The organism is Marinobacter sp. es.042, assembly GCF_900188315.1.
GTDB lineage: Bacteria > Pseudomonadota > Gammaproteobacteria > Pseudomonadales > Oleiphilaceae > Marinobacter.
The window spans coordinates 2750891-2808561 of sequence record NZ_LT897781.1 but is presented as its reverse complement, the minus strand read 5'-3'; the positions used below and the strand labels follow the sequence as shown (position 1 = coordinate 2808561).

The 57671-nt window shown below is 58.0% G+C and carries 48 protein-coding genes (2 of these 48 running past the window's edge); 13 read left to right on the top strand and 35 right to left on the bottom strand.

All coding sequences use genetic code 11. The features are described from left to right. From CFB02_RS18100 to CFB02_RS13100, 4 genes are all read right to left on the bottom strand, one after another. Positions 1-632, bottom strand: the 5' portion of a protein-coding gene (locus CFB02_RS18100) for a DUF6671 family protein (protein ID WP_157677813.1). It extends 190 nt beyond the left edge of the window; only the first 632 of its 822 coding nucleotides appear in the window; its start codon is at positions 630-632; the stop codon falls past the left edge of the window. Further along, positions 632-3019: a YbcC family protein gene (locus CFB02_RS13110; RefSeq protein WP_088558330.1), complete on the bottom strand. Its 2388-nt coding sequence runs from the start codon at positions 3017-3019 to the stop codon at positions 632-634. Before CFB02_RS13110 ends, CFB02_RS18100 begins: the two co-directional genes overlap by 1 nt. Beyond that, positions 3019-4593 (bottom strand): NADH-quinone oxidoreductase subunit L, encoded by a 1575-nt coding sequence (locus CFB02_RS13105; RefSeq protein WP_088558329.1) that lies wholly within the window; start codon positions 4591-4593, stop codon positions 3019-3021. Before CFB02_RS13105 ends, CFB02_RS13110 begins: the two co-directional genes overlap by 1 nt. 126 nt (positions 4594-4719) lie before the next feature. After that, on the bottom strand, positions 4720-6645 hold the full coding sequence (locus tag CFB02_RS13100; RefSeq protein ID WP_088558328.1) for a methyl-accepting chemotaxis protein: 1926 nt from the start codon (positions 6643-6645) through the stop codon (positions 4720-4722). A 333-nt stretch (positions 6646-6978) separates the two neighbouring features. Between CFB02_RS13100 and CFB02_RS13095 the strand changes: the two genes are divergently transcribed. Continuing rightward, positions 6979-7533 (top strand): hypothetical protein, encoded by a 555-nt coding sequence (locus tag CFB02_RS13095; protein WP_227519213.1) that lies wholly within the window; start codon positions 6979-6981, stop codon positions 7531-7533. A 38-nt stretch (positions 7534-7571) separates the two neighbouring features. Here the strand turns inward: CFB02_RS13095 and CFB02_RS13090 are convergent, their stop codons facing one another. The 10 genes from CFB02_RS13090 to CFB02_RS13050 form a co-directional block, all read right to left on the bottom strand. Continuing rightward, on the bottom strand, positions 7572-10007 hold the full coding sequence (locus CFB02_RS13090; RefSeq protein WP_088558326.1) for an EAL domain-containing protein: 2436 nt from the start codon (positions 10005-10007) through the stop codon (positions 7572-7574). 105 nt (positions 10008-10112) lie between these two features. Continuing rightward, a complete protein-coding gene (locus CFB02_RS13085) occupies positions 10113-10361 on the bottom strand; it encodes a sulfurtransferase TusA family protein (protein ID WP_264753940.1) in 249 nt (82 codons plus the stop codon). After that, the gene (locus CFB02_RS18465; RefSeq protein ID WP_264753977.1) at positions 10345-10473 is read right to left on the bottom strand and encodes a hypothetical protein; all 129 of its coding nucleotides are present in this window, start codon (positions 10471-10473) and stop codon (positions 10345-10347) included. The genes CFB02_RS13085 and CFB02_RS18465 overlap by 17 nt, the downstream gene beginning before the upstream one ends. Beyond that, positions 10470-11642 (bottom strand): formate dehydrogenase subunit gamma, encoded by a 1173-nt coding sequence (locus CFB02_RS13080; RefSeq protein WP_088558324.1) that lies wholly within the window; start codon positions 11640-11642, stop codon positions 10470-10472. The genes CFB02_RS18465 and CFB02_RS13080 overlap by 4 nt, the downstream gene beginning before the upstream one ends. Positions 11643-11729: 87 nt before the next feature. Beyond that, complete coding sequence (gene fdh3B / locus CFB02_RS13075; RefSeq protein WP_041645983.1) at positions 11730-12338, bottom strand: formate dehydrogenase FDH3 subunit beta; 609 nt, start codon at positions 12336-12338, stop codon at positions 11730-11732. A 15-nt stretch (positions 12339-12353) separates the two neighbouring features. Further along, positions 12354-15239: a formate dehydrogenase subunit alpha gene (locus CFB02_RS13070; protein WP_088558323.1), complete on the bottom strand. Its 2886-nt coding sequence runs from the start codon at positions 15237-15239 to the stop codon at positions 12354-12356. 90 nt (positions 15240-15329) lie between these two features. Then, positions 15330-15521 carry a twin-arginine translocation signal domain-containing protein gene (locus CFB02_RS13065; protein ID WP_081449860.1) on the bottom strand — a complete coding sequence of 64 codons (192 nt, stop codon included), beginning with the start codon at positions 15519-15521 and terminating at the stop codon, positions 15330-15332. Positions 15522-15562: 41 nt separating this feature from the next. After that, positions 15563-16174, bottom strand: coding sequence for a molecular chaperone (locus tag CFB02_RS13060; RefSeq protein WP_088558322.1), 612 nt, complete (start codon positions 16172-16174; stop codon positions 15563-15565). Positions 16175-16283: 109 nt separating this feature from the next. Next, a complete protein-coding gene (locus CFB02_RS13055) occupies positions 16284-16910 on the bottom strand; it encodes a DUF3306 domain-containing protein (protein ID WP_088558321.1) in 627 nt (208 codons plus the stop codon). Beyond that, the gene (locus tag CFB02_RS13050; protein WP_172835827.1) at positions 16910-17488 is read right to left on the bottom strand and encodes a DUF3305 domain-containing protein; all 579 of its coding nucleotides are present in this window, start codon (positions 17486-17488) and stop codon (positions 16910-16912) included. Before CFB02_RS13050 ends, CFB02_RS13055 begins: the two co-directional genes overlap by 1 nt. A 143-nt stretch (positions 17489-17631) precedes the next feature. Between CFB02_RS13050 and CFB02_RS13045 the strand changes: the two genes are divergently transcribed. From CFB02_RS13045 to CFB02_RS13030, 4 genes are read left to right on the top strand one after another with little or no spacing between them, the layout of a single operon-like run. Beyond that, positions 17632-19611, top strand: a complete 1980-nt coding sequence (locus CFB02_RS13045; protein WP_088558319.1) for a 4Fe-4S binding protein — start codon at positions 17632-17634, stop codon at positions 19609-19611. 17 nt (positions 19612-19628) lie between these two features. Next, a complete protein-coding gene (locus tag CFB02_RS13040) occupies positions 19629-20477 on the top strand; it encodes an Mrp/NBP35 family ATP-binding protein (protein ID WP_088558318.1) in 849 nt (282 codons plus the stop codon). Continuing rightward, positions 20474-21178: a biotin/lipoate--protein ligase family protein gene (locus tag CFB02_RS13035; RefSeq protein WP_088558317.1), complete on the top strand. Its 705-nt coding sequence runs from the start codon at positions 20474-20476 to the stop codon at positions 21176-21178. The genes CFB02_RS13040 and CFB02_RS13035 overlap by 4 nt, the downstream gene beginning before the upstream one ends. After that, positions 21175-21651 carry a DUF6505 family protein gene (locus tag CFB02_RS13030; RefSeq protein ID WP_014579234.1) on the top strand — a complete coding sequence of 159 codons (477 nt, stop codon included), beginning with the start codon at positions 21175-21177 and terminating at the stop codon, positions 21649-21651. The genes CFB02_RS13035 and CFB02_RS13030 overlap by 4 nt, the downstream gene beginning before the upstream one ends. Here CFB02_RS13030 and CFB02_RS13025 read toward each other — a convergent pair whose 3' ends face one another. The 7 genes from CFB02_RS13025 to CFB02_RS12995 form a co-directional block, all read right to left on the bottom strand. Next, positions 21652-22899 carry a molybdopterin-binding protein gene (locus CFB02_RS13025; protein WP_088558316.1) on the bottom strand — a complete coding sequence of 416 codons (1248 nt, stop codon included), beginning with the start codon at positions 22897-22899 and terminating at the stop codon, positions 21652-21654. Positions 22900-22925: 26 nt separating this feature from the next. Beyond that, positions 22926-23417, bottom strand: a complete 492-nt coding sequence (mobB, locus tag CFB02_RS13020; RefSeq protein WP_088558315.1) for a molybdopterin-guanine dinucleotide biosynthesis protein B — start codon at positions 23415-23417, stop codon at positions 22926-22928. Then, positions 23414-24001 (bottom strand): molybdenum cofactor guanylyltransferase MobA, encoded by a 588-nt coding sequence (gene mobA, locus CFB02_RS13015; RefSeq protein WP_088558314.1) that lies wholly within the window; start codon positions 23999-24001, stop codon positions 23414-23416. The genes mobB and mobA overlap by 4 nt, the downstream gene beginning before the upstream one ends. Positions 24002-24013: 12 nt before the next feature. After that, positions 24014-24883, bottom strand: a complete 870-nt coding sequence (locus CFB02_RS13010) for a formate dehydrogenase accessory sulfurtransferase FdhD (protein WP_088558313.1) — start codon at positions 24881-24883, stop codon at positions 24014-24016. Positions 24884-25069: 186 nt separating this feature from the next. Next, a complete protein-coding gene (locus CFB02_RS13005) occupies positions 25070-25876 on the bottom strand; it encodes a substrate-binding domain-containing protein (RefSeq protein WP_088558312.1) in 807 nt (268 codons plus the stop codon). A gap of 69 nt (positions 25877-25945) precedes the next feature. Next, a complete protein-coding gene (locus CFB02_RS13000; protein WP_088558311.1) occupies positions 25946-26689 on the bottom strand; it encodes an ATP-binding cassette domain-containing protein in 744 nt (247 codons plus the stop codon). Continuing rightward, positions 26686-27384 (bottom strand): ABC transporter permease, encoded by a 699-nt coding sequence (locus CFB02_RS12995; protein WP_053113881.1) that lies wholly within the window; start codon positions 27382-27384, stop codon positions 26686-26688. The genes CFB02_RS13000 and CFB02_RS12995 overlap by 4 nt, the downstream gene beginning before the upstream one ends. Before the next feature lie 118 nt (positions 27385-27502). Here CFB02_RS12995 and CFB02_RS12990 point away from each other — a divergent pair, with 118 nt between their 5' ends. Beyond that, entirely contained in the window at positions 27503-28387 is an 885-nt protein-coding gene (locus CFB02_RS12990) for a helix-turn-helix transcriptional regulator (protein ID WP_088558310.1), read from the top strand. 38 nt (positions 28388-28425) lie between these two features. Then, the gene (locus CFB02_RS12985) at positions 28426-29556 is read left to right on the top strand and encodes a putative sulfate/molybdate transporter (RefSeq protein ID WP_088558309.1); all 1131 of its coding nucleotides are present in this window, start codon (positions 28426-28428) and stop codon (positions 29554-29556) included. Here the strand turns inward: CFB02_RS12985 and CFB02_RS12980 are convergent. Next, a complete protein-coding gene (locus tag CFB02_RS12980) occupies positions 29534-31249 on the bottom strand; it encodes an FAD-binding oxidoreductase (RefSeq protein ID WP_227519212.1) in 1716 nt (571 codons plus the stop codon). The two genes, CFB02_RS12985 and CFB02_RS12980, sit on opposite strands and share 23 nt — an antisense overlap. 151 nt (positions 31250-31400) lie before the next feature. On the opposite strand from CFB02_RS12980, the gene CFB02_RS12975 reads away from it, so the two are divergent. Continuing rightward, the gene (locus CFB02_RS12975; RefSeq protein WP_088558307.1) at positions 31401-31793 is read left to right on the top strand and encodes a glutaredoxin family protein; all 393 of its coding nucleotides are present in this window, start codon (positions 31401-31403) and stop codon (positions 31791-31793) included. 131 nt (positions 31794-31924) lie between these two features. Here CFB02_RS12975 and CFB02_RS12970 read toward each other — a convergent pair whose 3' ends face one another. The 6 genes from CFB02_RS12970 to CFB02_RS12945 form a co-directional block, all read right to left on the bottom strand. Then, entirely contained in the window at positions 31925-33334 is a 1410-nt protein-coding gene (locus CFB02_RS12970) for an NAD(P)(+) transhydrogenase (Re/Si-specific) subunit beta (protein ID WP_088558306.1), read from the bottom strand. A 2-nt stretch (positions 33335-33336) separates the two neighbouring features. Continuing rightward, on the bottom strand, positions 33337-33624 hold the full coding sequence (locus tag CFB02_RS12965; protein ID WP_088558305.1) for an NAD(P) transhydrogenase subunit alpha: 288 nt from the start codon (positions 33622-33624) through the stop codon (positions 33337-33339). Further along, the gene (locus tag CFB02_RS12960; RefSeq protein ID WP_088558304.1) at positions 33624-34793 is read right to left on the bottom strand and encodes a Re/Si-specific NAD(P)(+) transhydrogenase subunit alpha; all 1170 of its coding nucleotides are present in this window, start codon (positions 34791-34793) and stop codon (positions 33624-33626) included. Before CFB02_RS12960 ends, CFB02_RS12965 begins: the two co-directional genes overlap by 1 nt. Beyond that, the gene (gene mqo / locus CFB02_RS12955; protein WP_088559252.1) at positions 34711-36306 is read right to left on the bottom strand and encodes a malate dehydrogenase (quinone); all 1596 of its coding nucleotides are present in this window, start codon (positions 36304-36306) and stop codon (positions 34711-34713) included. The genes CFB02_RS12960 and mqo overlap by 83 nt, the downstream gene beginning before the upstream one ends. Positions 36307-36481: 175 nt before the next feature. Next, positions 36482-37849 carry a heavy metal sensor histidine kinase gene (locus CFB02_RS12950; protein WP_088558303.1) on the bottom strand — a complete coding sequence of 456 codons (1368 nt, stop codon included), beginning with the start codon at positions 37847-37849 and terminating at the stop codon, positions 36482-36484. Further along, positions 37846-38526, bottom strand: a complete 681-nt coding sequence (locus CFB02_RS12945) for a heavy metal response regulator transcription factor (protein WP_088558302.1) — start codon at positions 38524-38526, stop codon at positions 37846-37848. Before CFB02_RS12945 ends, CFB02_RS12950 begins: the two co-directional genes overlap by 4 nt. A gap of 204 nt (positions 38527-38730) precedes the next feature. On the opposite strand from CFB02_RS12945, the gene CFB02_RS12940 reads away from it, so the two are divergent. After that, positions 38731-39180, top strand: a complete 450-nt coding sequence (locus CFB02_RS12940; protein ID WP_227519397.1) for a GlcG/HbpS family heme-binding protein — start codon at positions 38731-38733, stop codon at positions 39178-39180. 20 nt (positions 39181-39200) lie between these two features. Beyond that, positions 39201-39611: a hydroxyisourate hydrolase gene (gene uraH / locus CFB02_RS12935; protein WP_088558300.1), complete on the top strand. Its 411-nt coding sequence runs from the start codon at positions 39201-39203 to the stop codon at positions 39609-39611. 31 nt (positions 39612-39642) lie between these two features. Here the strand turns inward: uraH and CFB02_RS12930 are convergent, their stop codons facing one another. The 6 genes from CFB02_RS12930 to CFB02_RS12905 all read right to left on the bottom strand — a co-directional run bounded on the left by CFB02_RS12930 (position 39643) and on the right by CFB02_RS12905 (position 45803). Beyond that, positions 39643-40140 carry a MarR family winged helix-turn-helix transcriptional regulator gene (locus CFB02_RS12930; RefSeq protein WP_088558299.1) on the bottom strand — a complete coding sequence of 166 codons (498 nt, stop codon included), beginning with the start codon at positions 40138-40140 and terminating at the stop codon, positions 39643-39645. A gap of 83 nt (positions 40141-40223) precedes the next feature. Next, positions 40224-41363 (bottom strand): cyclohexanecarboxyl-CoA dehydrogenase, encoded by a 1140-nt coding sequence (gene aliB / locus CFB02_RS12925; protein WP_088558298.1) that lies wholly within the window; start codon positions 41361-41363, stop codon positions 40224-40226. Positions 41364-41387: 24 nt separating this feature from the next. Then, positions 41388-42170, bottom strand: coding sequence for an enoyl-CoA hydratase-related protein (locus tag CFB02_RS12920; RefSeq protein ID WP_088558297.1), 783 nt, complete (start codon positions 42168-42170; stop codon positions 41388-41390). Between the two features lie 32 nt (positions 42171-42202). Continuing rightward, positions 42203-42970: an SDR family NAD(P)-dependent oxidoreductase gene (locus tag CFB02_RS12915; RefSeq protein WP_088558296.1), complete on the bottom strand. Its 768-nt coding sequence runs from the start codon at positions 42968-42970 to the stop codon at positions 42203-42205. A gap of 35 nt (positions 42971-43005) precedes the next feature. Next, entirely contained in the window at positions 43006-44670 is a 1665-nt protein-coding gene (locus tag CFB02_RS12910) for an AMP-binding protein (protein WP_088559251.1), read from the bottom strand. A 209-nt stretch (positions 44671-44879) separates the two neighbouring features. After that, positions 44880-45803: a LysR family transcriptional regulator gene (locus tag CFB02_RS12905; protein ID WP_227519211.1), complete on the bottom strand. Its 924-nt coding sequence runs from the start codon at positions 45801-45803 to the stop codon at positions 44880-44882. Between the two features lie 117 nt (positions 45804-45920). Between CFB02_RS12905 and CFB02_RS12900 the strand changes: the two genes are divergently transcribed. Continuing rightward, complete coding sequence (locus tag CFB02_RS12900; protein ID WP_172835826.1) at positions 45921-47897, top strand: alkyl/aryl-sulfatase; 1977 nt, start codon at positions 45921-45923, stop codon at positions 47895-47897. After that, entirely contained in the window at positions 47894-49522 is a 1629-nt protein-coding gene (locus CFB02_RS12895; RefSeq protein WP_088558294.1) for a GMC family oxidoreductase, read from the top strand. The genes CFB02_RS12900 and CFB02_RS12895 overlap by 4 nt, the downstream gene beginning before the upstream one ends. A 116-nt stretch (positions 49523-49638) precedes the next feature. Here CFB02_RS12895 and CFB02_RS12890 read toward each other — a convergent pair whose 3' ends face one another. Beyond that, positions 49639-50523, bottom strand: a complete 885-nt coding sequence (locus tag CFB02_RS12890) for a LytTR family transcriptional regulator DNA-binding domain-containing protein (RefSeq protein ID WP_088558293.1) — start codon at positions 50521-50523, stop codon at positions 49639-49641. Between the two features lie 246 nt (positions 50524-50769). Here CFB02_RS12890 and CFB02_RS12885 point away from each other — a divergent pair, with 246 nt between their 5' ends. Next, positions 50770-57671: the start of a leukotoxin LktA family filamentous adhesin gene (locus CFB02_RS12885; protein ID WP_088558292.1), read on the top strand. Its footprint extends 9907 nt past the window's final position; only the first 6902 of its 16809 coding nucleotides appear in the window; its start codon is at positions 50770-50772; its stop codon lies beyond the right edge, outside the window.

Genomic DNA, 57671 nt, shown 5'->3' with positions numbered 1-57671 from the left:
CACAGGCTCTCCATCCTGTCGCGAAGATTTTCTGCCGCCAGTGCAATATTGGCCATTCTGCCAGGCGACTCATGGGCCCGAAGGTCGTACTCGATAAAGACCTGTCCAGAAGGCGAGGCGTTCCGGAGTGCTCTGAACAGGGTATGCATTTCCTGATGGTCGCGCAGCCCTTTGTAAATCTCCGGGTGCCCGGCATGCTCGGGCCGCATTACCAGGCCCTGGCCCGCAGGGCATCGATCGAGAAACATCTGCAAGTCCTCAACGGAGCGGATGCTGGCCTGCTCAAGACCAAAAGGCGCGCTGTGCTCGCCAAAGAGGGTAAGGCCGTGCTCCGGATCAAACAGGCAAACGACCTCCAGATTGATGCAGAACAGACCACCGCCAAAAGCCCCCTCGCTACCCAGGCCGATACAATTCTCGCCCTGCGCCGCGGCAATTCTGGCTTTCTCGAGCGCGGTTTCCTTTTGACTGGCGAAACGTTCTGTTTCCCGGGTAAAGGTCCCAAGGCGATCGGTGTCGAAGCTGCTGTCGCAGGTTAACGCCAACCCGAGCGGTTCCAGTGGCCGCGCAATGGCGGGCAACTTGCCGTGCCGGGTTAGCAAAACCGCGAAGCGGCCGGCCCAGATCGACATCAATCCTCTCCGCTTTGACCGCCCGTGGAACTTGAACGAGTCGCCACGGGATGCCACTCATTCCGGTACAACCTTTCGATCGAGGTATGCTCATCGTCGATCCGGAACAGATACAGCCAGTCGTTATCGATCAGCTCCTGCACAACTTTGTGTTTTTGCGCGATCTCGGCAATGGCTTCCCTGGGTGCCGCCAGATAAACGCTCAGGCGCAGGGGTTCGTGAACCCAGCGCTTACCATCGTGTACTGACTGCAGCGGCAAACCGATTCGCAAATCGCCGCCGTTGCCCTCGAAAACGCCCAGGTGGCCGCCAACCACGTTGTGCAGGACCTTGTTGCCGCTACCGTAATGCAGATTGTCGGTAACAGACATGAAGTACTGAAGGTTTATCCAGTGGGTGACCACCATGGGCGCGGTCATGATCAGTTCGAGGATGCTGAAGCCTTCATCCTCGCGCCAGCGGTAGTCGTGGAGGAAACTGCGGCCACCCAAGTCCAGGTGTCGCGTGGCCGAGCGAGGCGCCACGATAAAGCTGGCGTTGCCGGCAAGCCCCCATTCCGGCCGCACTTCGGACCAGTCCTGGCTGCGCTTTTTGATGGCGCTGTCAACATCGCTCTCGTTTGCGATACCAAGCCGCAGGGCGCGTTCACGACGTGCCTGTGCTCCCGCATTGGCCAGGAAACCCCGGATCTCGTCAGGAACATCACCTGAGCACTCGACCTCGTCGGTGGTCGTGTTATGCAGTGCCCCCACGAATCGGGTTTCGGAGGGGATCGAAATCCCCTGCCCAGCCAGGGCCGCACGCACATCCTTGTCGTTCAGGATGCCGGCAAGTACACGAACGTTTACCGAACCGGTCTGTCCGCCGCAGGCGCCGCAGTCGAGGCCCGCTGCGTGGGGATTGTTACGCGTGCTGCTGCCGTGCCCGACAAGGAGAACGGTGGGCGCAAAATCATGAGTCAGGGTCATGGCCCGGAGAATACCCCCGGCCAACTCCGCCTTCTCCGCAGCGCCCAGCAAGGTCCCGTTCTGACGGATCTCGAACTCGGTCTGTCCCTTATGGAGTTGATCGACCGGGTTATCCGAAGACTTACCGAAAAAGGTTTTGCGAACCATGCGTCCCAGACCTGCCAGGCCCATGCTCTCGATAAAGCTGAAGCTCGCCGGGCCGGCGTTGGAAAACTGTGACCAGTGGGAGTGGTTGGCTAATGATTGCTGGCTGAAGCTGCCGGCAGGTTCGGCCTCAGTAACCTCGAGCGCCGGCGCCAGCAAGCCCGGCAATTGTGGCCGGCAAAACCCGGTGCCCTTGGGTCGATAAGAGATCGGGAGGCCGAAGAACCCGGCAAACCCGAGGGTCTGGATAGCGGGATTCTGGGCTTCGAGCGCACGACGATAGACCTCCGAGCGAACATCGATGCAGAAGGCCGCCTGTAACTTCAGCGGCTGATTGTCCGGCGAGGGATTTTCAAGCCTGGTAAGCAGCTTTTCAGCCATCTGTGACTGGTAGGCTGACTCAGCCTCTGTTTGCTGGCGCCAGCCTGTGGTTTGAGATTGCTCATGGGTCTGCAGCATCTCTGGCCAGGCATCCCATTGTTTGAGCCAGCGGTGTTTCAGTTCGGCAAAGATGGCCCCGCCAACGTGTTGGACGTGCCGCCATATGGCGAGCTCCCAGGCCAGTCGGATGGCCAGGAGGCCCGGCAGCAGGTCTTCCTCGTGGCCACTGAGTCGCGCTTGCCACCGCAAGTAGGCGGCCCAGGATGACCAGCCGTTGATATCCAGCAGGAGCGCATGGGCATAATCCGGCGCATAGTCCGGTTGTGATGCCAGGGCGTCGAGGGCATCGGTAATCAGTTTTTCATGCTGATCCGGCAACACCTGAAACTGGGAGGGCAGGGATGGTTCTCCCATCACAATGGCAATGCCGCGATCAGCCCGGGTCATCTGCAACCAGCTATGGTAAAGGTCCTGGGCATCCGCCTTGAAATCACCGGCATCCAGACGCTGGAAATAGTCGCCGCAGAACTGGCTGATCTGATGGACAACTTCATCCTGCCAGCCTACCTGGTGGGCGGTGTCGCGATTGCGATCCAGCTGGGCGCTGAGATTCTGCCAGTGTTCGGGCATGCTGGCGGTCTCGGCGGCCGCCGGGCCGTTGCCCTGTCCGGCAAGCGCTGCCTGATTCTGGCAGCAGGTGCCATTGAGTGCCGCCATGCGCGAAGCGACCCTGGTGAATGGCAGGTCCCGCATTTCCCAGAACGGATTCACGGCGATCATCTGATCCAATGGCCAGGAGGGCGCGATTCGCGCGCAGGCATCGGTGACGGCCGCCTGCCAATCTGGTGTATGGGTGGTTGCTTCGGTGGTGGCATTAAGGCTCGACGCTAACATTATGCGGACTCCCTGGAACCAGAGGTTGAAGAGACGCTGACCACGGCTCGCGGCCGCACGACATCAGGCAGTTTGGCAGGCCATAGTTTCAGGGTCAGGCGGGTGGACCACTCATCGAGGTAGCCCGCGGCGAACAGGAACCGGTAAAGCCTGGCGCCTGCGGGTGAGAAACGGTGGTAGCGAATCTGGTAGTAGCCGCGTACCAGGATTGCGATAAGGGCAGCGACAAAAACCACTTCCAGCAGGCTTGCCTGGCTCTCCGGTGGGGCGAGCACCATTCCGAAGAAGGTTTTCTGAAGCCAGTACAATGCCCAGAAGGCGGCGCCGATAATCAGGCCACGCCCGACCGTTACAACGCCGCCTCCGGCCGACAGGAATTCTGAGAGCAGAATCGTCAGGGCGATGCCCGGCACAATCCATGAAAACATGTGTGCTGTGCTGGTCTCATTGGACAGGAAAATAGTTGGCAGCATGAACAGACCGGCGAGGACTGCGGCCGCCAGCCATTCCCGTGCCCCGGGCTCATTGACGGCAACCAGGCGTTTTTTCATCGACAACTCAACGGTGTTGCCGGCGTTCAGGAAGGTGTGGGCCTTATAGGCAGAATGGGCAACCAGATGAAGGAGTGCCAGCTCGTAAAGTCCCAGAGCGCATTCCACCAGCATCCAGCCCATCTGCGAGCAAGTTGACCAGGCAAGCTTAACCTTGATGGAAATGCGGGTCATCATGACAAGGCTGGCAAACACCGCCGTGGGTCCTGCCACTGCAAGCAGTAGCCACTGGGCGGCGCTTACTTCTGAAATGAGCGGTGCCATCAGAATCATCAGGAAACCGCCAAGGTTCACAACGCCAGCGTGAAGCAGGGCAGAAACCGGCGTGGGTGATTCCACCACCTGAATCAGCCAACCGTGGAACGGCATCTGTGCGCATTTGAGCAAAGCAGCCACGGCCATCAAAACCGCAGCGATCTGGGCGCCGGCGGGCACCTCTGTTGCACCGGATACCTGGGCCAGAATCCGATCAATAAAGGGCGTGTCGTACTGGACATAGAGCAGGAGGAACGCCAGTGCCAGGCAGAACTCCGCAATTCGCGCAAAGATGAATTTTTTGTGCGCGGCCAGGGCGGCGCGCGGGCGATCAGGAAAGAACATCAGCAACTGGTGCAGGCTTACGCTGATGGCAATCCAGCTAACGAGGAAAACCAGCAAATGATTGGTGATGGCGATCATGGCAACGCTGGCGAGGATCACCTGAAGCCAGATCATGAAACGGCGCTGGCCGGGATCCCCCGCAAGATACCTCTCTGAGAAGCGCCCCAGCACCATTCCCAGCAAAGTGATCAGCAGCAACATGATTGAGGCCAGAGGCGCGTGACTGAACCAGACGCCATCGACCGGCCACCACCAACTTCCGATTGCAGCGGCCACAGCAGATACAAAGGCAAGCTTGAAGGTCAATGACCGTGCGAGAAGGTTGCTCTGGTTGGTTGCCAATCCGGTCGCGACTGCTCCGGCACCGAAAAGCAGCGGTACCAACAGTGAAAACAAGGATTCGATTGCCTGAACATCGAACATGCAAGGACCTCGGAATCAGAAGTATTTGGTACGCGTAGTATCCGAGGCTTTTGCTGTGAACAAAAATATATATATCTGATCGATTCGTTCGTTATTAAAGAATGATCGCCGAGTATGGAAACCGGGTCAGGTCCGGTAAGAGTCCAATTGAGACTTCAGTTTTTCAGCGAGTTGTTTCAATGTTTCTGCCGCCTCATTGGTTGATGCGGCGTTCTCCTGGCTGCTGCCAGCCATTTGCCGAATGTGCTCAAGGCGCTGGTTGATGTCCTCAGAAACCTGACTTTGCTGCTCGGCGGCGCTGGCCATTTCAATGTTGGTATCCCGAATGGTTCGAACGCTCTCGCGCAGTGCGTCGATCGCGTTACCGGTTTCGCGGATCATGTCGTTGGTTTCAGTGGCCAGCTGGCTGCCAACCTCAATAACGTTCGTTACACCGGCAACGCCTTCCTGTAGGTGATTGATCTGGTCCTGGATCTCCTTGATGGATTCCTGGGTTCGACGGGCCAGGTTTCTGACTTCGTCGGAGACTACCGCAAAACCTCTGCCGTGCTCCCCGGCTCGGGCTGCCTCAATCGCTGCGTTCAGGGCCAGAAGGTTGGTCTGTTCTGAAATGTTTTCGATGACGGAAAGAATATTGCCGATGTTATCCGATGCAGCTCGCAGTGAAGCGCTGGTTTGCGCGGAGCTCTGATTGTTTTCGAGCTGGCTCTGTATTTTTGCGGTGGTTTTTGCAATGAGCGACTGGCCACTTTCGGCCAGACCATCCGCCTCTTTTGCAATGTTTTCCGCCCTGGATGCGCTTTCGGCAACGGTTTGAGCGGTTGCTGTCATTTCATTCATGGCGGTTGCAACCTGCTCTGTCTCCTCGGTTTGTTGCGAGACGACGGTTGCGGAGTCCGATGCAATGCCCCTGAGGCTCGACGAAGCTCCAAGCAGGCTTTCCGACGAGCCTTTGGTTTCTGAAATCGTGGTTTGTAACCGATCAAGCAAGCGGTCAAAGCCCTGGGCCATGACATCCAGTTCGCTCTTGCCCGTTGCATTGAACCGCACGGTGAGGTCGCCCTCTCCACTGGCAATGTCGTTGATGGCATCAATCATTTTTTGAAGAGGTCGAGCCACAACCAATTGTGCCAGGGCACTCAGACAGCCGATCAGCACCAGTCCACCGATCAGAATTGCAATGATCGTCTTGATAGTCTGATTGCGAACCATGGCTGCCACTTCGTCTTCTGAATAGCCGGTTACAATCTGATAGCCCCAGCGATCAAACGCAGTGCGTTCAAGATTCCAACCGTCCGGTTCGTTTTCCAGCAGGTTTTGCAGTGGATCGGTTTCAATTGAATTGGAGTGCATGCGGAGTCGACCCTTGTCGTCCACCAGGGCGAGAAACCCCCTGTCCAGCAGGCTGGATGAGGTGATGGCCGCTTCAAGTTCTTCAAGGTCTGCTGAATAGCCCACATACCAGATGCCGATAATCTGGTTTGAGGCGTTGCGGATCGGGCTGTATGCGGTGAGGTAGGGATTGCCGAGGATATCGACCTGCCCAAAGTAGGCTTCACCACGGCTGATGGCCTGCCCGGCGGCGCCCGCCATATTGAGCTTGGTGCCGATGGCCCGGGACCCATCGTCTTTCTTGACGTTCGTGGAAACCCTCACAAAGTCCTGACCGTCGCGAACGAAGAGTGTGGCTGTGCCGTCCATGACCTGGGTTATGCCGTCCACCAGATCAAAGTTGTTGTTGATCATGGTGTCGCCCAGAAACAGTGCTGGCGCCGATTTGCCTGCAACGGGTTCCGTTCCCTGAACCCGGGCGGTTCCCATTTGCTGACCACGCTCAATCAGCAGATTCAGAGAGTTCTTCACCCGTTTCGACATGAGCTCGTCGGTAATGGAGAGCATTCCGGTGATCTCCGCGACAAGATCACTCTGCCTTTCTGCCACATCTGCCGTGATCGTTTTCTGAGTGTTCAGAGCGATCACAATGCTTGCGAGCAATGCGATGACCAGCAGAACAACGGCAATCGAGACGATGAACACTTTTCTGATAGACATGCTGATTCCTCAGAATCTATAAGCTTGACGGACTATTGGAGCGCGCAAATCACTGCGATCTTTTTTTATATCGGCCGGGATCTTTGCTTCGTTAATCATTATTTCGTCATTCGTGGATGATTCAAGAAATTATGACGTGCATGTGCTGTCAAGAGGGCGAAAATGTTGCTCTGGCAGCACTGGACTGGCTGCAGGTTTGTAAAACCTTGTTGCAATCACCATATTTCGGCGTCCACGAAGTGATCCATTGATGGAGCTTGAGCTCATCGAGCAATGGCCATTCCTGGACGACGCGTGCAAGAAGTGAAAACCGGAAAAGACCGAGGCAAAGAATTGGATTGTGAAAAAAAGGGCGCTTTCCTGGCTCGAAGGAAAAAGCACTCGACCCTGACCGCTGGGGTTTATTACCCGAAACCCGAAGCCATTGCGGCGGACTACTGGGGTGTCTTTGTTGATAATACGCCCTACATACTATTGGTGCCTGACGAAGAGCGCAGTGCCCGCGAAAAGGCCGAGCGGCTGGCTGAATCGGCGAATTTCCGCACGCTGCTTGAAGCAACCCTGACAGCCTGTGAGCGGATTGAAGCGAAACCTGTTGATGGCAGCGTCGTGGATTGGGGCGAGCCCCTCACCGTGATAAGCGCCAGTCGCTCTGGCGACGTCGAGACGGGGACAAGAGAAATCGGCGAGGTCAGGGCAATCCTGATGCCCGGTTGTCATCGGGCCGTGGCAGACACCCTGTGTATCGACGATACGCTGGCGACTGTGATCGATTCGAAGTTCCCGCAGGTTTCGAATTTTGACGATCTTCCAGAACTGTCGGATCGAGACGTGAAAATGTCGCTGGGTAACCTCGAAGCCCGCAAGCATCCACGAGGTGGCCACTAGGGTCAGATGCTCGCCGGCAAACTAAAACTGCTGTTTGTTCACTGTGCGCTTGTCTGCGTCGAACGAAGAAACGCGTCCATCGCATCCGTGCCGAGGGGGCGGCTGAAGTAAAAGCCCTGGGCATCACATTTTGCCTGCTTGAAAAACGCCACCTGAGCCTCGGTTTCAACGCCCTCGGCAATCGTTTTCAGTTTGAGGGTTTTTCCCAAACCAATAATCGCGCGCACAATGGCTTTGTCTTCTTCGTCATCCGGCAAATCCATCACGAAAGAACGGTCTATTTTCAATTTGTCGATGGGCAGTCTTTTCAGGTAGCTCAGGGAGGAATATCCGGTACCGAAGTCATCAATGGCGATGGTGATGTTCCTCTTTCTGAGTGCGTGAAGCTTCGGTATGGCCCTTTCGGGTTGGTGCATGAACGAGCTCTCGGTTAACTCCAGTTCCAGATGCTCTGGAGGCAATCCGGATTCGTCCACAATCGCTAACACCTCGGCAAGAAAGTTCTCATCGTGAAACTGCGATGCAGCGACATTGATAGAGATGCGCCCTATGTCCAGGCCAGCATCCAGCCAGGCTTTCCCCTGGTGGCAGGCCGTTTGGAGCACCCACTGTCCTATGTTTCTTATGGTGCCATTTTGCTCGGCAATCGGTATGAAGCGATCCGGTGTAATCAGTCCCTTGTCTGGATGCTTCCAGCGTATCAGTGCTTCCATACCGGTGAGTTTTCCAGCCTCCAGATCAAACTGGGGCTGATACTCAAGGAAGAGTTGATTGTCAGAAACCGCCCGCCTGAGAGCATTCTCGAAGAACACGTACTCCAGTGCCCGGGCGGTTGATTCGCTAGAATAGAATGCATAGGTGTTTCTGCCGTTCTCTTTGGCCTGATACATCGCTGCATCGGCGTCAGCCAGCAGTTCTGCCGCGTCATTGGAGTCCTGCGGAAAGAGGCTGATTCCAATGCTTACGGTTACCCCGATCTCGACATCGTCCATGGCGAACGTCTCTTTAAACGCTTTCATCAGAGTGTCGGCGACCTGTCCGGCATGTTCCGCGCCGTCAATGTCTTCCAGAAGAACGACGAACTCATCTCCTCCCAGGCGTGCCGCCGTGTCGGAAGCACGTAGCTGCTCCCTCAGGCGAGCAGCTACGTGCTTCAGCAGTTCGTCCCCCGTGGGATGGCCCATGCTGTCATTGATGTTTTTGAATCGATCAATGTCGATGAACAAGACCGCTATAGAACGGCCGGTTCGCTCCGACAGACGGATGCTCTGTTGCAATCGGGAATTGAAAAGGAGGCGGTTTGGCAGGCCCGTCAGGGGATCGTGGTGAGCCAGATAATCCAGCTTTTCCTGATGGGCTTTCAGTGTAGAAATATCTGAAAATACCGTCACATAGCCGACCGGCTCGTCTTTGTTGAGAATAGTGCTGATAGTCAGCAGTTCCGGGAAGACACTTCCGTCTTTCCTGCGGCTCCAGATTTCACCACGCCAGTGCCCGTTTTCCAGAACACTTTGCCAAATGGCATTGAAGAAGCTTGGATCGTGTTTTCCCGAATCGAGAAGGTGGGGCGTTTTGCCGATTGCCTCCTCTTCCGTATAGCCCGTAATCTGGTAAAAGGCATCATTAACCTCAATGATCCTGTTATCCAGATCGCTGATCATCACGCCTTCAACCGTACTCTGGAATACCGTCGCCGCTTGACGCAGCTTGTCATCAGCGATGCGCGCCTCTGTCACATCAATAGCAACTGCATAGATCAACCCCGTTTCTGGGGATGGCACTGATGACCAGGACAGCCGGCGGTAGGAGCCGTCTTTGTGCCGATACCGGTTTTCAAACTCCGATGACCCTTCGCTGTTTTCTATGACTCTGCCGGCTTCGCTCAGGGTTTTCTCACGGTCCTCCGGGTGGACAAACTCGATGAAAACCTCTCCTTCCAGTTCGTCGCGACGATAGCCCAGCTTTGTTTCCCAAAGTCCATTGACCCGCACGAACTTGCCCTCGAAGTTGACCATCGCGTTCATCGTCATGCGCTGATCGAAAAAGCTGTCCAATGCTTCCTGGGTCTGGCGTTCGCGTGTTACATCAATGATCACGCTATTCCAGCATATGTCTCCATTTTCACGCTGTTTGGGAGTGCCGGTGCCACTCAGCCATTTCACAACACCGGAAGCTGGCTTGATCCGCCACTCGTGTCTCCAGAAGGTCATGGCTTCCGCAGAACCACGAATCGACCGGGCCAGTCCCTCGACATCCTCAGGCAGAATCATTTCCCATAGTGGGCCTGGATCACGTTTCAGTTCTGACGCTTCAATCTCCCACAGATCAACACACCCCCGGCTGATGTAGCTCAATTGGTCGGTGCCGTCAGGATGGAGAATATACTGAAAGATTGCCCCGGGGATGCCGTCGGTAAGCTCCAGGTAAAGGGCATTTTCCTCGCCTGGAGTGGAAAAGAGTGGGTCTGAACTCATCGGAATGCCAATTATTAGAGAGCCTAATTAAAGATAGGCTGTTGGCGTCTGATTTTCCAAGGGGGTGGTGAAGTGCAGGGAAAGATTGAAAGTTCAGTTGCGGTTTTATGCCAGGGAAATACGGTAACGGGTGACGCCGGCGTCTTCCTCTCTGGTCCACTCAATCCGGTGGCCGGTTATATCACAGAGGGCCTGAAGGTCCTTTCGGCCGGTGGGATCATCCGCCAGGAAATCGACGAGTGTTCCGCTGGGCAGGTCTTTGGTCCGTTTTTTGAAACGCAGGATGGGGAGAGGACATACCAGACCGACGGCGTCGATCTGGTATACCCCGGACTGATCAGTCAAGGCGCACACTCGTTGCACTGCTGCCCTGTTCGGCAGCCGACCAGCCGAACTGATTCAGCACCATCGGTGCAGCAGTAGCAATCAGCAGAGCTGCGACAAAAGCGGAAATCATGACTTTCACGACGAACCTCCTTTGCCTTGTTTCGCTTCAACCTCAGCGACCCACAGGTCGTGGTGCTGACGTGCCCATTCCAGGTCCACCTGGCCATTGCCCATGGCGTCGAACGCGCCCTCCATACCAACGGAGCCGATGTAGATGTGGGCAATGATGGCCAGCATCATCACAAACGCTACAATCGAGTGCCAGATGTTGGCGTATTGCATCTCTTCGTGTGGCGTGAGCTCAGTTGGGAAGCTGGTTCCAATGATGCTGTTGATGACACCGAAGGTGTCAGCAAACATTGGCATATGGAACGGGAACAGCAGCGATAGCCCGGAAAGGGAAACGGAGGCGCCCAACACCATTACGGTCCAGAAAATGATCTTCTGGCCAGCGTTGAATTTCTTCGCCGACGGATGTCCTTTGGTAAAGATGCCCCCGCCCGCTTTGAGCCATTGCCAGTCCAGCTTGTTGGGGATGTTGTGGGCTATCCACATTACGAAGGTCATCACCAGTCCCAGCATGAAAGACCATGCGATGTTGTTGTGGACCCATTTGGAGCCGGCAGCGATGGTTGCAAAGGCGTCGTGGCCGATTACCGGAATCAGGAAGCTACGCCCCATCAGCGTTAATAGGCCTGTGATGCCGAGTGCGATGAAAGAGCCTGCCAGCAACCAGTGTCCGAATCGCTCGATGGCTTTGAACCGCTGAATGGTTGTGCCCGCAGGGCCCCCATCAATCATGATCTTGCCGCGAACGAAATAGAAGACAACCAGCAACGCAAGGAAGCCGAGTATGGCGCCCCCACCGTACGTGATGATCGGACCTTCGCGTAGCTGATACCAGGGCATGCCTGCGTCCTGAATCATTACCTCGTTGGCAGGGCCCGGGGACTGAATTCGGGGATCGATCTCGTTATAACGGATTGAACGCCAGACATCGGCATCCGAGCGCCCGCCATTCGTGCCCAGAGGCGCAGTAGTAGGTGCTGCGTTTTCAGGGTTGCCGAGGTTTTCAGACCGAAACGAATCATCCATCTCCAGCTGTTGCTGGCGGCGCATGATGTCTTCGAGGGTTTGGGCCCCCCCGGTCGCGGTCCGGTCAACCGTAGTGGACTCTTGTGCCCACACAGGGTTGAACAGCAGTGTCGCCAATACGAGGAGGGCGGCACTAAAAAGTTTTGTTTTCATTAGAGCACTCCAGCGGAATGAACAAGAAGAAGTTGTCGTCTTGACAGACGTCGGGGCCCCGAAGGGCCCCGCATGAGTCAGGCCAGGTTATGCACCTTTCTTCTCGTAGGCCGTGCCCCATCCCCAGGCGCCGGAACCGAAACCACGATTCACAACACGCTGGCGATAGATGTCCGCCACTTCGTTGCCGTCACCGGCCAACAGGGCTTTGGTCGAGCACATTTCCGCACAGATCGGCAGTTTACCCTCAGCAATACGGTTACGACCGTATTTCTGGAATTCAACTGTGGAGTTGTCTTCTTCCGGGCCGCCTGCACAGAACGTGCATTTGTCCATCTTGCCGCGGCTGCCAAAGTTGCCCGCTTGCGGGAACTGGGGCGCACCGAACGGGCAAGCGTAGAAGCAATAGCCACAACCGATACAAAGGTCTTTGGAGTGCAGCACCACACCGTCTTCGGTCTGGTAGAAGCAATCCACCGGGCAGACGGCCATACAAGGGGCGTCTGAACAGTGCATGCAGGCTACCGAAATCGAACGCTCTCCTGGCTTGCCATCTTCGATGGTTACCACTCGGCGACGGTTGATGCCCCAGGGGACCTCGTGCTCGTTCTTACAGGCCGTTACGCATGCATTACATTCGATGCAGCGCTCGGCGTCGCAAAGGAATTTTGCTCTTGCTTGTCCTTCAAGTGCCATGGTCTACACCTCTTGTTATGCCGGCATAATCGAACATAGGGTGGCTTTGGTCTCTTGCATCTGAGTGACCGAGTCATACCCGTATGTTTGAACTGTGTTAGTGGATTCGCCCAGAACGATGGGATCGGCGCCCTTGGGATACTTGTCCCGCAGGTCCTTACCCTGATAGTGCCCGCCGAAGTGGAATGGCATGAACGCCACACCCTCGCCAACACGCTCTGTCACCATGGCCTTCACCTTGATCTTCGAGCCTTCCGGACCGGACACCCAGACGTCATTGCCGTCGCGGACATTCAGATTGTTGGCGTCGCGTGGGTTGATCTCGATGAACATGTCCTGCTGCAGTTCTGCCAGCCAGGGGTTTGAACGGGTTTCGTCACCGCCACCCTCGTACTCGACCAGACGTCCGGAGGTAAGGATGATCGGGAACTCCTTGCTGAAGTCGTTCTTCTGGATTGACTCGTACAAGGTCGGCACCCGCCAGAAAGTCTTGTCCTCGTAGGTCGGGTAATCCGCTACCAGGTCGCGACGTGAGGTGTACAGAGGCTCACGATGCAGCGGCACCGGATCCGGGAAGTTCCAGACAATGGCGCGTGCCTTGGCGTTGCCGAAGGGCGCACATTCGTGTTTGATGGCCACGCGCTGGATACCACCAGACAGGTCTGTCTTCCAGTTGGTTGACGCCCCGGCGACAGCTTCAATGCTGGCTCGCTCCTCAGCCGTCAGATCACCATCCCAGCCCAGGTCCATCAGCATCTGCATGGTGAACTCGGGATAGCCGTCCTTGATTTCCGAGTTCTTGGAATAAACACCGTCTGCCAGAATATTCTGGCCGTTGTGTTCAACACCAAAGCGGGCCCGGAATGTCAGTCCGCCTTCGGAAACCGGCAGCGACATGTCGTACAGGTTGGCGGTGCCCGGATGGTTCATCTCCGGGGTGCCCCAGCATGGCCACGGCATTCCGTAGAAGTCGCCATCGCAAGGTCCGCCAACCGCACGGAGGGTGGTCTTGTCGAAGTGGTGCTGGTACTTCATGTGTTTCTTGAGTCGCTCTGGCGACTGGCCGGTGTAGCCGATGGTCCACATGCCGCGGTTGAACTCGCGGGTAATGTCCTCAATCGACGGCTCATTGCCATCAATGGCGATGTTGCGGAACATGCGATCGGTGAAGCCGAACTTGTCCGCAAACAGCTTTATGATTTCATGATCGACCTTGGAGTCGAACAGCGGCTCTACCACCTTTTCACGCCACTGCAGAGAACGATTCGACGCGGTTACCGAGCCGGTGGTCTCGAACTGGGTGGTCGTGGGCAGCAGGTAGGCGCCTTCCTTACGATCGTGGAGTACGGCAGACACAGTCGGGAAGGGGTCCACTACAACCAGCAGGTCGAGCTTTTCCATGGCTTCCTTCATTTCTGTCATCCGGGTCTGGGAGTTGGGCGCGTGGCCCCACAGAACCATGGCCCGGGTGTTGTCTGGCTGATCAAGGTTTTCCTTGGCTTCCAGAACACCGTCAATCCAGCGGGAGACCGGGATGCCCTTTTCGTTCATCATGGCGCGGGACTTGCCGTCCTTATCCCAAACCGCAAAGCGGCCTTTGAGATAGTCCAGATCTTCTTCCCAGACACGAGCCCAGTGCGCCCAGGAGCCGGCTGAGAGACCGTAGTAGCCGGGCAGGGTGTCAGCGAGTACGCCGAGGTCCGTTGCGCCCTGAACGTTGTCGTGGCCACGGAAGATGTTGGTGCCACCACCTGCGACGCCCATGTTGCCAAGGGCGAGCTGGAGTACGCAGTAGGCGCGGGTGTTGTTGTTACCGTTGGTGTGCTGGGTACCACCCATGCACCAGATAACCGTGCCGGGCCGATTGTTGGCCAGAGTGCGGGCCACACGCTCAAGCTGTGCTCCGGGTGCGCCGGTTACACGCTCAACTTCTTCGGGATTCCAGCGCTTCACTTCCTCGCGAATGTCTTCCATGCCGTACACACGGGTACGGATGAATTCTTTGTCTTCCCAGCCATTTTCGAAGAGGTGCCAGAGAATACCCCACACCAGCGCAACGTCGGAGCCGGGGCGGAAACGCACAAACTCGTCGGCATGGGCCGCTGTGCGGGTGAAACGCGGGTCGCAGACGATCAGCGGAGCGTTATTCTCTTCCTTCGCCTTAAGAACGTGCAGCAGCGACACCGGGTGCGCTTCGGCGGGGTTGCCCCCGATGATGAAGATCGCCTTGGACTTGTGAATGTCGTTGTAGGAGTTGGTCATTGCGCCGTAGCCCCAGGTATTGGCTACGCCGGCTACGGTCGTGGAGTGGCAGATACGAGCCTGGTGATCCACGTTGTTGGTGCCCCAATAGGCCGCAAACTTGCGGTACAGGTAGGCCTGCTCGTTGTTGAACTTTGCGCTACCCAACCAGTAGACCGAATCGGGACCGCTTTGCTCACGAATTTCGAGCATCTTGTCGCCGATTTCGTTGATGGCGGTATCCCAGGAAATCTTCTGCCACTGGCCGTTGACCATTTTCATGGGCGACTTGAGGCGACGCTCGCCGTGAGCATGTTCCCTGACTGCAGCACCTTTGGCGCAGTGAGCACCCATATTGAAGGGGCTGTCCCAACCTGGTTCCTGGCCTGTCCACACGCCGTTCTGAACTTCGGCTTCTACGGTGCAGCCAACCGAACAGTGTGTACAGACCGATTTCTTGACGACCACTTCTCCGCCACCGGTTGCCGGAGCCGCAGCTTCAACCCGTCCCGATGTCAGCGACAGTGCCGCCAGACCGCCCACTGCCACGCCAGACGTTGTCAGGAACTGACGACGGTCCAGGGTCTTGGCAGCGAGAGAAGAAAGCAAAGAGCCTGCACGGGAGCCTTTCGCTACCCCGTTGGTCTTCTTCCTTAACATGTTGTTTACCTCTCTCTTTATTATTCTCGTTTTTTCGGAAAGCTGAGTCTCTCAAGGGCCTTTCGCAACCTTGATCAACTCAAATCCCCGTTAAAAGCGAGCCGATTCGAAATACTTACGGGTGTGTTCGGTATCACGTAAACCGCGGCTTTTCGGAACGTCTGTCCTGACGACCTCGGCTGCGGCGTTCGGTGCAACCGTCATTGCAACGGCAGCTGGAGCTGCTGCTGCAGCCATTTGCAAGAAACGGCGACGGCTGTTTTCACGCTTCGGGTTGTCCATTGGACACCTCCCCCTGGGTTTATGGGACCTTGGGATCCCGGTTACTGAATTGCAAAGGCGTCGGCTTCTACCGCCATGAAGGCTCGACCGAGCGAACCCACTGGTGCGTAAAAAATGGCGCTTTGCGCTTCTTCCAAGTCGGTAAAAAACAAGGCTGCCCACTTTGCCAGGTGGGCATCAAAAAATGCTTTTTGCGACGGCAGTCCGCTGTCGCATGGAAATTCCCCGGTGATGATGCCCGCCATGATTTCGCAGAGGGTGCCGATGTGATCTTCCGGCTCTTTTACGTCGCTGCGGGATTTGATACCGCGGGTCATGAGATCGCTTCGCAGATCCGCCAGGGGCTTCTCATTCAGGAAGCCAGTGAGGTAATAGCTGGCATAGGGAAGTAGTTCGCCGCGACCAAGTCCGACAAACAGGTTGTTGAACTCTCGCTCGGCGTCATACGGGTTGGTGCGCTCGGCAAGGGCTGCCAGGTTCTTGCAGGCTGAACCGAGGGGCGTCTCATCACCCTGCAGTGACGCCAACCCCTTCAATAAACCACTGGAGGGCGGCTCTACAAGCAGGACGCCAAGCAGCTGATAGATCTGGGCCCTCGCACGATCTTCTTCAGAGATCGAACGCGGGCACTGGATTTCCGCAGTGTTACTCAATTCCTGTTCCTTCTAATTATTATGTGCGGCCTGTCACGCTATTCTAGTACATAAACAAGAATAGTGGCCTGACCGACCTTTAATTTGCTAATAGCTGAAACGTATTCTGCTAATAGTCAAAACGCATACGAGGACGGAATCGTGGTTCCGGCTCCTCTTCCGAGTAGGTCGCCTCTTCTTGGGCAAGCTGCTGCTCGGTAAGTTCCGTCGGCGTTGCCATATCTTCCAGCTCGGGGTTGTCCTCAGGATCCGGTTCTTCGGCGGTTGTGGAATCAGGCTCTGCCAACGATGAGACTGCCTGCTTTTCCGACTGATCGTCCACAACGTCCGCGGCTTTTTTGGCTTTGTCGACGAGCCCCTCTCCAACCTTGTATAAAGTTTTCACTGTCTGTCCGGCCGTCGAGGCCAGTGTGTAGTCCTCATCGTAATCATTGAGGCCGTCCAGAACCGCCAGTACCGGGTTGGATTTCCAGAGTCCCCTCAGGGCCTTCCGGCGGAGGAACTCCGGAATTTCCTTGCGCATGAAGCCGGTGATGTCCGTACCCAGTTCAATGTTTTCGGGGTCAGGCAGGCCATACTTCTCTAGCAGCTCGTGTTCCGGCAAGGCTTCATTGATCGCAAGTTCCTGTTCTTCCGGCGCTGGCTCAGTCTCGATAACCGGAGCAGGGGATGGTTCCGGGCGCTTGGCGGCTTCGGCCTTCTTGCGAGCCCAACGCTGGAGTCTTGATTCGGACATTACTGAATTCTCGGCTTTTTGATGTTCGCAGGGGCACGGTAAACGTCGCTTTCCTGGCGAATGCGCGGGTCGCCCTTGGCATCCTCGGCGCCATCAACGCGAACTTCATCGCGGCGACGTTTCTTGAACGGCTCCTCGATGTAGTGCATGTCGATAAATTCCTTGATCCAGGCCGCCATTGATTCGGGAATGGGAACCGCCTCAACAATGCTTTCGCCGCTATCAAGGGCGTCCAGTGCTTCATGGGCGCTGGCGGTAATAGTGCTTACGACCCATCCGGAGGGCGACTGGCTCGTTACATCTCTATCCATGATGATCCATACGGATGGAGCGGCCATGTTCAGAGAGACCAGATAGCCTTCGACGTCGGCCCGAAAAAGCTCCATCGTAACGGTGCCCGCGTGGTAATCGACCACATCTTCCTCGCGAACCAACTCTTTCCAGAATGCATCAGGTGCGCCAGGTATAACGGCAACCGGCTTCCAGATTTCTTTTACCCAGCGAGTGACGCCCGGAGATCGGCGAACGACAGCGCCAACCCTCAGCTCGCGTTTCCACTGTTCTGTACGACTACTCATGGTGCTTCTCATTTTTTGTTATAGCGTAAAACTAGCAGGGCACAAAAGATTATCCAATTGTCCAAAAGATAATGCCTGTGGCATGCTCGAAAAGCGATACGTAAGCGTATACGTATAAAAACAACGAAAGAGTCAATTTCCTGATGACGGCACATAAGACCTTATTACTATGCAGCTGCGACAAATCACAGACCTTCGATTCAGAGGCTTTGCGCAAAGCCGCAGGCGCTGAACAGGCGATTGCAGTTGATCAACTGTGCGGCAAGGAACTGAGCGTTGCTGCCGAGCATCTGGGCGCCAGCAATGATGTCCTGATTGCCTGTGGCCAGCAGGCCGCTTTGTTCGAGCGCCTTGCCGAGGACGTTCACGCCGAGATCCAACACGCCGCGCCACTCCAATCCATTGATATCAGGGATCGTGCTGGCTGGAGCGCCCCCGATGCGAAGCCCGAGCGCCTGCACGCGAAGCAGGCAGCCCTGGTTGCCGCCGCCCAATTGCCGTCGCCCATGGCGCCGGCGAAAACCATTCAGTCCAACGGCGTGTGCTGCATCGTCGGTCCTACCGAGAAGGCAATCCGGATGGCCGGACTGGTGCAGGACGAACTGGGTGTTACCTGCATTGTTAATGATGCCGGCCCCATCCAGCTGCCATCTGCCGCTTACGACGTGGCCAAGGGCCAGCTGACGGGAGCCTACGGTGCACTAGGGAATTTCAAGCTGGAATTTGCCCATCTGCAACCCTTGCACCCGGCCGGTCGCGGTGAGCTGGGTTACGAGGCGGCCAAGCCCACCGCCCGCAGCGAATGCGATGTGTTTATCGATCTGCGGGGCGGCGCCCCGGCATTTCCGAGCCACGAGAAGCGCAACGGCTACTTCTGGGCCGATCCGGAAAAGTCCGGCGAGCTGGAGCGCATTGCCCTGACGGCAAGGGAAATGGTGGGTGAATTCGAAAAAACCGTCTATTTCAGACTCGAAGAGTCTTTGTGCGCGCACTCCCGGGCCAACAAGCCTGGTTGTACACGGTGCCTGGATGTCTGCCCGACAGAGGCTATTTTTTCCTTCGGGGATCACATCCAGATTGATTCGGATATCTGTGCCGGTTGCGGCTCCTGCGCTGCCGTCTGTCCCACCTCTGCAGTGACCATGAATGAGACGCCGTTCGAGGCTATCACCAAGGCTGTGGAAGTGATGGCCAAAGTCTATCGCGAGCATACCCACGAATCGCCCCGCCTGGTCTTCCACACCCTGGAGGCCGGCACAGAGGCCATTGCCAACCTGGCCCGCTACGATAATGGTCTCGCGGATGATCTGATCCCGATGGGGCTGGAGCATGTCGATCGGATCGGCCACGCTGAAATCATGGCGGCGTTTGGTGCCGGCTACGCCGAGGTTCTGATCCTTGCGGACAACGAGCTGGATCGCCGTGCAGTGACCGCAGAAGTGGAGCTGGCCCAGGCCATGCTCAAGGGTACCCACAACTCGCCGAGCCGGATCAGGATTATTTCCGCCATCGAGCTTTGCGACGCCGGGGACAATGCCGGTCGCGTGAGCGACCCTGTGCTGCTGGTAGGCGGTCGCCGGGATATCACCCGGGTGACAGTGGCTGCCATGTCGGAAAAAGTTGAAGAGCCGATTCCGTTGCCCAAAGGTGCGCCTTACGGTGCCATCGAAATTGATTCCGATAAATGCACGCTCTGCCTTGCCTGTGTATCACTATGCCCGACCGGTGCCCTCGGTGACCATCCGGATCGGCCCGAGGTGCAGTTCACGGAAAACGCCTGCGTCCAGTGTGGTGTCTGCGAGAGTACCTGCCCAGAGACCGCCATCACCCTGAAGCCCCAGCTTGATGTATCCAAGGCGGCGCTCAGTGCCCGGGCGTTGCACGGTGAAGAGCCCTTCGAATGCATCAAGTGTGGCACCCCGTTTGGCGTAGCCAGCACGATTAACCGCATCGTCGAGAAGCTGGAAAACCAGCACTGGATGTACAAGAACTCTGATAACGTGCAGCTCATCAAGATGTGCGATGACTGTCGGGTCAAGGCACAGTTCCATGGCAGCACAGCGCCCATGGCCGGTGGCGAGCGCCCGCGGGTCCGCACCAGTGATGACTATCTGGACAGTTAAAAACAACAGGACACACCATGGTTGAGTACACCGAAGTAGGAAAAAATCCGAATCTGATCGGAACTGACGCTCCAAGGCCTCAGGACAAAAACCCGAGGGGCGTGGATCGCATAATTGCCATTGCGTCGGGTAAGGGCGGCGTTGGCAAATCGACCGTGTCGTCCAACCTGGCTGTGGCTCTCGCCTCGAAAGGGCTGAAAGTCGGCTTGCTGGACGCTGACGTCTATGGCCCGAGCCAGCCCCGCATGCTGGGGGTTTCCGGTCGTCCCTCCAGCCCGGATGGAAGCACCATCCTGCCGCTGAGAAATCACGGCGTAACGCTGATGTCCCTGGGCCTGATGGCACCGGAGGACGAAGCTATCGTCTGGCGCGGGCCGATGCTGATGGGCGCCTTGCAGCAGATGATGAACCAGGTTGAATGGGGCCGGCTGGACGTGCTGCTGGTGGATCTTCCGCCGGGCACCGGTGATGTCCAGATGACCCTGAGCCAGAAGTTTTTCGTAGCGGGTGCGGTCATTGTCTCGACGCCGCAGGATATTGCCCTGATGGATGCTCGCAAGGGCATTGATATGTTCAAGCGAATGGAAGTTCCGCTGTTCGGGCTGATCGAAAATATGGCGTCGTTTGTTTGTGATGGCTGTGGCAAGGAACACCACCCATTTGGACACGGCGGCGCGCGGGCCGAGGCGGAGAAATTGGGTTCGCCTTTCCTGGGAGAGATTCCCCTGGATCTCGATATCCGGGTAGGGTCGGATGGCGGTGTCCCGATCGTGGTCTCGAAGCCTGACAGCCCCCAGGCCCAGGCTTTCCAGCGCATCGCCGATGAAATTGTCGCCTCTGACGTCTACGCCCGGGCCATCCAATGATCGAATCACCCCAATTCCCACCGTTACTTGCGGGAGAAGTGGTGCCCAGACACATGGACCCGTTTGATAAAGCCGTCAGCCGGGCCATCGCGGGTGTCGATTCCGGCACGGTGTTCTACTCCGAGCAAGACGACACCCTGCGCGCGGCCCTGGTCCTGGCGCCCGAAACACCACTTGAAGAGGCCATTCAGGTGGTTTATGTGGCCCAGATAGGTTTGGCCGAGAGTCTGGGTGCGCTCGCTCCGCCGGAAGTGCCGGTGTACTTTGAGTGGCCTGATCGCATTAAGGTAAACGGTGCGCTATGCGGCAGTGTCCGTTTCGCATCCGATGTATCCGATCCCCAGGCCTATCCCAACTGGCTGGTGATTGGCATCGAGGTGCCGTTTATTCCGAAGACGGACCAGCCGGGAGAAAATCCGGATGAGACCTGTCTCTACGAAGAAGGATGCATCGAGATCACGCCCATGGCTCTTCTGGAAAGCTGGTCCAAGCATACGTTGTTGTGGTTGACCTACTTTTTGGACAGCGGCTTTGAGCGGGTACATAACGAGTGGCGGCCAAGGTGCGACACCTTGGGCAAAAGGATTGAGCGGCCCAGATCCGGCACCTTCGTTGGCCTGGATGAAAAAGGCCGGATGCTGTTGCGTCAGGATGTCATGACCGAGACGCTGAGTTTGATCGAATTCGCGGAGCACGTATGAAACTGGCCCGAACCCTACAACTGGATATTTCCGACGAAAACGTATTTGAAAAGCCTGCACCCAGCGGTGAGTGGGCTATCTCCGGTGGCTTCGAGTTTTCCAACTGGACCGAGGGAGACCTGAAAGGCAAAGCCCGTCAGGCGTTCAGCAACGGCTGGTACAGCATTGAATCAGGCGGGCGTGCCAGTTTCGTGGGAGTGTGCAACATTACCGAACCGGAACTGGAGCATGTGCGCAGGACCCTCGCTCAGACCTTCGTTGACCATTACGGCGCGCCGGATATCGACGCGGCCTACCCCGTGGCCTGTGAGGAAATCGATCAGATGCGCAGCATGTGCGAGGATTTCGAGGACAACACGCTGTTGATGGTCAGCCGCACCCTGACCGAGCTGGGTGTCGAGGAAACCTACCGTTCCCGGGGGCCTCAGGATGCCTCACTGGAGGCCTTTGCGGTTCACGGCAGCGTCGACTGACTACAGACCGAAGCTGCCGTAAGGAATAAACCGCACGGGAGTGCCCGGCTCGATCTGCTGGGCGCTTTCATCCAGTTCCACCAGCCCCTCGGACCAGGCCAGGCCGGTCACCCGGCCGGAGCCCTCCGAACCGAACACCTCTACCTGTCCATCGCGGACCCGTGCCCGCAGCATCTCGCTGCGTCCGGGCTTTTTGTTTTTCGAAAAATTCGCCGGCATCACGTAGGCCTGCGGTTCGAACCATTCTCCGCCTGCAAGTAATGCCATTGCCGGGGCACCAAAACGCAGGGCACAGACCCAGGCGGCGACCGGATTGCCCGGCAGGCCCACCACGGGTGTGCCCTGGAACATGGCGAGGGCCAGCGGGCGGCCCGGTTTGATGGCAATGCGCCAATTGCTGATGTCGCCGTGGGCTTTCAGGGTTTTCGACACGTGATCTTCGTCCCCGGCCGATATGCCGCCGCTGGTGAGGATCAGATCGCACTCTTGCGCCCCTGTTTCCAGCGCCGATTTGACCTCGTCAGCCCGATCGAGTGCATGGCCAAGGTCCACCAGCTCGTAGCCCAGTTGCGAGACCAGGGCGCTGAGCATCGGCCGGTTGGCATCGTAGATCTGCCAATCAGTGACCGGGGCGCCTACCGGTTTTACCTCATCGCCGGTGGACAGAACGCCAACCCGCAGCTTCTGGTAGACGTCGACCGACTCCACCCCAACGCTGGCGAGTACTGAAATCTGCGTGGGCGTCAGGCGAGTTCCTGCGATCAGGATTCGATCCCGGGCCTGGATGTCTTCACCGGCTTTGCGGGCATTGGCGCCCGCTTTCAGAGTGCCGTTCAGATACAGCTGGCCATCCCGGACTTCGCAGTCTTCTTCGAGGACCACTGTGTCTGTCCCGGATGGAATGACTGCGCCGGTGAGAATCCGGATCGCATGTCCTGCGGGAACCTGGCCTTTGAAAGGCTCGCCGGCGGCACTGCGACCATCGACCAGAGGCAGCGTGCAGGGAACCTCCGTTACAGGGCCCGCCAGTGCATAGCCGTCAACAGCCGAATTGTTGCTTGGTGGGTGCGCACGGGGAGCGTAGACGTCGCTTGCCAGGATACGGCCGTTTACCCTGGACAGCGGAACGGCGCGTTCAGTCTCCACCACAGGGTGCAACCGTGAACGCAAACGCTCAAGGGCCTCCTCGACCGGGGTCCAGTTGACGCCGGGGGGCAGGGCAAAGCAGTCGTTGCGAAGCGGTTTCATGGATCTTCGGCTCCTGGTTATGCTGTTCAGGCTTGCTTGCGGTTCAGAATAAAATCAGCGATGGCGGGAATGTCGTTTATGTCGAAAACCGGGCCCGAGAATTCGGTAGCGTAGTCCGACGCCACAGCAACAATGCTCGGGTCCTCGTTGAACAGCGGTGACCTCGAACCCTCTCGTCTATGCACTTCAATCTTGGCGTGGGTGTGGGTTTTGAATCCCTCCACCACGACCCAGTCACAGGGGCTTAGTCGTGCCAGCAATTCATCCAGCGTCGGCTCCGCCGCTCCCCGGAGTTCGTGCATGATGGCGAAGCGCTGACCGCCAGCGAGGATGACCTCTCGGGCGCCGGCGTCACGATGCTTGTAGCTGTCTGTTCCGGGTTGGTCCACATCCACCATGTGGTGGGCGTGCTTGATCGAATTGACCGTTAACCCCCGGCTGGACAGCTCACGAATCAGGGCCGAGGCCAGGGTGGTCTTTCCCGAGTTTTTCCAACCTACAATGCCGATAACGTTCACTTCAGGTTCTGCTCCGCCCAGGCCAGATCTTCCGGCGTATTGATGTTGAAAAAGTCGCCTTCGTTGAACACCACCAGGGTTTCGCCCTGGGCTTGAGTCCACTGGCGGATCTTGCGAACCCCATCGTTCAGGGCCCCCCGGAGGTTGTGGCGCAAGGATACCTGCCAGCGACCAAACGTTGGTTGTGGCAGTCGGCCCCGCTCGGGGTCCGGCGTGGCTGCCAGTACCACCGGGGTATCATGTCCGGCCAGTCGTGCGGCCAGGTCCCGGGGAAAGGAGGGGGTGTCCGCGGCAACGCTGATCAGCCAGTCATGGCCTTGCTCGGCCGCCCAGTCCATGCCGGCGAGAACACCGGCCAGCGGGCCGGGAAAGCCCTCGATGGAGTCTGCGACCACTGGCAAACCCAGATCGTCAAACCGATGTATATCGCCGTTGGCATTCAGTACCACCGCGTCGACCTGCGGCGTGATTCGCTCAATAACCCGCTGGATCAATGACTGGTCGCCGAGCATAAGCCGGCCTTTGTCGCCGCCGCCCATTCGGTTTGCCTGGCCGCCGGCCAGGATGACTGCGCAATCGGTCACGCCGTGCCTCCGTCAATCATGCCGAGCCCCTTTTCGACGCAGCTTTTTGTCTTCATCGGGAACCTGCGAGAGGTCCTGATCGAACACCAAGCGGTGTTGGCCGCTCAGACAGGTGAATTTCTTGCCTCGCATCCGCCCGATCAGGGTCAGCCGGACTTGCCGGGCAATGTCGACGCCCCAGGCAGTAAAGCCGGAGCGGCTGATCAGAGTGGGAATGCCCATGAGCGATGTCTTGATCACCATTTCCGAAGTGAGTCGCCCGGTGGTGTACAGCACTTTATCGGCCGCAGAAATATTGTTCAGGTGCATCCAGCCGGCAATCTTGTCCACGGCATTGTGGCGCCCGACATCCTCCATATAGGCCAGGATTTTCTGGCCCTGGCACAGCGCGGTACCGTGGATGGCGCCGGTCTCCATGTACAGGCTAGGTGTGTGGTTGATCTGGTAGGAAAGGTCGTAAAAGGTGCTGGTGTGTACCGGGGTGTCTGGCAAAGATAGCCCTTCCAGTCCGGCCATCATGTCGCCAAAGACCGTGCCCACCGCGCATCCGGAGGTACGGGTTTTCTTTTCCAGCTTGTCCTCAACATCAGTAACGCTGGAGGTTCGAACCACGGCAACCTCAAGTTCCTCATCAAAATCGATCCCGGTGACCTCATCGGTTTCTTTGAGCATGCCCTGGTTGAGCAGGAAGCCGAGGGCCAGGTACTCGGGGTGATCGCCAATGGTCATCGCCGTGACGATCTCCTGGCTGTTCAGGTAGATGGTCAGTGGGCGCTCTTCGATCACGCTGATCGATTTGGCCTCGCCGTTTTCGTCAACACCTTCTACCGGCCGGGAAAGCCGGGGATCCGTGGGATCGGGAAGTATGGGATCAATCGTCATTTTTGTTATAGCCGTTTCATGAATGCCGCAGAGTGGAAGTTGTACGGAGATGGGCAGAGATTAGCTTATTTGGCATTCTGGAAAAACAGCTGCTTTCAGCCAATAAAAAACCCCGGCATGGCCGGGGTTTTTTATTGGGGTAAAACCGGGTCAGGCCGGGGGCCTTAAAACTTTGCCCGTTTTGTCTTACTGGGCGTTCGGGAAGAACAGTTGCTGTCCGTCTACCTTGAAGTCGGCAATTGCCTTTTGTCCGTCGTCGGAAAGCAGCCAGTTGTGCCATTTTGCAGCCATCTCATGCTTGAGATGCGGGTGCTTCTCTTCAGAAAGCAGCAGGCTGCCGTACTGATTGAACAGCACTTTGTCACCTTCGAAGAGCAGCTTCAGGTTCTGGCGGTTTTCAAACGCGACCCAGGTTGCGCGGTCTGACATCACATAGGCATCCATGGCGGCTGCAGTGTTGAGCGTGGGGCCCATGCCGCTGCCCAGTTCACGATACCAGCTGCCGCCCGGTTCAACACCGGCACTTTCCCACAGGCGAAGTTCTGCACGGTTGGTGCCACTGTCGTCACCACGAGAGGCAAACGGTGCCTCTGCTTCAGCAATGGCAAACAGCGCTTCAGCGGCGGTTTTCGCTTCGCTGATGTTGGCCGGATCATCGGCAGGGCCAATCAACACAAAGTCGTTGTACATCACGTCGGCCCGCTCTGTGGCGTAGCCGTTCTCCACAAAACGTTTTTCGCCGGCGGTGTCGTGCACCAGAAGGCTGTCGGCATCGCCACGGCGGGCGATTTCGAAGGCCTGGCCGGTACCAACGGCGACAACGCGCACTTCGATGCCAGTGGCGTCCTCGAACTTTGGCAGGATCGAATTAAATAGCCCCGAGTTCTCGGTTGAGGTTGTCGAGGCCAGCGTTATGTAATCTTCGGCGTGGGCGCTGAAGGCGAGGCCCATGGTAGTGACGGCTGCAAGAACCAGATTCAGGGTCTTTTTCATCTTGTTATCTCCATCTTGGGTTTCGTTCATCGGGTGAGCATTGGATTGATGGGTTTTTATGGTGGTGCATCAGGCGACAAGTTCACCGGAAATAAAAGCTTGTGCCTGGCGTGAAACCGGCGTTTCGAAAAACACGTCTGCAGGCGTGTGCTCCTGTACCTGGCCACCAGAGAGGAACAGCACGTCGCCGGCAAGTCGCCTGGCCTGGTGCAGGTCATGGGTTGTCATCACAATGCGTGTGCCCCGGGCGTGAAATTCTTTAACGGCGGTTTCCACGGCCTTTATCGCAGCGGGGTCCAGTGCGGAGGTGGGTTCATCCAGAAACAGCACTGCCGGTGAAAGCGACCAGGCACGTGCCAGTGCCAGGCGTTGCTTCTCCCCGCCGGACAGCACCCGCGCAGGCGTGTCGGCGCAGGAGGAGAGACCAAACCGGGCCAGGGCTTCGAGAGCCAGCTCTGTGCGCAGCTTGCGTGGCACGTTGTTGACCGCCAGTGCGTGCCTGAGGTTGGCCAGCGCCGAACGGCGTAAAAGGATTGGCGTCTGGAAAACCATGGCCTGGCGGGGCGCACTGGCGCCTGACCAGCTCACGGCGCCCTCCGTTGGTGTGAGCAGGCCGTGCGCCAGTCGCAGCATAAGGCTCTTGCCGGCGCCATTGGGGCCCATTACCAGAGTGGGCCCGGGGCCATCAAGCGTGAACGAGCAAGGACCAAAAAGCTGGTGTCCGAGCGGGTTGAACTCAACGTTTTCAAAACGCAGCGAAGGTGGTGCGCTGAGCTCGATCGAATTGTTGAGAGGCACGTTCAACGAAGTCATCCCATGCGCCTTTTTGCCATTTCACTCAGAATGTAGGCCGTTGCGTTGATGGCCATAACCAGAGTCAGGAGCACAATGCCCAGACCCAACGCCAGGGGCAGGGCGCCCTTGCTTGTTTCCAGCACGATGGCTGTGGTCATGACCCGCGTTACACCATCAATGTTGCCGCCAACCATCATCACGGCGCCTACTTCGGCGCTGGCCCGCCCGAATCCTGCGAGCAGAACGGTCAGCAAAGCGAAGCGGGCATCCCACAGCAGGGTGGGCATCATGCGCGCCCTGGACATGCCCAGAGAGACAAACTGTTCCCGGTATTCACCAAGCAACTCCTCCACTTTTTGCCGGGAAAGCGCAGCGAGAATGGGCAATACCAGAATCACCTGCGCAATCACCATGGCGCCGGGCGTGAACAGAAGCCCCAGCTCCCCGAGAGGCCCGGCCCGAGACAGCAGTAGGTAAACGCCGAGCCCGGCCACAACCGGAGGTAGTCCCATGAGCGCATTCAGCGCCACAATCACCCCGCCGCGCCCGGGGAACTGCCATAGCGCGACTGCCGCACCGAGCGGAAAACCCAGGGTTGCCGCTATCAGGACTGCCAGAAGCGAAACCTGCAGCGAAAGCACCACGATCTGGTACAGCGAGGCGTCGAGATTCACCAGTAGCGACAGCGCTACGTAAAACGCATTATCTTCCACAGCAGCGTCTCCTTAATGTTGAGCATCGTGGCGTTTTTAACTACGCTTTGCACAGCCTGTTGAAAAATATGCAGCCAAAAACAGTCTGGTGCTTGTGCCCGATCCGCCGGAGAAACCGATGTCCCTTCCCGCCTATCTCACTACGGCCGAGGCCGCCGAGTATCTGCGCCTGAAAGAACGCAAGGTCTACGATCTGGTCAGCCAGGGTGTCATTCCCTGTGTGCGAATTACCGGAAAGCTATTGTTCCCGCGCCAGCGTATTGATTTGTGGCTGATGAACCATCTGGAAGGGGACGACGCGATCAGTGCACCAACCCCGCCGGTGCTGGTGGGTAGTCAGGATCCGCTGCTCGAATGGGCGGTGAAGGAGAGCAACGCAGAGCTGGCCATGTTGTGCCAGGGAAGCGGTGATGGGGTGCAGCGGCTGGTCGATGGCCGGGCCATGCTCGCGGGTATGCATATCTGGCACGCCGAGAGCGAGCGTTATAACGATCCGGCAACCCTGGGTTTGACCGGGATGCGAGACCTGGTGCTGATTCGTTGGGCCAAGCGCCAGCAGGGCCTGCTCCTGGCGCCGGACAATCCTCACAAGCTGACACAACTGGTGGATATCGGACGGCCCGGCCTTCGCCTCGCCCATCGACAGCCGGATGCCGGCGTCAGTCATCTGTTGCAGAGCCTGCTTGCCCGTCATCGTATCGAGAGCAGTGAGCTGATCTGGGCCGAGCATCCTTCACTCAGCGAGGATGATCTGGCCCTCGCCATTCGCCAGGGGGAGGCGGACGTGGGCATAGGTATAGAAGCGGCGGCAAGGCGCCAGGGCCTGGCGTTTATACCGCTGCAGCAGGAGCATTTTGACCTGGCCATGCGCCGGCGCCATTACTTCGAACCCGCCATGCAGCGATTGCTGGCTTTTGCCCGCAGTGAACGATTTGTTCAGCGAGCGGAGGCATTGGGTGGTTATAATATCAGTGAGCTTGGAAACGTTGTGTACAACGCCTGAGCAAAAATAATAAACAGGCAGATCAAGCAGGGGCCTGCATGGGGTCAATCGGAAACAGAACGGTCAAAGAGTTCAGTGGCGCTTTGGGTGACATTGGTACCCTGTTGCCACTGAGCCTCGGTGCCATTGGCGTAGCCGGGCTGGCGCCGGTACCGGTTCTGCTGGGATTTGCCCTATTCTATATCGCCACCGGGCTGTATTATCGTCTGCCGGTTCCTGTGCAACCCATGAAAGCGGTGGCCGCGCTTCTTCTCACCACCCAGGTCAGCGCCCAGAGCCTGGTTGCCAGTGGTGTTCTGATCGGCGCGATTCTTCTGATTTTGGGTTCAACCGGGTGGATCAACCGGGCTGCACGCCTGGTTCCGGGATCGGTGTTGAGCGGTCTGCAGTTGGGGCTGGGGTTGTTGTTGGCCAGCATGGGCCTGGAACTGATGACCACCTCTTTGCCGTTGGGTCTCCTGGTCCTTGCGTTGCTGGCCGTCACCCTGAAACTTTTCCCCAGTTGGCCTGCGGCATTGCTTGGTCTTGCCATGGCGATGGCTCTCGGGGCGTTGCTGGGCTCCCCCGGGCTACCGCTACCGGCCGATCCGGCGATTTTCTCGATGCCGGAGCTGCCCTCAATGGATGAATGGCAGCAGGGATTTTCCATCCTGGTGCTGCCACAACTGGCGCTGACCATCACCAACGCGATCGTTCTGACGGCCCTGGTGGTCGGGGATTATTTCGGCGACCAGTCCCGGGTCTCGCCTGCGCGTCTTTCCGTTACAACCGGCCTGGCCAACCTGTGCCTGGTTCCGTTCGGTGCCTTGCCCATGTGTCATGGCGCTGGCGGTGTTGCGGCACACTATCGCTTCGGTGCCCGCACGGGTCTTGCGCCGGTCCTGCTGGGCGTGGGTTTGCTTCTGGTGGCAATCGTACCCGGCGGGCTGTCGTTTATCGCCGCTGTACCCGCGGCCGGTCTCGGCGCCCTGCTCATGGTCGCAGCTGTCGAGCTTGGCCTTACCAGGCGTCTCTGGACCGCCAAACCATCCTGCTGGCCGGTGATCGGAATCACCGCACTGATTACGTTCTGGGTCGACCCGTTTTTCGGATTCCTGGCCGGGGTGGCGACGGAGACGTTCCGGACTGCCTGGTTGCGGGGACGTTTCAACGGTGTGCGTCAAGACTGAGAGAGCTGCCCTGATCTGATAACACCCCCCCGATACCAACGTCTTTGTCCTGCGGGTCGATCAGTGCACCCGGATTCAGGATGCCCTGAGGATCCAGGAAGTGCTTGCCCGCCGCCAGGGTCTGACGAAACAGCGGTGATGTCTGCTTCTCATAGCCAAAGCGATGATCCCGGCCAACGGCGTGGTGATGGGTGACGGTAGCGCCTTGCTCGGCCAGCACTTCCATGGAAATGCGTTTGAGCTGTTTCCACTTTTGCAGGGCTTTGCCCAGATCGCCGGTGGTGTCGCCCACGCAATAAAAAGTGAAATAGGGTGCGGGACCGTCCGGGTAAACGTGAGTAAAGCGGCAGGAAAATGAAAACGGACGTTGCGTGATCTCACGAAGCGCGGTCTCCATGGTGGATTTTACCGCCTTGTAGAAGTCCGGGAACTTGTCCCAGGTGATCGCGGTTTCGAAGGTGTCGGCAATCATGCCCATGGCCGTCAGGCGGTTACGCCAGTAGGGCATGCGAATAAAGGCATTACGCCACGACTCGGCCTCGCTGGCCCCTTTCTCTGAGTGATCCGGGTTATAGGAAATACCATCTTTCTGCAGAATGCCGCCATGCTCTTCGGCAATAGCAACGGCCCTTTCGATTTTCTGGTCTTGGGGATGGTCTGCGGATTCGAAGCCAAGAACCAGGACGGCGCAAGGCCTGTCAGCAATCCGGTTGATGATCACTTCGGCTTCATCCAGCAGGCGGCAGTTCGACGGAAACAAGCCCGATTGCGCAATCTGCCGGACCGCATCGACGCCTTTCATAAAACTGTCAAACCGCACGGAGGCCGTGGCTCTCCAGGTGGGACGGTGCTGCAGTCGCATGGTTGCCTCGGTAATGATGCCCAGGGTGCCCTCCGAACCACAGATCATGCGATCTGCCGAAGGACCGGCGCCTGAGCCGGGCAAGGCCCGGGTCTCGATAATGCCTTTGGGCGTGATCAGCCTGGTTGCTTCCACCATGTCTTCAATGTGGGTGTAGACCGTCGCAAAGTGCCCGCCAGCCCGTGTGGCGAGCATGCCTCCCAGGCTCACAAACGGAAAGCTCTGCGGATAATGGCGCAGCGTCAGTCCGTGCTGTTTTAGCTGCCGCTCAAGATCCGGGCCTTTGATACCAGCCTGAATCCGTGCACGGCGGCTGACCGGATCAATCTCCAGAATCCGGTCCAGGTTCTCCATATCAACGCTGATGGTCGCCCGGTAGCTGTCGCCAACATCGGGCTCCACGCCGCCACAGACGCTGGTGCCGCCACCAAAGGGGATGAGTGCAACGTTGTTTGCGGCCGCATAACTGAACAGTTGCTGGATGTCGTTTTCGGTTTTGGGAAAGGCAACGGCGTCGGGCGGATTATGCACTTGCCGCATCAGCATCCGGGCCATATCGGCGTAGGACTTTCCGTAGCTGTGCACCAGACGGTCGTAGGACGTCGTGGAAATAATGTCTGACAGGTGCCCGGGAATCGTTGGTAATCGGGATGCGGGAAGCTCGAAGTCTTCAACCGCTGGTGGCTCAATCTCCACCAGACCTTCCGGTACAAACATTCTCGTGATCGTTTCGATCATGGCATGTTCGTCCGGGTGCAGATCCTCGTCCGCATAGCCCCAGCCCCAGAACCGCAGGGTTTTGCGAAGTGACTTGGTGCCGGATTCAGGCATCTGGTTCTCCATCTGTGAAGGGGCTGCCCCGTTACTCTGAACACTTCATCCTTTGAAATGATATCCTCGTACACCACTATCAGGCACGCAAATAAATCCTGGATGCCGCTACCCTGCAGGCCACCTTTAATGAGGAGTTCGAGCCTTACCCATGAAAGTTATAATTCGTTATTTTTTCCGTACCCTGCGTCTGGTACTGACGCCCTTTATGCTACTCAGCGAAAAGCTCAGCACGCCAGAAAGCGTGAATCGAAGCGCTGAAGAGCAGGCCCGTGTCGATGAGGCCAGCAAGGATCTCGCCCTTTACCAGTTCAAGGCTTGCCCGTTCTGTATCAAGGTAAGAAAGGAAATTGCCAGGCTGGGTCTCAACATCGAAACCCGCGACGCCCAGCATGACCCGGAGCATCGTGCGGCGTTGGAAGCCGGTGGTGGTCGTGTCAAAGTGCCTTGCCTGAAGATTCGGCATGAGGATGGCAGTGAGCGGTGGCTCTACGAATCCGATGAAATCAAGGCGTGGCTTCAGGAGCGTTTTGAGCCGGCTTGAACCATGCTCGTAAAATGGAGTATGCGGCTATTCTCAAAGTATGCAGTAACCTCCCGCATGATACGAATCGCGAAAGTTTCCAGTGCTTTAAGGCGATTCAGAAGTTTCATGCGGGGGCTCCTTTGGGTACCTCAGAGTTCTTTGATGGCGCTGGTGGTAGCTTGAAGCACATCCTTGGCGTCGCCTTTCACCATCAGACTGTTATCACGAATAAACAGACTGTTGGGGATTCCGGCAAAACCGGGTGAAAGGCTTCGCTTTACCACAATTACGGTTTTCGCTTTATGTACGTCGAGAATGGGCATGCCGTAAATCGGAGAGCTGGGTTCTTCCGCAGCAGCCGGATTCACCACGTCGTTGGCACCTAGAACAATGGCAACGTCAGCCTGGGGCAGTTCCGGGTTGATGCTGTCCATATCCTTTAACTGGTCATAGGAAATTTCAGCTTCTGCGAGGAGAACGTTCATGTGCCCCGGCATACGACCTGCGACCGGATGGATGGCGTAATTCACCCTTGCACCGCGGGATTCCAGCTGGTTCGCCAGTTCTTTGACGGCGTGCTGAGCCTGAGCGACGGCGAGGCCATAGCCTGGCACCATCACTACATTACGCGCGCCGTCCAGCAGCATTGCCAGGTCATCCGGTGTTGCGTACTTCACTTTACCAGCATAGAACTCGTCGTCATTGGTTGCAGACTGCGTGCCCGCGCTTTGTCCAAAGGCACCTCCAAACAGCACATTGGGCAGCGACCGGTTCATGGCTTTGCACATCACGGCGGTGAGGATCAGACCGGATGCTCCTACCAGCGAGCCGGTGATGATCAGGCCCTGATTTTCCAGTACAAAGCCGGTGGAGGCGCCGGCGAGGCCGGAGTAGGCGTTCAATAGTGCGACGACTACGGGCATGTCTGCACCGCCAATTGGCTGCACAAGCCCAACACCCAGCAACAGGCAGAGCCCAACCAGAACCAGCAACATCAGTTGCGGTGCCTGGCTATCATTAAAGAACAGCACCCCGCAGGTAATGACGCCGACAAGGCTCAGCAACGCGACAGCCTGCCACTGGCGGGCGCGACGGCTATCGCCCACGTTGCCCTTCAGTTTCAGAACCGCCACCACAGAGCCGGTCAGCGTTACCGCGCCAATGGCGATGGAGAACACGATGGCCAGTGTCCAGGCTGTGCTGGCCTGCGTCGCCCCGGCGCTCTGCGTTCCGAGAGCCGTCAGCCAGGTGCTGGCAGCAACCGCGAGAGAGGCACCACCGCCGATACCGTTGAGACTCGCCACCAGCTCCGGCATGGAGGTCATGGCGGTTTTCCGGGCAAGCCAGGCACCGATAGAACCGCCAATCACCATGCCCGCAATGATGGTTGTGAAGCCGACAATCTGGTGGTGCAGCAGGGCCGCAACCACGGCGATGAGCATCCCGATCGCGGCAATCTGGTTTCCGCGGACAGCGGTTTTCGGCTTGGTCATGCCCTTGATGCCCAGAATGAAGAGCACCGCGGCTGTGAGATAGGAAAGATTGACAAGAGCAAACATGATTAACCCTTACGCTTGAACATGTTGAGCATACGGTCTGTGACCATGAAGCCGGCCACGATGTTGATACTGGCGAGCGTCACTGCGATGAATCCGAGAACGCTGGCGAGCGTCGGTGACAGGTGATTGGTGCCGGCGCTGACAATCGCGCCTACAATCACAATGCCTGAGATCGCGTTGGTGCCGCTCATTAACGGCGTGTGCAGGGTGGGTGGGACTTTGTTGATCAGTTCCACGCCAACAAAAAGCGCCAGAACAAAAATGGTGAAACTCAATACCAGCATTTCCATCAGGCAACGTCCTCTTCTGTTTCTGGTGATGCTTTTGCGGGCGCAGGCGCGCTCTTGTCCTGCCCGAAATAAACCTGACCCTCGCAGGTGACCATCGTGGCTGAAACGATGTCATCCTCCTGTCTGGGCACCAGACGCCCCTCTTCTGTCATGTTTTTGATGAAGTTGATGATATTGCGATTCAGCAATTGGGAAGCGTGCACCGGGACCCGGGAAGGGTGGTTGACATGCCCGACAAGGGTGACACCATCCACATCAACCTTTTCGTTCAGCACGGTGCCTTCAACGTTACCGCCGCGGGCGGCGGCGAGATCAACGATGACCGAGCCACGTTTCATGCGATGGATCATCGCTTTGTCGATCAGCTTCGGCGCCGGCTTGCCAGGAACGGCCGCGGTGGTGATAACAAGGTCGGCCCGCGCAACGCAGTCACCGAGCTGTTCCCGCTGGGCATGGTAGAAAGCCTCGGACTGCGCTGTGGCATAACCGTTGTCGCCGGAGGCATCGGTCTCCGGAACCTCAATCTCGATAAAGTCCGCGCCCAGGCTTTCCACTTGTTCTTTGACTTCCGGGCGGAGATCATAGGCCTCGACCACGGCGCCAAGTCGGCGCGCCGTTGCAATGGCCATCAGGCCAGCAACACCGGCGCCGATGACGAGGACCCTTGCCGGGTGGATAGTGCCGGCGGCCGTCATCAGCATCGGAAAGTAGCGTGGCAAAGACATGGCGCCGCGCAACACGGACCGATAGCCACTGATGCCTGCCATGGCGCTGAGAACGTCCATGGATTGCGCGCGGGTAGTGCGTGGAACCAGGTCCAGCGCAAACGCTTGAATTGAACGCTCTGCCAGTCTTTCCAGTAGCGTTTTGTTGTCCCAGGGCTCGAGTATACAGATCAGCGTGGACTCAGCTTTAAGGCTTGAGGCCTCGGTCTCACTGGGTGGCTGCACCTTGACCAGAATATCGGCCTGCCGGTAGAGCGATTCGGCATTGTCGGCAATAATGGCCCCGCTGCTGCGGTATTCCTCGTCGGTGAAGTGAGCGGCCAGCCCGGCGCCCTGCTCAACGATGACTTCGTAGCCTGCCTCAAGCAACTCCGGCACGCCGGCCGGTATGATCGCGACCCGGTTCTCGTCGGCTCTTGTCTCTGTCGGTATTCCTATCAGCATGGTTTTCGCTCCGTGTTGAAAGTGAGGAGGACATCGGGCCCATAAGTCCCAGTGTGGGGTGTGTGAAAGCGCGAACGTTTCTCAATAGTTGCGGATCGTCCTTCAGGGAGTGTCCGTAACTGGGGATCAGTGACTGAAGAATCTGGCGATGGTGGCCCTGGGTCAGTTCCGGGAGACACCGTTCAATGACAGTCAGCATCGCGGAGACGCCGGTGGAAGCGCCCGGCGATGCACCGAGAAGCGCAGCCAGGGAACCATCGGCCGTGGTCAGTACCTCGGTGCCAAACTCCAGCGCACCCTTTCCGTTGGCGCCGGTCTTGATGATCTGAACCCGCTGACCAGCCCGCCGCAGGCGCCACTCGCTGTGATCGGCGGCGGGCATAAAAGCGGCGAGGTGGGACAATCGATCGGCGCGCGAACTCAAGGTTTCTTTTATCAGATAGCGGGTAAGGGGCCATTGCGTAGCTGCCACGTGCATCAGGTTGGATAGGTTGTCCGGGCGCACGCTTCGAATCAGGTCAAATAGGCTTCCAGCTTTCAGAAATCGGGTGGTGAAGCCGGCGAAGGGACCGAACAGCAACGCTGGCTTGCCGTCGATGTAGCGGGTATCGAGATGGGGCACCGACATGGGTGGGGCGCCTACCTCAGCCTGACTGTAGACCTTGGCGCTATGCGCCAGTGCCAGTGCCTCGTTGTGACAGGCAAGCCAGATACCCGAGACCGGAAAGCCGCCATAGCCTTTGGCTTCCTCGACGCCGGCCTTTTGCAACAACGGCAGGCTTGCGCCGCCCGCGCCGACGAAAACAAAGCCCGCGTCAATGTCCTTGAGCTCACCGGTGATGCTGTTTCTGACCGTTACTGACCAGCGATCACCCTGCTTTTTCAGGCTGACTACCCGTGTTTGGAGCATGGTCGAGACCTGCGGTTGGCCCCTCAGAAAACTACCGAAACTGCGCGTGAGGGCGCCGAAATCGACGTCACTGCCGTGATCTACGCGGGTGGCGGACATAACCTCATTATCGGTGCGACTTCGGGTGATAAGAGGCAGCCAACGCTCGAGCGTGTCTTGATCATCGGAAAACTCCATGCCCTCAAACAGTGAACTCCTGACCATGACGCTTTGTCGGTTGGCAAGAAATTCGCGACCGACCTTGCCTTTGACCCAGCTCAGGTGTGGCACTTTTCGGATGAACGATTCCGGCGAGGGCAGCACGTTTTTGTGGGCAAGTGACCCCCAGAACTGGAGAGAGACTTCGAACCGCTCGTTGATGTCCAGTGCTCTCTCGGCTGAGACGGTCCCATCGGGCGCTTGTGGCGTGTAATTCAATTCGCAGTAACCGGCGTGGCCTGTGCCGGCGTTGTTCCATGCATCCGAGCTTTCCTGCCCGAGCTGCTCGGACTGCTCAATAATGGTCAGGGAACGACTGCTGTCGAGCTCTGTTATAAGCGTTGCCAGGGTGGTGCTCATAATGCCGCCACCGATGAGCAGCACATCGGTTTTTATCGCTGTCATGGCCCTTTGCTCTTGGTTGGTCAGAAAGGGCGTAAGACTTTAGTCGAATGGAGCAAGCTAAAAAATCGCTAATATTGATATATATACATCGAAAAAAACGATGCTTAAAAGAAGAAAAGGGGAGGGGGTCAAGGTGAAGACGGTTTCTAAAGAACCATTCTGAGAATGGCTTGATCTATCCGTGATGAAGGCGAGGGAACGTCATTGTTACTTCCACGCCACTCGGGACATTCCGAATCTCGGGGTGGCCACCGTGCCCTTTCATGATTGAGTCAACGATTGCCAACCCCAGACCACCGGTTTGTGAGGCATTTTGCCTGGCCGGATCGCATCGATAGAAACGGTCAAAAACACGATCCAGGTGTTTTTCACTGATGTGCTCTCCGCTGTTAAAAACGGTTATCTGGCTGACGCCTTTATCATGATGGGTTGAAACGATGATGGTCCCGTTGTCGGCGGTATGGTTTAAAGCGTTATCGACCAGATTAGCCAGAGCTCGTTGCAGAAGGTCCGGGGAGGCATTGAGCGTGCCCTCCGTTTTATTGATTAGCGAGATTCGATTGTCTTCAGCAATGTCGGAGAAATAATCGAATAAACGCTCAACCAACGAATGAATGGAAACCGTTTCAAACCCAGTCTCCGTGCCGTTTTTCTCTGCTCGGGCGAGAAACAACATGCTGTTGATCATTCTCGAGAGTCGCTCATATTCCTCAAGGTTGGACAGAAGCAATGCTTCATAGTCAGCAGACTCTCGTGGCTTGGATAAGCATTGTTGGGTCTGGCCCAACAGGTTGTTCAGAGGCGTCCGCATCTCATGAGCGAGATCCTCTGAAAAACGCGCCAATTGCGTAAAACCCGCTTCCAATCGAGCAATCATTTCGTTCAGTCGACTAGTTAACTGGCTCAGCTCAGGGTACTGGTCCAATGGCTGGAGACGTGTGTCCAGGTTGTTCGTGCGAATGCTTTCCACATTTTTCGACAGCTGGCGGACCGGGCCCAATCCCCATCGGCTGACAAGCCAGCTAACGCTGCCACTGATAACCGCACCGATGATGAGCGCCCACCACAGGGTTGAGCGGTAGCCCGCCAGCATTCTGTTTCGCTCGGTGAGCGTCTTGCCCGCAATGAGGGTGAGGCTTTGTCCGCCAATGTCTGCCCTGTAGCCGGCTAAACGGTAGTCGACCGGAGTCGCGCCATTTGTAAACTCAATCGAAGAGCCTGTGGCCACCGGGGGAATCGGCAGGTTGGGAGGGTTGATTTCGATGAGAACTTCCCGGTTTTCGTTAAGCACCCACAGAACGTTGTCTGTGTTGCCCAGCATGTTGGCATAGAGCTGAGGCTGGGTTCGTAACTCCGAGACTGTTCCGGCATTGACGAGCAGGTTTTCCATGCGCTCCAGTCGGCCCTCCAGCGTTTGATCATCCCGCCAGGCAAGTTCGCGCTCCAGAGAGGAATAGAGCAACACGCCGATCGTGCCCAGGGTTAACAGGCTGATCAGAGCGAACATCAGTGCCAAACGTTGGGCGATGGATAAGCGGATCATGCTTCTGGCTCCGGCTCCAGGACATACCCCATACCCCTGACGGTTTTTATCAGTTTGACCGGGAAACCGTCGTCGATCTTTGCGCGCAATCGCCGAATCGCAACGTCCACCACCTTGGTGTCGCTGTCGAAATTCATGTCCCAGATCTGAGTCGCGATATCGGCCCGGGATAAAATCTCGCCCTGATGGTTGAGCAAGAGCTGCATCAGGGCAAATTCTCGACCTGTTAGCGCTATTGGCTGCCCGTCGCGCGTGACTTTCCGTCGCTTGGCGTCGAATTCGAGGTCAGCCACGGAGAAGCTGTCCAACTCTTTCACCGTTGAGCCTCGCCTGAGGAGGGACCGGACTCTTGCCAGAAGTTCCGCGTAGGAGAAAGGTTTCACCAGATAGTCATCACCTCCGGACTCGAGTCCTCGAACGCGGTCTTCCACTGAATCGCGCGCAGTAAGGAACAGAACCGGCGTGTCGGATTTTGCCCTGAGAACGTCCAGCAATTGCCAGCCGTTCAATTGCGGCAACATGATGTCCAGAATAACCAGATCAAAGGTTTCTTCCTTAACCAGATGCTTTGCATCGAGGCCGTCATTGGCGACCTCCACCAGGAAGCCTGATTCGGTGAGGCCCTTGCGAAGATACTCCGCCGCTTTTATTTCATCCTCGACAACAAGAATGCGCATCCTCACCCCTTTCAACGGCATAAATATCGGTGGCAAACGAGCCGAAAGATTGCGGAAATTCTGACCAGTTTTCAGTTACCGATTGGTAATAAAAGCGCAAACGTTCTGTTCCTGTCCGACTGTCATTCTGGCCCCACATTTACGAGGTAACGGAGTGACGCAATGCATAAGAGATCCTGGTTTTCCGGCGCAGTCATCGGCTTGATGCTCGCTTCTGGCGGAGCATTCGCAAACGCCGAACCACTGCATCAAAAGAACATGTCACTGGCGCTGGCCAATCAGCTTGTAGACGCTACGTTGCAGGCGTGCCATGCCGACGGTCGGTCTGCAGTAGTTGCTGTCGTTGACCGAGGCGGACGACTGGTGGCGCTGCAGCGGGATGACAACATTGGTCCACACAACACCGCGGCTGCCCAGAAGAAGGCGTTCACGTCTCTGTCGACCAAAACCGCCAGCCGGGAGCTGTCCGGTATCGCCAGAAATAATCCCGAATCTGAAAACCTGAACACAGTCGATGATCTGTTGCTGCTGGGTGGCGGAGTACCCGTGCAGGTTGGCGGCGAGGTGATCGGTGCTATTGGCGTTGCCGGTGCCGGCGGATCCGCTATCGATGAAGGCTGTGCGATAACCGCACTTGAAACCCTGAAAAACTAAATGACTTAGGAGTATTGATAATGAACCTGAAGAAAGCACTTGTGACCGGTCTTTTCCTCGCCTCCGCTTCCGGCTCAGCTTTGGCTGCCGGGAATCCGCTGAGCGTTCATGTATTGAACATTCAGAATGGCCTGCCATCGCCGGATGTTGCGGTGACGCTTGAGCGGCATGAGGACGGCAAATGGGTTGAGCTGAGTGAGGCGGTCACCAACGAGCAAGGCCGAATCAGCGCGCTTTATCCGGAAGGCGAGGATCTCGTAGAAGGAACCTATCGCGTTGTGTTTGAAACCGGCGACTGGTTCGAGACGCAGGACACGGCCTCGTTCTTCCCGGAGATCCCGGTGGTGTTTACCATGGACGGCGCGCTTGAGCACTATCACGTTCCGCTGCTCTTGAGCCCCTACGGTTACTCTACCTATCGTGGTAATTGATTGGGGGTTGTAATGCTGGCCGAGTAAGGCGTTACTTGGCGCTGAGATTCTCAGTGCCACCGTCTTCTGGAATGGTGGGGCCTAGCGAAACGTCAATAAGCTCATGCTGAAGCTTTTTCAGAAGGTGAAGCAGGCTGACACCATCATCAAAGCTCATCCCCTGCATGGCCTGTCTGTAGAACTCGGCAATCGAGTCTTGCAGCCGGCCCCAGAAAAGCCGACCAGACTCGGTCAGAACGACCAGTCTGGCTCGGCGATCCTGGGGGTCCGGTATCCGAATGACATGCCCGTCCCGTTCCATTCGTTTGAGCACTCCGTCGAGGTTTTGTCGACTGACGTAGAGGTACTCTTTCAGTTGATTGAATGAGGTGCCGCCTTCGAAGCCTTCTCGCGACAGTGCGCCAAGAACCGCCCATTGCACGGCGCTGATGCCCATTTCATTCTGGACCTGGCGCTGGAGAATGTTTCCGGTCTGGAACAGGCGGAAAAACAGGCGGTTGGGTATGCCTCCAGATTCGTTGACGATCATCTGTACTCCTGTAATGCCCTGCTGGCGGTTGAACCGTTGAGGGCGGTTTTCGGCGTCCGGAATCACGGAAGGCATGGGACGCGTCACTTTGGCAGGTATTCGCGGGCGATAATGTTTTTCATGATCTGCGCGGTACCGTCACCTATCTGAAGGCCCAGAACATCCCGCAACCGTTGGGCGAAAGGCAGATCCTCACCCCACCCGGTGTGGCCATGGGCCAGCAGGCACTGTTTGACCACATCGAAGGCGAGCTTTGGCCCCCACCACTTGTTCATGGCTGCTTCTGCGTTGTGGGGCCGATTGTTGTCCTTGAGCCAGAGCGCATGGTAGCACTGCATGCGGGCCGCATGAACATAGGTCTGGTATTCGGCCAGAGGGTGGGTCAGACCCTGGAATGCAGACAGGTTCTGGCCGAAGGCGGTACGCTCGGTCAGCCACTGCCAGGTTTCATCCAGGGACTGCTGGGCCACCGCCAGGCATTGCAAGCCGATCAGGGCGCGGCTGTAATCGAAGCCCTGCATCACCTGTTTGAAGCCTTTGCCCTCGTCGCCCATCATCTGGCTGGCGTGCACTTCCACGTTATCGAAGAAGATTGAGCCGCGGCCGATCGCGCGCTGGCCGTTGTCTTCGAAGCGGGTTGTGGTAATGCCCGGGCTGTCCATCGGAACCAGGAACGCGCTGATGCCGGAAGCGCGCTGTTCTACCGTGCCGGTGCGGGCAAATACCACCGCCACATCGGCCTGGTCAGCCATGGAGATGGAGGTTTTTTCGCCGTTGAGCAGGTAAACGTCGCCTTTTTTCTCCGCTTTCAGACGCAGGTTGGCAGCGTCGGAGCCCCCGTGGGGTTCGGTCAGCGCGATACAGGCTACTTTCTGGCCACTAGTCATGCCGTGCAACCATTCTTTGGCAAGGTCCGGCGCGGCATGGCTGGCGATGATCTGGCCGTTGAGGGAGGTCAGCAGGGGAATGTAGCCAACGTTGAAATCCCCCTTTGAGATCTCCTCGATGATCAGGCCGCTGGTAACACAGTCCATGCCGCTGCCGCCGAATTCCTCCGGTAGCTCGCCACCGAGCAATCCCATCTCGCCGAGCTGGCGGATGACCTCCTTTTCGATAACCCCTTCCTGGTCTCGCTTGCGATAGCCCGGAGCCAGAACCTCGGCACTGAAACGGGCCACAACCTCGCGAATCGCGTTCTGTTCTTCATTGAATCCGAAATTCATGGTGTTCTCCGGGCGATCTGGCCGTTACTTGTAGTACTTGCGGAATTCCGGCTTGCGCTTTTCCCGGAAGGCGTTCACGCCTTCTTTGGACTCGTCGGTGTCGTAGTAGAGGCTAAGGGCCTGCATGCCCAGGGCGCCGATACCGGCAATGTTGTCGCTGTCGGCATTGAAAGAGCGCTTGGCGATGGAAATGGCCGTTGGGCTTTTTTCCAGGATTTCCTCGCACCATTTTTGCACTTCCTCGTCCAGTTGCTCTGGCGGAACCACGGCGTTGACCAGGCCCCACTCCAGCGCCTGCTGCGCGGAATATTTGCGGCACAGGTACCAGATCTCCCGGGCCCGTTTCTCGCCCACGACCCGGGCCAGGTAGGCGGTGCCAAAGCCGGGGTCCACTGAACCCACCTTGGGGCCGACCTGGCCGAAGATGGCGGTTTCGCAGGCAATACTCAGGTCGCAGATCACGTGCAGCACGTGGCCGCCCCCGATGGCGAAGCCATTGACCCGGGCGATCACCGGTTTTGGCACTTCGCGAATGGTGCGCTGAAGCTCTTCCACCGGCAGCCCGATCAGGCCACGGCCGTCGTACTGGCCCTCGTGTGCGCCCTGGTCACCGCCGGTGCAGAACGCTTTTTCACCGGCGCCCGTGAACACGATGACGCCGATGTCCTTGTTCCAGCCGGCGCGGTTAAACGCGTCCAGCAGTTCCATGCAGGTCTGTCCCCGGAAGGCGTTGTAGCGGTCCGGCCGGTTGATGGTGATGGTGGCGACGCCGTTGTTTTCGTCGTAGAGGATGTCTTCGTAAGTCATGGTCCGTTCTCCTGAATCGTGTAACTGGTTGCTTAGCCGGCCATGGTCAGGCCGCCGGACACGCTGATCACCTGGCCAGTGATGAAGTTGGCATCGTCACTCGCGAGCAGGGCGATGAGGCCGGGGTAGTCCTCCGGTTGGGCCAGGCGCTTCATGGGCACCGCGTTGCGGAAGGCTTCCAGCAACTTCTCCGGATTTGGGGCGGTTTCTGCCACGCCCTTGAGCAGGGCGGTGTCGGTGGGGCCGGGGCAGACCACGTTCAGACACACATTTTTGGTGGCCAGCTCCCGCGCCACGGTTTTGCTGAAGCCCACCAGGCCGGCCTTGCAGGCGGCGTAGACGGATTCTCCGGATGAGCCCACCCGGGCCGCGTCGGAGGCGACGTTGATCACCTTGCCGCCGCCGGCAGCAATCATTCCTGGCAGCACGACATGGTGCATGTTCAGGGCGCCGGTGAGGTTCACAGCGATCAACTGGTCCCAGAGTTTCGGCTCGGTCTTAAGGAATGGCATAAAGCGGTCGAAACCGGCGTTGTTGACCAGCACGGTGGGTACGCCCAGATCGCTTTCGATGGCGGCCACGGTGTCAGTGATCATGGCGTAATCGGTGATGTCGGCGGCGTAAGCTTTTGCCCGGCCTCCAGCTTCGGTAATCAGGTCTGCCGTGGCCCGGGCGGTGCTCTCGTCACGGTCCAGCACCGCCACCAGGCTGCCTTCCTGAGCAAAGCGCAGGCACACGGCACGACCAATGCCGCCACCGCCACCGGTCACGATGACTGTTTTTCCCTCGAGGCCTCTCATGATGACTTGCTCCTGTTGTTGTGAGATCAATGGGATTAATGGTGTTTGTTCGGTTCCAGGCGAACGTTTCTGGCCTGCTCGCGCAGTTTGAATTTCTGGATCTTTCCGGAGGCCGTGCGAGGCATGGCCTCGATCACTTCCAGGTATTCAGGCAGGTAGTTTTTGGACAGTTGCTGTTCGGTCAGGTAGGTCTTCACCTGTTCCAGGGTCAGGTCGGTGGCGTTTTCATCCAGGGTGACATAGGCGCACAGGCGCTCACCCAGGCGTTCGTCCGGGCAACCGACCAGGGCGACATCGACAATGCCCGGGAACTTGTAGAGCAGGTTTTCTACCTCCACTACGGGAATGTTCTCACCGCCTCGAATCACCACGTCCTTGGTTCGGCCGGTGATGCGGATGTAGCCGTCTTGATCCATTCGAGCGAGGTCGCCGGTGTTGAACCAGCCGGATTCGTCTACGCCATAGAGTTCGGGGCGCTTAAGATAACCGACAAACAGGCTGGAGCCGCGAACCAGCAGGCTGCCTTCTTCACCGGCAGGCAGTTCGTTGCCCTGGAAATCGGTGACCTTCACTTCCATGAAGGGCATGGCCTTTCCGTCGGACTGGCTGGCCCGCTCGGCTGGATCTTCCGGGCAGGTCATGGTGACAGCGCCGTTTTCGGTCATGCCCCAGGCGGAGACGATCTTTGCCTTCAGTACCTTGCCGGCCTGCTCAACCACAGCGCTGGGGATCGGTGCGCCGGCGGAGACGAAGATCCGCAGGGAGTCCAGTTCACCCTCGTGCTTTGGCGCGGTCTTCACCAGGTCGGCCAGGAACGGAGTGGCGGCCATGGTGAAGGCCGGCTTTTCGGCACCAATCACCTTGCAGACATAGTCCGCGTCCCAGATGTCCTGCAGGATCGCGGTGGTTCCCAGATAAACCGGCATCATGATGCCGTACATGAACCCGGTCTGGTGGGCCAGGGGCGAGGCCATCAGTACCTTGTCATCAGAAGTCAGGTGCAGCCGATCGGCATAGGGGCGCACGTTGGAGAACAATGTATTGGAGGTGTGCATTACGCCCTTGGGCTCGCCGGTGGTGCCAGAGGTGTAGAGGATCTGGATCGCATCATCAGCGTTGAGTTGGCGTTCTGCGAACAGGCTCGTGATGTCCTGCTGTTCTTCCCAGGGCGTCTCCATCAGGCGTTGTTCGAAGCTGCGTTCACCTTCTCCGCCGATGACCAGCAAAGTTTCCAGGGCCGGCAACTCCCCGCGAATACCGTCAACCATGGCCTCGTAGTCAAAGTCCCGGAAGACCTTTGGAATCACCAGCAGTTTGGCTTCGCCATGCTTGAGCATAAAGCGGAGCTCCCGCTCACGGAAAATGGGCATGAGCGGATTCAGGATGGCGCCGATGCGCATGCAGGCCAGGTGCAGGGCCGTGGTCTGCCACCAGTTGGGTAGCTGGCAGGCCACCACTTCGCCCTTTCCGATGCCCATAGCCGCCAGGCCCGCCGCCATGCGAGTGACTTTGTCATTGAGTTCCCGATAGGTGAGGGCGGTGCGGGTGTCGCTGGTGACCTGGTAACCGACGATGGCTTCCCTGTCCGGGGTGCTGGCGACCGTCTGCTCGAAGTAGTCGGTAATGATATTGTCGTTCCACGCGCCGCTTTTGATCATCGCGGCACGGCGTTCCGGATTAAGAGTGATGCCTGTATCCATCTTTTTCACCTGTTCGTTCCGGTTTTTTGTTATTAAAAGGCCTGGCTGAAGCTGAAACCTGGTCCAGCCTCGTTAGCTTCACAATACGCCTCGCTAAAATAATGTGTCAACATATTGCTTTAAAGGCGCAAGGCGATGGCCATTTCCTTTGCCAGTTATTCTCAGGTGTTCAATACGTTAGACAGGACGGCGGATGCCGCGATGGTGGTTCATTGAAGATTTGCAAATTCCAGAATCAAGGCGCGCAATTTACCTGCCGCCGGTGAAAGCGGTCTCCCGCAGCGTTGCAAGACACCATAACGGGTCCGAAGAGTTTCAATCCCGGTTACAGAAACGGTTGTCACCTTTCCGCTTTCAAGCAAGTCAGCCACGATAGGTCTGGGCGCAATACTGACGGCCTTGCTGCCGGTAACAATGGCCGCGAGCATGGCAATATTGTCGCACTCTATTCTCCGTTTAAGCCCGCCTTGTTGCGCGCTCATGGCCTGGATATTCCGTTCCATATCTTCAGGAACACGGGTCATGGCCAGGGGATAATCGAGCAAATCTCCCCAAACGACCCCTTTTCCCCGGGCCAACGGGTGATCATGACGACAAAACACAACAACCTCGGGCTGCGGCAAATGGGTAATGTCCAGGTCCGGATCGCCAGACAATTCGCCGGTATCGGCCACAAACAGCTCTATCTCATGATCCAGCAGCGCAAGGCGTAAGTCCTGCCAGTTATCTGTTCGAATGTTGAGGCGGATTCCCGGGTATTGATCCACAAACCGGGCACAGACCTTATCCATCAGGGCCAGCGCCGGATAGGGGCCAGTTCCGATACTCAATTCGCCTGTCTCAAGCTCGTCGATGGCCTCGACTTCCTGCCTTAAAGATTCTGCCGCGGCCAGCAGGCCCCGGACATGAGGCAGAGCGGCCCGCCCGTGCGCGGTTAAAACCACCCCGAAGCGCCCCCGATCGAACAGTCTTGCCCCGAGTTGGCGCTCCAGTTCCTGGATGCTGCGGCTTAACGCCGGTTGAGACAGGTGCACGACCTCAGAGGCGCGAGCAAAACTCCCGCACTCAACCAACGCCATGAAATGCCGGATGTGTCGTGTGTCCATGGCACTACATCTATGCGTTTTGCGCATGCCAAGTCAAGAAACATTGCATTGGATGAACTGAACACCTCGCTTCAAACTGCAGTTACGTGGCGCACGATTCAAAACCAACAAAACCCAGGTGCCGCCAAAAAGAGGAGATTCCGCATGCTACCCCTATTCAAGAAGGCCATGCTGGCAGCGTTAGGTGCCGGTTTACTGTTCCCAGCGATCGCTCAGGCCGAAACCTCCAAGCCGGCAACTGCGGTGACAGCGAAAGTTAACCAGGCAGTGCTGAACGAGCTGCCGTTTGCTGACACGCGATCATTTGAGGATGCGCGTCGTGGTTTCGTGGGTGCGTTGCCGAATGGCCGGGTAGTGGACGAAGAGGGGCATGTGGCCTGGGACATGGAGCCCTACGCCTTCCTCAATGGTGATTCAGCGCCGGATTCTGTTAACCCAAGCCTGTGGCGCATGGCGCAGCTGAATGCGATCCATGGGTTGTTCGAGGTGGTGGATGGCATGTACCAGGTCCGCAACATGGATCTGTCCAATATGACCATCATCGAGGGCGACAGCGGCCTGATCGTCATTGATCCCCTGCTGACGCCTGCCACGGCCCGCGCCGGTCTGGAACTCTATTACCAGCACCGAAGCAAGAAGCCCGTTGTGGCCGTGCTTTATACACACAACCATGCGGATCATTTCGGGGGCGTGAAAGGTGTGGTTAATGAGGAGGATGTCCGGGCCGGGAAGGTGCGGATCTATGCTCCGGAGGGGTTCATGGAGCATGCCATTGCAGAGAACGTGATTGCCGGCAACGCGATGACCCGTCGCGCCACCTACCAGTTTGGCGCCGGCTTGCCTCCAGGGGTTAGAGGCCATGTTGACACCGGACTTGGCAAGGCATTGGGTAGTGGCGGGCTCAGCCTCATTGCACCCACGGATACGGTACCTGACAACGCCAACCTGACCATTGATGGCATTGATATTGAGTTCCAGATGGCCCACGGCACCGAAGCCGAATCTGAGATGATGATGTATTTCCCTCAGTTCCGGGTGCTCAACACCGCCGAGATCACCAGCCAACACCTGCATAACATCTACACCATCCGCGGAGCCGCGATTCGGGACGCCAATTCCTGGTCCAAATTTATCGATAAGGTGCTGGTTCGCTTCGCCGATCGCGCGGAGATTCTGGTGGCCCAGCATCACTGGCCGATCTGGAACCCGGAAGACATCACGCATTTTCTGGAAGTTCAAAGGGACCTGTACAAGCATATCCATGATCAGACGGTTCGTATGATGAACCGTGGCATGTTGCCCGGGGATATTGCTGAAAACCTGCAGTTGCCTGAAAGCCTGAACCAGGAATGGTCAGCGCGCGGTTATTACGGAACCGTCAGCCACAATGCCCGCGGTGTATATCAGCGCTACATGGGCTGGTATGACGCCAATCCCGCCAACCTAAACCCTTTGCCACCTCGTGAAGAATCGAGACGCACCATTGATTACATGGGCGGTGAGGCGGAAGTGCTCCGAAAGGCCCGTAAAGACTTTGCCGACGGCGACTATCGCTGGGTGGCATCAGTAATGCGACATCTCGTGTATGCCAACCCTGAAAACCGTGAAGCGCGGGAACTGGGGGCGGACGCTCTCGAGCAGCTTGGCTATCAGGCTGAGGCAGGCACCTGGCGTAGCGCCTACCTTGTTGGCGCGCACGAATTGCGCCACGGCGTGATTACTCCGAAACATGTGGGGCTGCAGCCAGACCTGATGCAGGCGCTGGAAACCAGCATGTTTTTTGATGCCATGGGGGTAAGGATTGACCCGGAAAAAGCGGCCGGAAAGCACCGGGTGATCAACTGGTCCATCACCGACAAGAGCGAAGATTATCGGCTGAACCTCCAGAACGCCACGCTGACCCATCGGTCGGGGGAGCTGGACAAGCATGCCCACGCCAGCGTGAGTATGTCCCGAGCTGTTCTGGACAATATCCTCCTGCAAAAAACAAGTTTCCCGGAGGCGGTGGAGGCCGGCGATATCCAGGTTGAAGGATCAATGGACGCCTTCTTTGGCCTGCTGCAAATGCTTGAACAGCCGCCATCAAACTTCGCCATCATTGAACCGGTGACGGTGCAATGATCTTCAAGAGCTTTGATTATATCGTCGTCGGTGCCGGCTCTGCCGGCTGCGTACTGGCAGACCGCCTGTCAGCCGACGGCCGATATTCTGTCTGCGTGCTGGAGGCCGGGCCCGGCAAGGGTTCGTTCACAATCCGGACGCCGGGCGCTTTTGCTGCCCATATGTTCATCAAGACATACAACTGGGCGTTCAACGCCCGACCCGATCAGCAACTGCGTAGTGGCCAGCCTCTGTTTACCCCTCGTGGTAAAGGGCTTGGGGGGAGTTCGTTAATCAACGGTATGTTGTATGTGCGGGGCCAGAAAGAGGATTACGACGAGTGGGAGGCTCTGGGTAATGAAGGCTGGGGCTATGCCGAGATGTTGCCTTACTTCCTGAAATCGGAACACCACGAGACACTGGCCGGAACCCCTTATCACGGCAAGGGCGGCAACCTCTATATCAGTGCCCCGGGAACGGCCGAATATCCGATGTCTGAAGCCTTCGTTGATGCGGCCCGGCAGGCCGGTTTTCGCTACAACAGTGATTTTAACGGCGCCGAACAGGAAGGTGTGGGGTATTTCCATCTGAACATCAAAAACGGCCGTCGGTTTGGTGCCGCCGATGCCTACCTAAAGCCCGCGATGAACCGCCAGAACCTCACCGTCCTTACCGAAGCGCGAGTCAAAAAACTGGTGCTCGAGGGGAATCGGGCCGTTGCGGTGGAGCTTCGTCACAAAGACAGAGACCTTGTCTTGAATGCGAGCCGGGAGATCATCCTGAGTGGTGGAGCTATCAATTCACCACAGTTGCTTCAGCTTTCCGGCATCGGGGACCACGACGCGCTGGAAAGCCTGGGTATCCGGTGCCGGCACGAATTACCGGGAGTGGGCAAGAACCTCCAGGAGCACGTGGATGCCTGTGTGCTGGTCTCAAGCCGGAAAAACAACGGCTTCACGGCCTCGCTCGGCGGCCTGCTGAAAATGGTCCCGGATACCATCCGATACCTCCTCAGTAAACGGGGCAAACTCGCTAAATCCATAACCGAGGCTGGCGGTTTTATCAAATCCAGTGACAGCGTTAATCGCCCGGATGTTCAGCTGCACATGCTGCCGCTGCTGTTTGATGATAACGGTCGGGACCTGAAACTCATGTCCAACCCCGGTTATTCAGTGCATGTCTGTGTGCTGCGACCGAAGAGCTCAGGCACCGTGACCATAACGTCAGCGGATCCGTTTGCGGCGCCGGAAATCGACTACAACTTCTTTGCCGATCCCGATGACTGCAAAGTCATGGTGGATGGTATCCGCCAGGCCCGCCGGATTCTCGCGGCGAAGGCCCTTGACAATTATCGGGGTGAGGAACTCCACCCGGGCGCAGATCGCCAGTCCGATGAGCAGATCATCGAAAAGGTGAAGGAAAAGGTGGGCCTGGTATACCACCCGGTGGGCACCTGCAAAATGGGAACTGACAGGATGGCGGTAGTGGACCCACAACTCAGGGTGCACGGGCTCGAAAGCCTCCGTGTGGTGGACGCGTCCATCATGCCACGGCTGATTAGCGGCAATACCAACGCGCCTACGATTGCCATTGCCGAAAAGGCTGCTGACATGATTCTCGAAACGGCGGAAGGCTGCGATATCTGATTGTCAGCTTATAAACAAAAGCGAACACTCGGATCTTCGGATTGTTCGGGCTATTTTCTGACACTTTTAACCATCGAGATAACATGCTTAGGGTAAAGGCATCACTTAATCCTGCATTAAATGCCCAGATGATGCTTCAGGACATCCCGATAACGTCGCCCCACCGGCACCGGCTCGCGGAGGCCCTTCAGGTACAGCTCCCAGTGCCCGCCCGAGCGACTCAGGCGCTCAATTTCACGCAGGTTCACCAGTGCCCCGCGATGCACTCGGCAGAATAGCTCCCGAGGCAGACTTGCCTCCCAGTACTTGAGGCTGCGGAGCTCCACGGCCTCATGGCCATCGCGGAACCTCAAATAAGAATAGTCTCCGGAGACACGGATGAGGAGAAGACCCTCCAGCGCTTTCGCTTCATGGGTCAGGAACCTGCGCAGAACTGCCTGCGGCTTTGTGGGCGCGCAGGGCGGGAAATCCATCGAGTCCTCAGCAGTCTGCCCCCGATTTCCATAAAGAGCAACGGTGAGAACCTGCGTGACAGCGCTCAGCAACTCGATATCCGCAGGTGCCCAGGCGCGCTGCTCATGTACGCAATCGAAACCGACCTGTAGCACCAGCCTGCCCTCCCATAGCCCCGGCGCGGCCAGCAGGCTCCGAATACCCTGTCGCTCCCACTCCTTGCGCAGCGCACTGGCCGTACGAGGCATTTCCTGCAGATCGTTAATGACGCAGGTACGCCCTTGCTGCAAATCCTGGTTGAGCCAGTGGCCTAGACTTACCGGTATGCCCTGCAGATCGTGCACATACTGTGGCACGCCGGAGCGCACCCATTCATAGACATTCCAGAAATGAGTGAAGGCGTCGTTGTAGCGGATGATCCAGGCCCGGTCCACACTGCAAGCCCGGCCCAAACGCTCTAGGACCTGATCCATGGCCTGTTGGCGAGGCTTGCTCAGCAGCGCTTTAGTGACCGCGGCCCAGTCAGAATGATGAAAGGTAGGGGGCATGCGCACACCGAAATGATGTTGTTTATCGAGCTGGAATTGTCGTTCATCGAATTAAGATTGTCGACAGGTATCTCTCAAGGTGTAATTCAAACCGACCAGACGGTCGCTTTATCATTTTAATAATGTGAAAAGTCATCTATTGGATGATGACAGGGGCGTTGGCTGTAATTTTGTAGTGCTGACACGCAGTACCCAAACCTGCCGCCGGGACGCCAGACAGGGTTAACGCAGTAAAGGACTTGCGCCATGAATGTACGCTCCAGGCACCTTCCCAGCCGTCAACAGAAACGGGAGGGCCGGCGGTTTGGCAGGCTTGATCTCCCTTCGGTCAAGCATCCCCTGGCGTCCGCCATTGTGGCGGCGCTTGGCATTGCGCCCGGGGTAAAGGTAGCGGCCAATACCATCGAAATCAGTGGCCGCACGGACACGACTGTGGATGTAAGTGGATCCTTTACGGACATTCGCACAAACACTATCCGGGGCAACAGCGGCTTCAACAGCTTTAACCACTTCCAGGTTGCAGCCGGCAATACCGTAAATCTCCACCTCCCCGCCGAAACCCGCAACCTGATTAACCTTGTTCATGACACCCAGGCGGTGATCGACGGCACCCTTAATGGTTTGATGGATGGGAAGATTGGTGGCCACATCGTGTTTGCCGATCCCCACGGAATTGTTGTGGGAGCGCAGGGTGTTCTGAACGTTGGCAGCGTGTTGTTTGCTACGCCCACCAGTGCCTTCATGGACGAGCTGATCAGCCCGGATGGCGTGATTGGTGACGAGGCGGTCAGCGACCTATTGGGTGGTAATGCGCCACAGTCTGCAACAGGCATTATTTCCATTGAAGGTACCATCAACAGCGCCTCCACCATCGCCATTTATGGCACCGATGTTGCGGTAGATGGCTCTCTGCGCGCGGCCACGGACGAGGCCCGGGAAGCGTTGTTTGAAGCCACCGTAAATACCGAGGGGCTTCAGGTTGGCACCGATATCGATGTCAGTTCAGGCAGTATTGCCATTCTTGGCAGCGGCGATGTCACTGTAAACGGTCTTGTGGCTGCGTCTGCGGCTGAAAACCGGAGCCGGGGCGGCCAGGTTTCTATGGCCGCTGCAGGTAATGTGACCGTTGGCAACACCGGCGCCGTGCGCGCCGATGGCGCGTCGACCGGCGGTGACGGTGGGTTCATCGAGATCGCCACCGGCGAGAACCTGAACCTCGATGGCACGCTGTCGGCCTCTGGCAAGGGTGGTGCAGGCAGCGGCGGTAAGATCAATCTCGCTTCCTCACAGGATATCGCGGTTAGCGCCTCTGCATCGGTGAGTGCTGCGGGCGCGGAAAGCGGCGGCGATGGCGGCACCGTTACGTTGGAAGCTCTGGGTACCAACACCATTGACGGCAGTGCTTTGCTGGATGCGTCTGCCGGCGCGACCGGCAACGGTGGTCGCCTGGAAACCTCGGGCAATAACCTCACGCTGGCAGGCCTGAACGCGGATCTGTCTGGCGGAACCGGAGGAGAAGACGGCGAGTTTGTTGTCGGTAACGCCAACGTCACGATGGCATCTACCGCCTACTACACCAATGGCGGCGATGTGTTGATTAACGCCGGTGATCAGGTAACCATCGAGTCCGGCGCGACCATCAACACCCGCCGTATTGAGAGCTCCAAAGATGCCGTGAGTATCAATCCGGCCAGTTCCCTGGCGGACAACCCTGCGGGCCTGGCGGATGCATCGGCCGCAGACCTATACACCACGGCCTCTGAGGGCGATTCGGGCAACGTCACCCTGCAGGCGCCGAATATCACAGTCAAAGACGGCGCGAAGATCCTGACCTTCGCCACGGACGGCTTCGCTGCGGGTGACATCAACCTGGTCTCCGGCGATAACTTCACCTGCAACATCTGTGAGTCCCAGAACCCCGGTGAGTACTTCACCAGTGTGGGCAATGTCACCAACACCGTGCGGGTTGCCCAGACCGCCGATGTGTCGATCAACGTTGAAAACGGCGCCCTGCTGGACGCTCGCTACGTAGAGCGAACCGGTTACACCGGCGCTGCTGGTGAGGCGGGTAATATCAAACTCGAAGCCCGGGCTTCGGATGTGAAGTTTGCAGGGGTTTCCACCGCCAACGCCGACGTTGAGGTGAACGGTGCGCTGCGCGGTGCTGATATTGATGTGTCTGCCATTGCCATCGGTGAAGTGGATTTCGGCTGGCTGTCCTCTCTGGACCCCGCCGACCCGACCAGCGCGCTGACGGTGGCCGAGGAAATCGCAGACATTGAGTCTGAAGACATTCAGGACAATGCCCTCGAGAGCTTTGACGACCCCTGGGATATTACCAGCCTGCTGGCGCTGGGTTTCCCAGTTACCACGGCGATTGTCCACAGCAATGCGGTGGTCGAGATTGGTGATGGTGCGCTGCTGGACGCCAGCGGCAATGTGAACGTCACAGCAGACGCACAGCGCAAGGCGATCGGTGGTACCGGCGGCCTGGCGACCGCTTCGCTGCCTCCGTTCGGGGTTGGCGTCATTTACGGCGAAGTGTCTGGCACCAGCGCCGCGCGGATTTCGGGTAATGCCGAGGTGAACGCGGCCGAGCTTGCCGTTGTTGCCAAAAGCCGGAATACCCTTGAGTTAGCCTCCGAAGCGGAGATTGAGCGGGCAAGGCGGGGCAATGCCGGCAACACTGTGGGTGCGTTTTCCCTGGCCATTGGTGTCGCCGCCACCGACACCGAGGCAACGGTAGGCAAAGACGTGCAGCTGGCGGCAGAGAACGTGGAGGTGCGCGCCAGCAATCTTGACACATTTATCACTGAGGCGAGCAGCTCGGCAGGCAGCACGGCGACGAATGCGCCGTCTCAGGGTGCGCTTACGCTGGCCATCTCGGCCTGGAATACCAATGCCCATGCTGCGTTCAATGCCAGCATGGCGGACGACGCCGGCCTTAACTCGCTGGATGTGGTTGCAGACAACCTGAGCGATGCCCGGGTCACCAAGGCCGAGGTCCAGAATGGTTTCAATGCCATCGACTACCTGGTCGGCAGTAAGCGCCAGCGGAGCCAGGGCATTAATGCGTTTGTGCAGGGCCAGGTCAGCAGGACTGGCCAGCCGGCCGATCTGAGAATCGCCGCCGCCACCAGCCTGACGTTCAGCCAGCAGAGTGCCCGCGCAGAGATTGGCGAGGGCGTGTCTTTAAATGCCGATGGCAATGTGTCGGTGCGTTCCCGGGTGGTGAATCAGGGGGTTCGCAGCATCGCCGACAGCCGCGCCAACTCGCTGTCCGAGAAAGACGGTGCCCAGTTCACTGGAAGCGTTGCCTTTACCTATGGCGATTACCTCCATTCCAGCCAGGCGATTATTGGCGACGGAGCGGATATCACCGCCCGTAACATCGGCGTGGGCGCACGCAGCGCCTTGCCGATCGACAACGACTACGATGAGATTCTGTCGACCTTCAACCCGGAAGACTGGGACGGCCCTCAGGACTTCTTTGCGGCGATCAACGAGATCGCGCAGCTGTACTTCGACCCGGACGTAGCGGCGCTTGAGAACTTTGGCCTGGCCGATAACTTGCTGACCAGCTACGCCAACGCTTACGCCAATAGCATCGCACAAACCGGCGAAACCTCTACCGCTGCTTATGGCAGCTTCAACGGCACCTTCGCTAGCCATGACACTAAAGCCTGGGTAGGCGAAGGCGCGAAGCTGACCACCACCGGTATCGATGAAGAGTGGTCCAGCGAGTTCGCGGTGCCGTTTGACCCGCCCGAGGGCGAGGATGACCACGATCTGGACTTTGTTGACGACTGGAACTGGGCCGGTGGCGTGGATATTGATGCCCGCTCGTTCTCTGAAACGGCGGGTGTGACGGGTAATGTCTCGTTCCTGACCTGGATTACTGCCCGTAACTCACCCACCGGGAACTCGCTGGGTGGCTCCGTTGGCTGGACTGAGTTTGGCAGCAGCACCATCGCGGGTATTGGTGATGGTGCGCACATCACCACCACGGACCTGAGTGTCAAAGCCAATACCACCGAACTGATGTACGTGGTTGCGCCCTCGGCGGGCTCTGGCGAGAGCATTGCCGGTAACGGCATTGTCAGCTACGCCAACGTAAATGCCACCACCCGTGCCAGCATCCACCAGGGTGCGAGAGTTGAGGCCAATGCGGTTAACCTGGGCGCGGATTACAGCATCAACCTGTGGACCATCGGCGGAGCCGTGGCGATTGCCCCGCCCAGTACCGATGGCTCCGGCTCATCAACGAAAGCAGCCATAGGTATTGCGTTTGCCTATAACGACGTTCACAGCGACACCCGAGCGTATATCGGTGATAACAGCGACGACCGGGCACTGGATGAGGGCGAAGAAGCCGGCTCAACCCCGACTGACGTGCCGGTCGCTGGCGGTGAAACTGCCGGCCTGGTGGTAGACGACCTGAACGTGGATGCCATCAGCCGGGGCACCGTGGGCGTTATCGCCGCGGCCGGCGCAGCCGCCGTCAATACGCCGGCCAGCGGTACCCCGCCACCCCCAACGCCGTCCCCTTCGCCCACCGCAACTCAGGCTCAGAATGGCAGCTTCACGGCGGCACTTTCGGCGGCTGGTTCAGCGTTTGGAGCGGTCGCCGGCGGGCAGCCCGGCAGCAGCATAGCCGGGGCCGGGTCTGTCACCCTGAACATGGCACAGATGGACACCATCGCCGAGGTTCGGGATACCGCTCTGATCAGCGGGCAGGACAGCGCCGCCAGTAACGTCAATGTTCGTGCCATTGGCGATGTGGATCAGATCAGCGCGGCGGGTGCGGCGGCTATTGCCATTGCCGGCGGTAGTGGCAGCGCGGCTGCCGTGGCGGCGTCTGCGGCGTTTAACGATATTGATAACGAAGTCCGGGCTGGTCTGTATGGCGTGGACGGTCAGGTTAACCTTCTGGATGTTCTCGCGGCAGGTTCGGGTGACATTCTGTCCATTGGCCTGGCGATGTCTGCGACGTCATCGTCCAGCTCCGGCGCCAGTGGCGCGGGATCACTGTCGGTTGCTGCTATCGCATCCGATTTCGATGCCGAAGTGGAGGGCAGCAACCTTCAGGGCCAGAGTGATGGCAGCAGCGTCAATATCACCGGTTATGATCGCTCCCGCATCCTCACCGGCGGCGGCTCGCTGGCGCTGAACCTGGGTTCTGGCTCCGGCGGTAGTGTCGGCCTTGCGGCCACCTACGGACGTATCGATAACGACGTCAGCGCCATGATTCGCGGCAGTAATCTGACCGGTTTTGATGAGGTGGGGGTCAGTGCTCTCGGCGCTGCCCGTATCCTTGGTGGCGCCTTCGGTGGCAGCGTGGCGACCGGCAGCTCCTTCGCAGGTGCAGGTTCAGTCTACATTCTGACCGTCGACAGCGATCTGCAAGCGGGCATCACCGGCCTGTATGGTACGCAAGACCATGACGGCGATGCGAAAACGCCGGATGTGCCGGATTACGACAACCTGCTGGCGGCGTCGGCGGTGGAGTCGGCTGGTGATGTCAGGGTCACCGCCCGCAGTGATGCCGGTACCACAGTGCCGGAAGACCTGTTCCGCATGGACACCGCCGGCGCGGCGGATGACTTCAATGGCAGTGCATTGCTGGGTGTTGGTGAAGAACAGCCGGATCTGGGGCTGGATGCTGAAGGCCTGGCTTCGGGCGAGGTGGTACTGGGCTTTGCTGGCTCGTTCGGTGTCAGTGGCGGTAACGCAGCGGCCGGCGCTTCCATTGGCTTCACTGACCTGCGCGGCAGTTACGTGGCGGAAATCCGCGATGCGGACGTGACGGCCACCGACGGCGACGTGGACGTGTCGGCCCGCAATTCACGGCAGGCCATTGGTGTGGCGGCCGGTGCCAGCGTCTCTGGCGGCAACGGCGTATCGGCCATGGGCTCGGGTGCAATCACGCTGAGCAGCACGGAGGTAGTCGCCCGGGTGCTGGGGCAAAGCGCTCTGGATGCCGACAACGTGTCCGTCAGTGCCGCAGCCGATGGTAATTTCTTCTCACTCGCGGGCAGCGTGGCTGTGAGTGCGGGCGGTCAGGCGGCGGTTGGCGCCTCGGCCAGTTACAACGAGATTGGCGGCACCGTATCTGCCGAACTCGGTGGCAACACCGTCGTTACCGATGGCGGTGCGCTCAATGAGAAAGGCACGGTGTCTGTTACAGCTGATCAGGACGCCGATATTGCCTCCATCGCGGTCGCGGGTTCGGTCGCGGCAAACCAGGAAGGTGTCGCGCTTGCCGGTTCCGCCAGTGTCAACATCATGACCCTGGGCACAAGTGCCCTGATCAATGCCGGCCAGGTGACGGCTGGCGATGTGGCAGCAACGGTGCGCACGGGTACCGCAGACAACCGTGCGAGTATCTGGTCGCTGGCCGGTGCTGTAACAGCCAGTGGTGCTGCGGGTGTCGGGTTGGCATCGGCCACCAATACCATCACCGGCGCCTACGATGCAGGGGTTGAGGGCACAGAGTTTCTGGAGACTGACACGCTGGCGGTTAACACCAGTGGTTACTCGGAGATCAAGACGCTGGGTGCGTCTGCCGGTGGTGCCGCTGGGCTTTCGTTCGGTGTTTCAAACGCCAACAGTTTTATCAACAACACGGTCAGTGCGCGAGTTGAAGGCGCCAGGCTGAATAATGAAGCTGCAGGCGTTGTTGTCACTGCGGCCGATAACAGCTCGATTGACAGCCTTGCAGGCGCCATCCAGGGCGGCGCGTCAGCCGTTGGCGCAGCCGTGGCAGTCAACCGGATTGGTAATGATATCGAGGCGTCTGTTCAGGGCGGGCAGCTCAACGTTGCTGATCTGCTGGTTCAGGCGCAATCAGATGCCCGGATTGGCACGGTTTCGGCGGGCCTCTCGGTAGGCAGTACGGATGGATTGAGCGGCTCTGTGTCGGTGAACCTGCTCAACACCAACACTCTGGCTGAGATTGCCGGTGGCGCCCAGGTGGTGGCCCAGAATAATGTGGGTGTGCTGGCCGGCAACAACGACGTTCTGGAAGTGTTTGCCGGTGCCGCTGGGGTAAGTTCTGGCAACTTTGGCGGCGGCGCGTCGCTGGTTGTGAATCATATGCTGGCCAACACTGAGGCGTTGATCGCCGGGCCGGACACTTCGGTCAGTGC

Coding starts and splice junctions, on each gene's coding strand:
- CFB02_RS13110 (WP_088558330.1), bottom strand. CDS start 3,019: ATGTTAGCGTCGAGCCTTAATGCCACCACCGAAGCAACCACCCATACA.
- CFB02_RS13105 (WP_088558329.1), bottom strand. CDS start 4,593: ATGTTCGATGTTCAGGCAATCGAATCCTTGTTTTCACTGTTGGTACCG.
- CFB02_RS13100 (WP_088558328.1), bottom strand. CDS start 6,645: ATGTCTATCAGAAAAGTGTTCATCGTCTCGATTGCCGTTGTTCTGCTG.
- CFB02_RS13090 (WP_088558326.1), bottom strand. CDS start 10,007: ATGAGTTCAGACCCACTCTTTTCCACTCCAGGCGAGGAAAATGCCCTT.
- CFB02_RS13080 (WP_088558324.1), bottom strand. CDS start 11,642: ATGAAAACAAAACTTTTTAGTGCCGCCCTCCTCGTATTGGCGACACTG.
- fdh3B (WP_041645983.1), bottom strand. CDS start 12,338: ATGGCACTTGAAGGACAAGCAAGAGCAAAATTCCTTTGCGACGCCGAG.
- CFB02_RS13070 (WP_088558323.1), bottom strand. CDS start 15,239: ATGTTAAGGAAGAAGACCAACGGGGTAGCGAAAGGCTCCCGTGCAGGC.
- CFB02_RS13065 (WP_081449860.1), bottom strand. CDS start 15,521: ATGGACAACCCGAAGCGTGAAAACAGCCGTCGCCGTTTCTTGCAAATG.
- CFB02_RS13055 (WP_088558321.1), bottom strand. CDS start 16,910: ATGTCCGAATCAAGACTCCAGCGTTGGGCTCGCAAGAAGGCCGAAGCC.
- CFB02_RS13050 (WP_172835827.1), bottom strand. CDS start 17,488: ATGAGTAGTCGTACAGAACAGTGGAAACGCGAGCTGAGGGTTGGCGCT.
- CFB02_RS13045 (WP_088558319.1), top strand. CDS start 17,632: ATGACGGCACATAAGACCTTATTACTATGCAGCTGCGACAAATCACAG.
- CFB02_RS13040 (WP_088558318.1), top strand. CDS start 19,629: ATGGTTGAGTACACCGAAGTAGGAAAAAATCCGAATCTGATCGGAACT.
- CFB02_RS13035 (WP_088558317.1), top strand. CDS start 20,474: ATGATCGAATCACCCCAATTCCCACCGTTACTTGCGGGAGAAGTGGTG.
- CFB02_RS13030 (WP_014579234.1), top strand. CDS start 21,175: ATGAAACTGGCCCGAACCCTACAACTGGATATTTCCGACGAAAACGTA.
- CFB02_RS13025 (WP_088558316.1), bottom strand. CDS start 22,899: ATGAAACCGCTTCGCAACGACTGCTTTGCCCTGCCCCCCGGCGTCAAC.
- CFB02_RS13010 (WP_088558313.1), bottom strand. CDS start 24,883: ATGACGATTGATCCCATACTTCCCGATCCCACGGATCCCCGGCTTTCC.
- CFB02_RS13005 (WP_088558312.1), bottom strand. CDS start 25,876: ATGAAAAAGACCCTGAATCTGGTTCTTGCAGCCGTCACTACCATGGGC.
- CFB02_RS13000 (WP_088558311.1), bottom strand. CDS start 26,689: ATGACTTCGTTGAACGTGCCTCTCAACAATTCGATCGAGCTCAGCGCA.
- CFB02_RS12990 (WP_088558310.1), top strand. CDS start 27,503: ATGTCCCTTCCCGCCTATCTCACTACGGCCGAGGCCGCCGAGTATCTG.
- CFB02_RS12985 (WP_088558309.1), top strand. CDS start 28,426: ATGGGGTCAATCGGAAACAGAACGGTCAAAGAGTTCAGTGGCGCTTTG.
- CFB02_RS12980 (WP_227519212.1), bottom strand. CDS start 31,249: ATGCCTGAATCCGGCACCAAGTCACTTCGCAAAACCCTGCGGTTCTGG.
- CFB02_RS12975 (WP_088558307.1), top strand. CDS start 31,401: ATGAAAGTTATAATTCGTTATTTTTTCCGTACCCTGCGTCTGGTACTG.
- CFB02_RS12970 (WP_088558306.1), bottom strand. CDS start 33,334: ATGTTTGCTCTTGTCAATCTTTCCTATCTCACAGCCGCGGTGCTCTTC.
- CFB02_RS12965 (WP_088558305.1), bottom strand. CDS start 33,624: ATGGAAATGCTGGTATTGAGTTTCACCATTTTTGTTCTGGCGCTTTTT.
- CFB02_RS12960 (WP_088558304.1), bottom strand. CDS start 34,793: ATGCTGATAGGAATACCGACAGAGACAAGAGCCGACGAGAACCGGGTC.
- mqo (WP_088559252.1), bottom strand. CDS start 36,306: ATGACAGCGATAAAAACCGATGTGCTGCTCATCGGTGGCGGCATTATG.
- CFB02_RS12950 (WP_088558303.1), bottom strand. CDS start 37,849: ATGATCCGCTTATCCATCGCCCAACGTTTGGCACTGATGTTCGCTCTG.
- CFB02_RS12945 (WP_088558302.1), bottom strand. CDS start 38,526: ATGCGCATTCTTGTTGTCGAGGATGAAATAAAAGCGGCGGAGTATCTT.
- CFB02_RS12940 (WP_227519397.1), top strand. CDS start 38,731: ATGCTCGCTTCTGGCGGAGCATTCGCAAACGCCGAACCACTGCATCAA.
- uraH (WP_088558300.1), top strand. CDS start 39,201: ATGAACCTGAAGAAAGCACTTGTGACCGGTCTTTTCCTCGCCTCCGCT.
- CFB02_RS12930 (WP_088558299.1), bottom strand. CDS start 40,140: ATGATCGTCAACGAATCTGGAGGCATACCCAACCGCCTGTTTTTCCGC.
- aliB (WP_088558298.1), bottom strand. CDS start 41,363: ATGAATTTCGGATTCAATGAAGAACAGAACGCGATTCGCGAGGTTGTG.
- CFB02_RS12920 (WP_088558297.1), bottom strand. CDS start 42,170: ATGACTTACGAAGACATCCTCTACGACGAAAACAACGGCGTCGCCACC.
- CFB02_RS12915 (WP_088558296.1), bottom strand. CDS start 42,970: ATGAGAGGCCTCGAGGGAAAAACAGTCATCGTGACCGGTGGCGGTGGC.
- CFB02_RS12910 (WP_088559251.1), bottom strand. CDS start 44,670: ATGGATACAGGCATCACTCTTAATCCGGAACGCCGTGCCGCGATGATC.
- CFB02_RS12905 (WP_227519211.1), bottom strand. CDS start 45,803: ATGCGCAAAACGCATAGATGTAGTGCCATGGACACACGACACATCCGG.
- CFB02_RS12900 (WP_172835826.1), top strand. CDS start 45,921: ATGCTACCCCTATTCAAGAAGGCCATGCTGGCAGCGTTAGGTGCCGGT.
- CFB02_RS12895 (WP_088558294.1), top strand. CDS start 47,894: ATGATCTTCAAGAGCTTTGATTATATCGTCGTCGGTGCCGGCTCTGCC.
- CFB02_RS12890 (WP_088558293.1), bottom strand. CDS start 50,523: ATGCCCCCTACCTTTCATCATTCTGACTGGGCCGCGGTCACTAAAGCG.